Annotated in this window: 53 protein-coding genes and 2 pseudogenes (1 of these 55 running past the window's edge); 21 read left to right on the plus strand and 34 right to left on the minus strand. The window is 63.6% G+C overall.

Annotated elements, in window-relative coordinates; all coding sequences use genetic code 11:
* Positions 1 to 359, plus strand: partial view of a 3-carboxy-cis,cis-muconate cycloisomerase gene (locus FJV77_RS18545; RefSeq protein WP_142868211.1) — the final stretch only. Its footprint begins 694 nt before the window's first position; 359 of the gene's 1053 nt are visible here — the last part of the coding sequence; the start codon falls outside the window, past its left edge; it ends in the stop codon at positions 357 to 359.
* Positions 359 to 1531: a 4-hydroxybenzoate 3-monooxygenase gene (gene pobA / locus FJV77_RS18550; protein ID WP_142868212.1), complete on the plus strand. Its 1173-nt coding sequence runs from the start codon at positions 359 to 361 to the stop codon at positions 1529 to 1531. The genes FJV77_RS18545 and pobA overlap by 1 nt, the downstream gene beginning before the upstream one ends.
* A 13-nt stretch (positions 1532 to 1544) precedes the next feature.
* On the opposite strand, the gene pcaF is transcribed toward pobA, so the two are convergent.
* Genes pcaF through FJV77_RS18565 form a run of 3 tightly spaced genes read right to left on the minus strand, consistent with a single transcriptional unit; the run spans position 1545 to position 4394 of the window.
* Complete coding sequence (gene pcaF / locus FJV77_RS18555) at positions 1545 to 2750, minus strand: 3-oxoadipyl-CoA thiolase (RefSeq protein WP_142868287.1); 1206 nt, start codon at positions 2748 to 2750, stop codon at positions 1545 to 1547.
* Between the two features lies 1 nt (position 2751).
* The gene (locus FJV77_RS18560; RefSeq protein WP_142868213.1) at positions 2752 to 3540 is read right to left on the minus strand and encodes a CoA-transferase subunit beta; all 789 of its coding nucleotides are present in this window, start codon (positions 3538 to 3540) and stop codon (positions 2752 to 2754) included.
* Positions 3537 to 4394, minus strand: a complete 858-nt coding sequence (locus FJV77_RS18565; RefSeq protein ID WP_142868214.1) for a CoA-transferase — start codon at positions 4392 to 4394, stop codon at positions 3537 to 3539. Before FJV77_RS18565 ends, FJV77_RS18560 begins: the two co-directional genes overlap by 4 nt.
* Positions 4395 to 4510: 116 nt before the next feature.
* Here FJV77_RS18565 and FJV77_RS18570 point away from each other — a divergent pair, with 116 nt between their 5' ends.
* The 5 genes and pseudogenes from FJV77_RS18570 (at position 4511) to FJV77_RS18590 (ending at position 9456) form a co-directional block, all read left to right on the plus strand.
* On the plus strand, positions 4511 to 5281 hold the full coding sequence (locus tag FJV77_RS18570) for an IclR family transcriptional regulator C-terminal domain-containing protein (protein ID WP_142868215.1): 771 nt from the start codon (positions 4511 to 4513) through the stop codon (positions 5279 to 5281).
* Positions 5282 to 5399: 118 nt separating this feature from the next.
* Positions 5400 to 6487 (plus strand): annotated as a pseudogene (locus FJV77_RS18575) (Gfo/Idh/MocA family oxidoreductase).
* Between the two features lie 57 nt (positions 6488 to 6544).
* The gene (locus FJV77_RS18580; protein ID WP_142868216.1) at positions 6545 to 7459 is read left to right on the plus strand and encodes a sugar phosphate isomerase/epimerase; all 915 of its coding nucleotides are present in this window, start codon (positions 6545 to 6547) and stop codon (positions 7457 to 7459) included.
* Positions 7460 to 7479: 20 nt separating this feature from the next.
* Complete coding sequence (locus tag FJV77_RS18585) at positions 7480 to 8568, plus strand: fatty acid desaturase family protein (RefSeq protein WP_142868217.1); 1089 nt, start codon at positions 7480 to 7482, stop codon at positions 8566 to 8568.
* A gap of 85 nt (positions 8569 to 8653) precedes the next feature.
* Positions 8654 to 9456, plus strand: a pseudogene (locus FJV77_RS18590) (3-methyl-2-oxobutanoate hydroxymethyltransferase).
* A gap of 25 nt (positions 9457 to 9481) precedes the next feature.
* Here the strand turns inward: FJV77_RS18590 and hutH are convergent.
* Positions 9482 to 10963 (minus strand): histidine ammonia-lyase, encoded by a 1482-nt coding sequence (hutH, locus tag FJV77_RS18595; protein ID WP_142868218.1) that lies wholly within the window; start codon positions 10961 to 10963, stop codon positions 9482 to 9484.
* On the minus strand, positions 10960 to 11961 hold the full coding sequence (locus FJV77_RS18600; RefSeq protein WP_142868219.1) for an ornithine cyclodeaminase family protein: 1002 nt from the start codon (positions 11959 to 11961) through the stop codon (positions 10960 to 10962). Before FJV77_RS18600 ends, hutH begins: the two co-directional genes overlap by 4 nt.
* Positions 11962 to 12073: 112 nt before the next feature.
* Here FJV77_RS18600 and FJV77_RS18605 point away from each other — a divergent pair, with 112 nt between their 5' ends.
* Together FJV77_RS18605 and FJV77_RS18610 are read left to right on the plus strand one after the other, a co-directional pair.
* Positions 12074 to 13507: a DHA2 family efflux MFS transporter permease subunit gene (locus tag FJV77_RS18605; protein ID WP_142868220.1), complete on the plus strand. Its 1434-nt coding sequence runs from the start codon at positions 12074 to 12076 to the stop codon at positions 13505 to 13507.
* 105 nt (positions 13508 to 13612) lie between these two features.
* Positions 13613 to 14020: a carboxymuconolactone decarboxylase family protein gene (locus FJV77_RS18610; protein WP_142868221.1), complete on the plus strand. Its 408-nt coding sequence runs from the start codon at positions 13613 to 13615 to the stop codon at positions 14018 to 14020.
* A 253-nt stretch (positions 14021 to 14273) separates the two neighbouring features.
* On the opposite strand, the gene FJV77_RS18615 is transcribed toward FJV77_RS18610, so the two are convergent.
* From FJV77_RS18615 to FJV77_RS18680, 12 genes are all read right to left on the minus strand, one after another.
* Positions 14274 to 15161, minus strand: a complete 888-nt coding sequence (locus FJV77_RS18615; protein ID WP_185970376.1) for an amidohydrolase — start codon at positions 15159 to 15161, stop codon at positions 14274 to 14276.
* Positions 15161 to 16297 (minus strand): VWA domain-containing protein, encoded by a 1137-nt coding sequence (locus FJV77_RS18620; protein WP_142868223.1) that lies wholly within the window; start codon positions 16295 to 16297, stop codon positions 15161 to 15163. Before FJV77_RS18620 ends, FJV77_RS18615 begins: the two co-directional genes overlap by 1 nt.
* Before the next feature lie 199 nt (positions 16298 to 16496).
* Positions 16497 to 17378, minus strand: a complete 882-nt coding sequence (locus FJV77_RS18630) for a MoxR family ATPase (RefSeq protein ID WP_142868224.1) — start codon at positions 17376 to 17378, stop codon at positions 16497 to 16499.
* A gap of 9 nt (positions 17379 to 17387) precedes the next feature.
* Entirely contained in the window at positions 17388 to 18392 is a 1005-nt protein-coding gene (locus FJV77_RS33285; protein WP_142868225.1) for a molybdopterin cofactor-binding domain-containing protein, read from the minus strand.
* A 1-nt stretch (position 18393) separates the two neighbouring features.
* A complete protein-coding gene (locus FJV77_RS33290) occupies positions 18394 to 19761 on the minus strand; it encodes a xanthine dehydrogenase family protein molybdopterin-binding subunit (RefSeq protein ID WP_142868226.1) in 1368 nt (455 codons plus the stop codon).
* An 11-nt stretch (positions 19762 to 19772) separates the two neighbouring features.
* Positions 19773 to 20255, minus strand: a complete 483-nt coding sequence (locus FJV77_RS18645; RefSeq protein ID WP_142868227.1) for a (2Fe-2S)-binding protein — start codon at positions 20253 to 20255, stop codon at positions 19773 to 19775.
* A 60-nt stretch (positions 20256 to 20315) separates the two neighbouring features.
* Positions 20316 to 21110 carry an FAD binding domain-containing protein gene (locus FJV77_RS18650; RefSeq protein ID WP_142868228.1) on the minus strand — a complete coding sequence of 265 codons (795 nt, stop codon included), beginning with the start codon at positions 21108 to 21110 and terminating at the stop codon, positions 20316 to 20318.
* 15 nt (positions 21111 to 21125) lie between these two features.
* Positions 21126 to 21569 (minus strand): SRPBCC family protein, encoded by a 444-nt coding sequence (locus tag FJV77_RS18655; RefSeq protein WP_142868229.1) that lies wholly within the window; start codon positions 21567 to 21569, stop codon positions 21126 to 21128.
* A gap of 114 nt (positions 21570 to 21683) precedes the next feature.
* Positions 21684 to 22511, minus strand: a complete 828-nt coding sequence (locus tag FJV77_RS18660; RefSeq protein ID WP_142868230.1) for an AraC family transcriptional regulator — start codon at positions 22509 to 22511, stop codon at positions 21684 to 21686.
* A gap of 397 nt (positions 22512 to 22908) precedes the next feature.
* The gene (locus FJV77_RS18670) at positions 22909 to 23685 is read right to left on the minus strand and encodes an SDR family oxidoreductase (protein WP_185970377.1); all 777 of its coding nucleotides are present in this window, start codon (positions 23683 to 23685) and stop codon (positions 22909 to 22911) included.
* A gap of 18 nt (positions 23686 to 23703) precedes the next feature.
* Complete coding sequence (locus FJV77_RS18675; protein WP_142868232.1) at positions 23704 to 24702, minus strand: ABC transporter permease; 999 nt, start codon at positions 24700 to 24702, stop codon at positions 23704 to 23706.
* Between the two features lie 55 nt (positions 24703 to 24757).
* Positions 24758 to 25501 carry an ATP-binding cassette domain-containing protein gene (locus FJV77_RS18680; RefSeq protein ID WP_142868233.1) on the minus strand — a complete coding sequence of 248 codons (744 nt, stop codon included), beginning with the start codon at positions 25499 to 25501 and terminating at the stop codon, positions 24758 to 24760.
* 452 nt (positions 25502 to 25953) lie between these two features.
* On the opposite strand from FJV77_RS18680, the gene FJV77_RS18685 reads away from it, so the two are divergent.
* Both FJV77_RS18685 and FJV77_RS18690 read left to right on the plus strand, forming a co-directional pair.
* Positions 25954 to 26943, plus strand: a complete 990-nt coding sequence (locus tag FJV77_RS18685; protein ID WP_142868234.1) for a sugar-binding protein — start codon at positions 25954 to 25956, stop codon at positions 26941 to 26943.
* Between the two features lie 205 nt (positions 26944 to 27148).
* Positions 27149 to 27931 carry a FadR/GntR family transcriptional regulator gene (locus tag FJV77_RS18690; protein ID WP_142868235.1) on the plus strand — a complete coding sequence of 261 codons (783 nt, stop codon included), beginning with the start codon at positions 27149 to 27151 and terminating at the stop codon, positions 27929 to 27931.
* A gap of 51 nt (positions 27932 to 27982) precedes the next feature.
* On the opposite strand, the gene FJV77_RS18695 is transcribed toward FJV77_RS18690, so the two are convergent.
* Complete coding sequence (locus FJV77_RS18695; RefSeq protein ID WP_142868236.1) at positions 27983 to 28921, minus strand: NAD(P)-dependent oxidoreductase; 939 nt, start codon at positions 28919 to 28921, stop codon at positions 27983 to 27985.
* Between the two features lie 118 nt (positions 28922 to 29039).
* Between FJV77_RS18695 and FJV77_RS18700 the strand changes: the two genes are divergently transcribed.
* Together FJV77_RS18700 and FJV77_RS18705 are read left to right on the plus strand one after the other, a co-directional pair.
* Positions 29040 to 29930 (plus strand): NAD(P)-dependent oxidoreductase, encoded by an 891-nt coding sequence (locus tag FJV77_RS18700; protein WP_142868237.1) that lies wholly within the window; start codon positions 29040 to 29042, stop codon positions 29928 to 29930.
* Positions 29931 to 30049: 119 nt separating this feature from the next.
* Positions 30050 to 30826, plus strand: coding sequence for a FadR/GntR family transcriptional regulator (locus tag FJV77_RS18705; protein ID WP_142868238.1), 777 nt, complete (start codon positions 30050 to 30052; stop codon positions 30824 to 30826).
* Between the two features lie 20 nt (positions 30827 to 30846).
* Here the strand turns inward: FJV77_RS18705 and FJV77_RS18710 are convergent, their stop codons facing one another.
* From FJV77_RS18710 to FJV77_RS18730, 5 genes are all read right to left on the minus strand, one after another.
* Positions 30847 to 31941: a Gfo/Idh/MocA family oxidoreductase gene (locus tag FJV77_RS18710; RefSeq protein WP_142868239.1), complete on the minus strand. Its 1095-nt coding sequence runs from the start codon at positions 31939 to 31941 to the stop codon at positions 30847 to 30849.
* A gap of 33 nt (positions 31942 to 31974) precedes the next feature.
* Positions 31975 to 32787: an ATP-binding cassette domain-containing protein gene (locus FJV77_RS18715; protein ID WP_210246567.1), complete on the minus strand. Its 813-nt coding sequence runs from the start codon at positions 32785 to 32787 to the stop codon at positions 31975 to 31977.
* 32 nt (positions 32788 to 32819) lie between these two features.
* Complete coding sequence (locus tag FJV77_RS18720; protein ID WP_142868289.1) at positions 32820 to 33935, minus strand: ABC transporter permease; 1116 nt, start codon at positions 33933 to 33935, stop codon at positions 32820 to 32822.
* Positions 33936 to 34079: 144 nt separating this feature from the next.
* Complete coding sequence (locus tag FJV77_RS18725; RefSeq protein ID WP_142868241.1) at positions 34080 to 35048, minus strand: sugar ABC transporter substrate-binding protein; 969 nt, start codon at positions 35046 to 35048, stop codon at positions 34080 to 34082.
* A gap of 61 nt (positions 35049 to 35109) precedes the next feature.
* Positions 35110 to 36030, minus strand: coding sequence for a polysaccharide deacetylase family protein (locus FJV77_RS18730; protein ID WP_246691306.1), 921 nt, complete (start codon positions 36028 to 36030; stop codon positions 35110 to 35112).
* A 342-nt stretch (positions 36031 to 36372) separates the two neighbouring features.
* Here FJV77_RS18730 and FJV77_RS18735 point away from each other — a divergent pair, with 342 nt between their 5' ends.
* Positions 36373 to 37617, plus strand: a complete 1245-nt coding sequence (locus FJV77_RS18735; RefSeq protein ID WP_142868243.1) for an aminotransferase class I/II-fold pyridoxal phosphate-dependent enzyme — start codon at positions 36373 to 36375, stop codon at positions 37615 to 37617.
* Between the two features lie 21 nt (positions 37618 to 37638).
* Here FJV77_RS18735 and FJV77_RS18740 read toward each other — a convergent pair whose 3' ends face one another.
* The 4 genes from FJV77_RS18740 to FJV77_RS18755 form a co-directional block, all read right to left on the minus strand.
* Positions 37639 to 39093 carry a PLP-dependent aminotransferase family protein gene (locus FJV77_RS18740; protein ID WP_246691307.1) on the minus strand — a complete coding sequence of 485 codons (1455 nt, stop codon included), beginning with the start codon at positions 39091 to 39093 and terminating at the stop codon, positions 37639 to 37641.
* A 15-nt stretch (positions 39094 to 39108) separates the two neighbouring features.
* Positions 39109 to 39447 carry a LacI family DNA-binding transcriptional regulator gene (locus FJV77_RS18745; protein ID WP_142868244.1) on the minus strand — a complete coding sequence of 113 codons (339 nt, stop codon included), beginning with the start codon at positions 39445 to 39447 and terminating at the stop codon, positions 39109 to 39111.
* 204 nt (positions 39448 to 39651) lie between these two features.
* The gene (iolE, locus tag FJV77_RS18750) at positions 39652 to 40563 is read right to left on the minus strand and encodes a myo-inosose-2 dehydratase (RefSeq protein ID WP_142868245.1); all 912 of its coding nucleotides are present in this window, start codon (positions 40561 to 40563) and stop codon (positions 39652 to 39654) included.
* Positions 40564 to 40675: 112 nt separating this feature from the next.
* On the minus strand, positions 40676 to 40963 hold the full coding sequence (locus tag FJV77_RS18755; protein WP_142868246.1) for a DUF3175 domain-containing protein: 288 nt from the start codon (positions 40961 to 40963) through the stop codon (positions 40676 to 40678).
* 222 nt (positions 40964 to 41185) lie between these two features.
* On the opposite strand from FJV77_RS18755, the gene FJV77_RS18760 reads away from it, so the two are divergent.
* The 7 genes from FJV77_RS18760 to FJV77_RS18790 all read left to right on the plus strand — a co-directional run bounded on the left by FJV77_RS18760 (position 41186) and on the right by FJV77_RS18790 (position 49090).
* The gene (locus FJV77_RS18760) at positions 41186 to 42358 is read left to right on the plus strand and encodes an MFS transporter (RefSeq protein ID WP_142868291.1); all 1173 of its coding nucleotides are present in this window, start codon (positions 41186 to 41188) and stop codon (positions 42356 to 42358) included.
* A gap of 155 nt (positions 42359 to 42513) precedes the next feature.
* Positions 42514 to 43542 carry a LacI family DNA-binding transcriptional regulator gene (locus FJV77_RS18765; RefSeq protein ID WP_142868247.1) on the plus strand — a complete coding sequence of 343 codons (1029 nt, stop codon included), beginning with the start codon at positions 42514 to 42516 and terminating at the stop codon, positions 43540 to 43542.
* A 274-nt stretch (positions 43543 to 43816) separates the two neighbouring features.
* Positions 43817 to 44941: a sugar ABC transporter substrate-binding protein gene (locus FJV77_RS18770; RefSeq protein WP_142868248.1), complete on the plus strand. Its 1125-nt coding sequence runs from the start codon at positions 43817 to 43819 to the stop codon at positions 44939 to 44941.
* 81 nt (positions 44942 to 45022) lie between these two features.
* Positions 45023 to 46573: a sugar ABC transporter ATP-binding protein gene (locus FJV77_RS18775; protein WP_142868249.1), complete on the plus strand. Its 1551-nt coding sequence runs from the start codon at positions 45023 to 45025 to the stop codon at positions 46571 to 46573.
* A complete protein-coding gene (locus FJV77_RS18780) occupies positions 46570 to 47550 on the plus strand; it encodes an ABC transporter permease (protein ID WP_112560295.1) in 981 nt (326 codons plus the stop codon). The genes FJV77_RS18775 and FJV77_RS18780 overlap by 4 nt, the downstream gene beginning before the upstream one ends.
* Complete coding sequence (locus FJV77_RS18785) at positions 47547 to 48533, plus strand: ABC transporter permease (protein ID WP_142868250.1); 987 nt, start codon at positions 47547 to 47549, stop codon at positions 48531 to 48533. Before FJV77_RS18780 ends, FJV77_RS18785 begins: the two co-directional genes overlap by 4 nt.
* A 2-nt stretch (positions 48534 to 48535) precedes the next feature.
* A complete protein-coding gene (locus tag FJV77_RS18790; RefSeq protein WP_142868251.1) occupies positions 48536 to 49090 on the plus strand; it encodes a gluconokinase in 555 nt (184 codons plus the stop codon).
* On the opposite strand, the gene FJV77_RS18795 is transcribed toward FJV77_RS18790, so the two are convergent.
* The 7 genes from FJV77_RS18795 to FJV77_RS18825 form a co-directional block, all read right to left on the minus strand.
* Positions 49085 to 50233 (minus strand): hypothetical protein, encoded by a 1149-nt coding sequence (locus tag FJV77_RS18795; RefSeq protein ID WP_142868252.1) that lies wholly within the window; start codon positions 50231 to 50233, stop codon positions 49085 to 49087. The genes FJV77_RS18790 and FJV77_RS18795 overlap by 6 nt on opposite strands.
* 114 nt (positions 50234 to 50347) lie before the next feature.
* On the minus strand, positions 50348 to 50797 hold the full coding sequence (locus FJV77_RS18800; protein WP_112394487.1) for an Rrf2 family transcriptional regulator: 450 nt from the start codon (positions 50795 to 50797) through the stop codon (positions 50348 to 50350).
* Between the two features lie 283 nt (positions 50798 to 51080).
* Positions 51081 to 52049, minus strand: coding sequence for a sulfate ABC transporter substrate-binding protein (locus tag FJV77_RS18805; protein ID WP_142868253.1), 969 nt, complete (start codon positions 52047 to 52049; stop codon positions 51081 to 51083).
* A 191-nt stretch (positions 52050 to 52240) separates the two neighbouring features.
* The gene (locus tag FJV77_RS18810; protein WP_142868254.1) at positions 52241 to 53281 is read right to left on the minus strand and encodes a sulfate/molybdate ABC transporter ATP-binding protein; all 1041 of its coding nucleotides are present in this window, start codon (positions 53279 to 53281) and stop codon (positions 52241 to 52243) included.
* A gap of 12 nt (positions 53282 to 53293) precedes the next feature.
* The gene (gene cysW, locus FJV77_RS18815; RefSeq protein ID WP_112560300.1) at positions 53294 to 54178 is read right to left on the minus strand and encodes a sulfate ABC transporter permease subunit CysW; all 885 of its coding nucleotides are present in this window, start codon (positions 54176 to 54178) and stop codon (positions 53294 to 53296) included.
* On the minus strand, positions 54171 to 55022 hold the full coding sequence (cysT, locus tag FJV77_RS18820) for a sulfate ABC transporter permease subunit CysT (protein WP_142868255.1): 852 nt from the start codon (positions 55020 to 55022) through the stop codon (positions 54171 to 54173). Before cysT ends, cysW begins: the two co-directional genes overlap by 8 nt.
* A gap of 23 nt (positions 55023 to 55045) precedes the next feature.
* Entirely contained in the window at positions 55046 to 56074 is a 1029-nt protein-coding gene (locus tag FJV77_RS18825; RefSeq protein ID WP_142868256.1) for a sulfate ABC transporter substrate-binding protein, read from the minus strand.
* Positions 56075 to 56299 lie beyond the last annotated feature (225 nt).

Raw genomic sequence — 56299 nt, forward strand, 5'->3', positions numbered from 1 at the left:
ATGCGCTGGCCGAATTCGCCAGCTTGCTGTCGCTCATCACCGGCAGCCTCGGCAAGTTCGGCCAGGACATCGCGCTGATGGCGCAGGCCGGCTCTGAGATCATGCTGTCCGGCGGCGGCGGCTCGTCGGCCATGCCACACAAGCAGAACCCGGTGAAGGCCGAAGCGCTGGTGGCGCTGGCGCGCTTCAACGCCACGCAGCTTTCCGGCATGCACCAGGCGCTGGCGCATGAGCAGGAGCGCTCGGGCGCTGCGTGGACGCTGGAATGGCTGCTTCTGCCGCAAATGGCGGTTGCGACCGCGGCTGCACTACGGCTCGCTGCGGAGCTCGCCGGAGAGATCGAAAGCCTGGGGCACTGATGCGTACAAAGATCGTCATTGTCGGTTCCGGGCCGTCCGGCCTGCTGCTCGGCCAACTGCTCAGCGGCATCGGCGTCGAGACGGTGATCCTCGAGCGTTCGAGCCGGGAGCATGTGCTTGGCCGCGTGCGGGCAGGCGTGCTCGAACAAGGCACCGTCGAGTTGCTGGAGGAAGCGGGCGCCGCGGCAAGGCTGCATGCCGAGGGCCTGCTGCACGCCGGCATTTCGCTTGCCTTCGGCGGCAGCCTGCACAGGCTTGATCTCACGGCGCTGACCGGCGGCAAGCACGTCACCGTCTATGGCCAGACGGAAGTGACGCACGATCTGATGGACAAGCGCGAGGCGGCGGGGCTCACCACCGTCTACGAAGCGTCCAATGTCGCGCTGCATGGCTTCGACGGTGAAGCGCCTTACGTCACCTATGACAAGGATGGCGTCAGCCTTCGCATCGACTGCGACTTCATCGCCGGTTGCGACGGCTATCACGGCGTCAGCCGCAAATCGGCGCCCGAGCGCGCGCTGAAAACCTTCGAGCGGACCTATCCGTTCGGCTGGCTCGGCGTGCTGGCTGAGGTACCACCGGCCGATCACGAACTGGTCTATGCCAATCACGAGCGCGGCTTTGCGCTGTGCTCGATGCGCTCGACCCATCGCAGCCGCTATTATGTGCAGGTCCCGGCCGACGAGCGGGTCGAGGCGTGGTCGGATGACCGCTTCTGGGATGAGCTTCGCCGCCGCTTGCCGGAACCAACGGCAGCTGCCGTCGTCACCGGGCCGTCCTTCGAAAAGTCGATCGCGCCGCTGCGCTCCTTCGTTGCCGAGCCGCTGCGCTTTGGCCGGCTGTTCCTGGTCGGCGACGCCGCCCACATCGTGCCGCCGACCGGCGCCAAGGGGCTCAACCTCGCTGCCAGCGACGTGCGCTATCTCTTTGCCGGACTTCGCGAATTCTACCTGGACAAATCACTGGGCGGGCTCGACGCCTATTCGGCCAAGGCGCTGGCGCGAGTCTGGAAGGCGGTGCGCTTCTCCTGGTGGATGACAACGATGCTGCACCGCTTTCCCGACACCGGCGAGTTCGGCCAGCGCATCCAGGAGGCCGAACTCGACTATCTCGTGCATTCGCAAGCGGCGTCGACCGCGCTGGCCGAGAATTATGTCGGTTTACCGTATTGAGGGCGGTGCGATCTCAAACCCGCTCGAGCGCCACAGCGATGCCTTGGCCCACACCGATGCACATGGTGGCCAGCGCATAACGGCCGCCGCGTTCGCGCAGCTCCAGCGCCGCGGTGCCGGTGATGCGCGCGCCCGACATGCCGAGCGGATGGCCAAGCGCGATGGCGCCGCCATTGGGGTTGACGTAATCCGCGTCCTCGCCGATGCCGAGTTGGCGCAGCACGGCGATACCTTGCGAGGCGAAGGCTTCGTTGAGTTCGATGACATCGAATTGTTGTGGCGTCAGGCCGAGCCGGGCACAGAGCTTTTTCGTCGCCGGCGCCGGGCCGATGCCCATGATGCGCGGCGCCACGCCGGCCGCGGCACCACCGAGGATGCGGGCAATCGGCGTCAGGCCGTATTTTTTCATAGCCGCTTCCGAGGCGACGATCAGCGCCGCGGCGCCATCGTTGACGCCCGACGCATTGCCGGCGGTGACCGTGCCGCCCTGCCGGAACGGCGTCGGCAGCTTGGCCAAAGTCTCGACCGTGGTGCCCGCGCGGGGATGCTCGTCCTTGGAGACGATGACCACATCGCCCTTTTTCTGCGGGATCGTCACCAGAGTGATCTCCTTCGCCAGCCGGCCATTGGCCTGCGCAGCGACGGCCTTGTCCTGGCTGCGCACGGCGAACGCATCTTGGTCGGCGCGCGACACCGAAAAATCCTCGGCGACGTTCTCGCCCGTTTCGGGCATGGAATCGACGCCGTATTGCTTCTTCATCAGCGGGTTGATGAAACGCCAGCCGATGGTGGTGTCGTAAATCTCGGCGTGGCGCGAAAAGGCGGTCTCGGCCTTGGGCATGACGAAGGGCGCGCGGCTCATCGATTCGACGCCGCCGGCAATCATCAGCTCAGCCTCGCCGGCCTTGATGGCGCGAGCGGCGATGGTGACGGCATCCATGCCGGAACCGCACAGGCGATTGACGGTCGAGCCGGGAACCTCCTTCGGCAGTCCGGCCAGCAGCAACGACATGCGCGCCACATTGCGATTGTCCTCGCCGGCCTGGTTGGCGCAGCCGTAGACGACGTCGTCGACCGCCTGCCAGTCGATGCCGGCATTGCGCTCGATCAGCGCCTTCAGCGGGATGGCGCCGAGGTCGTCCGCGCGCACTGAGGAAAGCGAGCCGCCGAAGCGGCCGATCGGGGTGCGGATGTAGTCGCAGATGAAGGCCTCGGCCATGTCATGCAGCCTTTTCTTTTCCGCTTCCTTCATGCGCCGCCTTGGTGCGGGCTTGCAGGTCGCGCAATGTCGTCAGTTCCAGCGTGGTTGGCGCCGGCGTCTCTTCCAGTGCATCCGCGAATTTCACCACCCAGCCGCAGGTGTCCTGCACCTGCTGCCGCGTCACGCCGGGATGCAGCGACACCACGGTGAATTCCTTGCTCACCGGGTCCGGCTTCCAGATGGCGAGGTCGGTGATCAGCAGCGTTGGCCCTGCGGTGTCGATGCCGAGGCGCTGGCGGTGGTCGCCGCCGTCGCCATGGCCGAAGGAGGTGAAGAAGTCGATCTTCTCGACCATGCCGCGCTTGGTCTGCGCCATGGTGATGTAGATCTCCTTCGACGAGGTAGCGATCTCCGGCGCGCCGCCGCCGCCGGGCAGCCGGGTCTTGGGATGCGCATAGTCGCCGATGACGGTGGTGTTGATGTTGCCGAATTTGTCGAGCTGGGCAGCACCGAGGAAGCCGATGGAGATGCGGCCGCCCTGCAGCCAGTAGCGGAACATTTCGGGCACCGAGACGGTGGTGACGGCGGTGTCGCAGAGTTCACCGTCGCCGATCGACAGCGGCAAAACATCGGGCGCGGTGCCGATGGTGCCGCTTTCATAAATCAGCGTGATGTCGGGCGCATGCGTCAGCCGCGCGACGTTGCAGGCGGCCGACGGCGCGCCGATGCCGACGAAGCAGACATCGTCGTTCTTCAAGGCGCGGCTGGCGGCGATGGTCATCATCTCATTGGGGGTGAAACCGCTCATGCCGCACTCCTCAGATGTTCGACTCGGGCCGCGAAATCATCGGCCGTGCGTTCGATGACATTGGCCTGCATCCAGGCCTGGAATTTGTCTCGGTCGGCGGCGATCTCGTCCCATTCGAGATAGGCGGCATTGTCGCGGGCATAATAGCCGTGCGTGTAGGAGGGGTGCGAGCCGCCGGGCACGACGGAGATCGCAGCGATGGTCCAGCGCGGCAGCACGGTGAGGTTGGGGTGCAGGTCGTCGAAATCGTCGACCACTTCCTCGACCGTCACCACGGCGCGTTTTGCTGCAAGCACCGCTTCCTTCTGGATGCCGACAATGCCTTCGACCAGCACATTGCCCTTTTTGTCGGCCTTCTGGGCGTGGATGAAGGTGACGTCCGGGCGGATCGAAGGAACGGCGGCCAGCACCTCGCCGGTGAACGGGCAGGTGACCGACTTGATGTTCGGATTGACCCCGACAAGCCCGGCGCCGCGATAGCCGCGGAACACTGCGCAGGGCAGGCCGGCCGCACCCGCCTCATAGGCATTGGCCATGCCGGCGTGGCTATGCTCCTCGATCTCGATCGACCGGGGAAAGCCGTTCTCGATGGAATCGCGGGCGCGCCGCAGCAGGCCGACGCCGGGATTGCCGACATAGGAGAAGACGATCTTCTTCGCCATGCCCATGCCGATCATCTGGTCGTAGATCAGGTCAGGGGTCATGCGGATAAGGGTGAGGTCGCGAAAGCCCTGGCGGATCGCCTCATGCGCCGCCGCCGTCGGGATCAGATGGGTGAAGCCCTCGAAGGCGACCGCATCGCCATCGTGCAGGTTCTCGGCCACGGCCTGTTTGAGCGGCAGGAATTTGACCATCGCAGGAACTCCGGAATGAGAAAAGTTCGTATTGCGAACAATTGTTTTGTATGAGATACTCTTACGCCAAGCCGCCATGTCGAGTCAATGGCGACAGATTGTTTCGCGGAGGCCGCATGGACGACGAGGGAACGGCGCGCGACCATGTCGGTTCGCTGGAGCGCGGCCTTGCGGTCATGGAGATCCTTGCCCGGCATCCGGCCGGCATGACGCTGACTGAGATGGCGGAGGAAGCTGGGCTGACCCGCGCCGGTGCGCGTCGCTTCCTGCTGACGCTGACCGCGACGGGCTACGCGACGCAAGCCGGACGGCTGTTTTCGCTTTCGCCGCGTCTGTTGACCATTGTCCGGACCTGGCTCGGCGGCGCCTCGTTGTGGACCTTCGCGGCGCCGATCCTGCGAGAGGTGGCGGGGCAGTTCAATGAGGCCTGCAACGCGGCGGTGCTTTCGGGCGAGGAGGTCGTCTATGTCGCACGCATTCCCGGCCGGCGCATCCTCAGCGTGTCGCTCGATGTCGGCACCAGGCTGCCGGCGTATTGCACCTCAATGGGGCGAGTTCTGCTTGCGGGGCTCGCGCCGGACGAACTGAAGTCCTTCCTTGCCGAAGCAAGGATCGAGCGGCGGACGCCGAAGACGATCACCAGCCGCGCAGCACTTGGCAAGGCGATCGACGCCGCAAGGGCGGGTGGCTTTGCCATCGTCGATGAGGAACTGGAGCTCGGCCTGCGATCGATCGCCGTGCCGATTGCTGACCGATCCGGGCGGACGGTGGCGGCAATCAACATGTCGACCCAGTCGGCGCGGTTTTCGGTGGCAGAGATGGAGCGGGATATCCTGCCGGTGCTGCGCAATGCCAAGCAGCGCGTCGAGGAATTTTTCTTCGTCTGACCGGAGTGCGACCTATCCGAAGCCTGGCGCTGCCTTGGTTCTGATGGGAATTGATGGAGCGGACCTTGGCTGATCCGCCGGCCATGGCGTTATATCCTGTCCTCTAGTGGAGGAATGGATGGCAGGCCAGGGTTTCGAGCCGGATGTAAGGGTTCGCACCAGCGAATACCGGATCGGCTGCATCGGCGCCGGCATGATCATGGCCGAATGCCATCTCGCCGCCTATGCCCAAGCCGGTTTCCCAGTGGTGGCGATCGCCTCGCGGACCAAGGCCAGCGCCGAGAAAGTGGCGACGCGCTGGAGCATTGCGACCGTTCACGACATGCCCGAGCAACTAATCGAGGACGAGCGGGTCGAGATCGTCGACCTTGCCTTTCCACCCGACCAGCAGCCGGCGCTGATCCGCCATGCGCTGAAGCAGCCACACATCAAGGCGGTCCTGGCGCAGAAGCCGTTGGCGCTTTCGGTCGAGGAAGCGGTCAAGCTACGCGATGAAGCAGCAAAATCCGGCAAGATCCTCTCGGTCAACAGAACATGCGCTACGACCAGTCGATGCGCGTCTTGAAGCAGATCATCGACAGCGGCGCGCTGGGCGAGATCGTCTTTGCTCAGATCGACATGCACGCGATCCCGCACTGGCAGACTTTCCTCGCGGACTACGACCGGCTGACGCTTGCCAATATGAGCGTGCACCATCTCGATGTGCTGCGCTTCCTGTTCGGCGATCCCTCGGAGATCACCACGCTGACGCGCAAGGATCCGCGCACGACATTCGACCATTCCGACGGGATTACCGTGTCAACACTGCGCTTTCCCTCCGGCGTGCTAGCCGTGTCACTGGAGGATGTCTGGTCCGGTCCGCGCCAGGAAGGCTACGAGGACGACCAGCACATCAACTGGCGCGTCGACGGCACCAAGGGTGTCGCCAAAGGAACGATCGGCTGGCCGAAGGGCGTTGCCTCGACCCTGACCTATGCCTCGACCGAGACGACCGGCGGCAAGTGGGTCAGCCCGAGCTGGGAGACGATGTGGTTCCCGCATGCTTTCATCGGCGTGATGGAACAATTGCAGCATGCGCTGAAGACCGGCACGCCGCCCGCGCTGTCGGTCGCCGACAACGTCAAGACGATGGCGCTGGTCGAGGCGGGCTACCGCTCGATGGCGGAGGGCCGCACCGTCAAGCTGTCCGAGATTTCGATCGACTGAACATGTTGCCGCCCAAATAGCGGGCGGCTGAATCGCTTACCGGGAGGAGTTCATATCATGATGCAGGCAGGGATCTTCACCGGCTATTTCCCCTATGAGCTCGCGGAGTCCGCCCGACGCATCCGTGCGCTCGGCTTCAACACGGTGCAGCTCGATCTGCATTTCCGCGATATCGACCTGTCAGCCGGGCGGATCACGAGGGATAAGGCGAGGACGGTGCGCGACACGTTCCGCGACCACAATCTGCCGGTCTGCTGTATCTCGGGCTACACCAACATCATCCACCCGGATAAAGGCGAGCGCGAGAAACGCGTCGGCTACCTCAAGGAGATTATCCGCAACGCGCGCAACTTCGGCTCGCCCTATGTGATCTCCGAGACCGGCACCTACAACACCGAATCCGACTGGGTGCATCACCCTAGGAACAAGACCGAGGAGGGGTTCGAGGAATGCCGCAAGGTGATCTCGGATCTTGCCCAGACCGCCTATGACCATGGCGCGGTGTTCCTGCTCGAAATCTATGTCAACAATGTCGTCGGCTCTGTCGAGGAGACGGTAAAAATGTTCGCGCAGGTCGACCATCCCGGCCTTGGCCTTTTGATGGACCCGACCAATTATTTCGAAGCGCACAACATCGACCGCATGGACCAGGTGCTGAACCAGGTGTTCGACACGCTGACCGACAAGATCCGGATTGCGCATGCCAAGGATGTGAAGCGCTCCGGCAGCGACAAGACGGAGAAGCATGCCGATATCGGCGATGCCGATGCACATGAAGGGCTGACCTTTCGCGGTGTCGGCGAGATCGAACTGCCGGCGCCCGGTCTCGGGTCGCTGAACTACGATCTCTATCTGAGGCGGCTCAGCGAAAAGCACCCGAATATTCCTGTTATCATCGAGCATCTGACCGAGGATGATGTGCCGCGCGCGAAAACATTTCTCGACGGGAAATTTCGCGCCAACGGTCTGTAGGGATCGGGCGGGAGGTGACGATGGTGGCCAGGACAAAGCGCGATTACAGCCTCGTCGGCGAAAGCACCCGCAGGGCGATCGAAACCGGATTGGCCTCGGCCGAGTGGTATCACACCGATGTGCCGCGCAAGGCGATGAAGGAGCTGATGCAGCGCTCCGACGGGCCGGCGATCCGCGATACCGTCATCTGGATCGCTGCGATCCTGGGTTCTGCCGCCGGCATCGTCTGGTTCTGGGGTACGTGGTGGGTGGTGCCATTCCTGCTCGTCTATGGCGTGCTCTACGGCTCGTCGAGCGACTCGCGCTGGCATGAAGGTGGCCATGGCACGGCTTTCCGCACGCGCTGGATGAACGATGTCGTCTACGAGATTGCCAGCTTCATGGTGGTGCGCAATCCGGTGCAGTGGCGCTGGAGCCATGCCCGGCATCACACCGATACCGTCATCGTCGGGCGCGATGCCGAGATCGCCGTCATGCGGCCGCCAAACCTGATCAAGGCGGCGCTCGCCTTCACCGGCATTCTCGATTTCCGCTATTCGCTGCCGATCCTGGTGCGCCAGGCGTTCGGCAAGCTATCTGACGATGAAAAGAGCTACATTCCGGAAAGCGAACAGGGCAAGGCCATCATGGCGGCGCGCTGGCATGTGGCCATCTATGCGGCGGCGATTGCCGCCGCGATTGCGCTAAAATCGTGGCTGCCGTTGGTGTTGATCGGTATGCCACGCCTCTATGGCAGCTGGCACATGGTGCTGACCGGACTGCTGCAGCATATCGGGTTGGCCGACAATGTCGTCGACCATCGGCTGAACAGCCGCACCGTCTACATGAACCCGGTCAGCCGCTTCATCTACTGGAACATGAATTATCATGTCGAACATCACATGTTCCCGATGGTGCCCTATCACGCGCTGCCGAGGCTGCACGAACTGATCAAGCACGATCTGCCGGTGGCGAACCCGTCGATGTGGCATGCCTATCGCGAAGTCTGGCCGGTGCTGCTGAAACAGCTGCGATATGAGGACTATTTCCTCAAGCGCGAATTGCCGCCGACGGCGCGGCCCTATCGCGGTGAGTTTCACGAGGTCGATATGTCGGCGGCGGCGGAGTAGCCGCTGCCTATGAACCCAGCTATCCGGCCTGTCTCGTGGCCGGTAAGGTGATCGGGAAATCAATTCCAGCAAACAGGGACATAAGATGAGCCGAAAGAGACCGACGGTGGCCGATTTACGCGCCATGAAGGGCAAGCGCCAGCTGACCATGCTGCGCGTTTTGACCATGGACGAAGCCGAGGCCGCCGAGCGGGCAGGGGTGGACATCGTCTCGGTGCCGCCGGAACTGGGCTCAACCCGCAATACCGCGATGCGGCGCCCAGCCTGTTCACCATGCCGGGCGAGAATTTTTACGAGATCGGCACGGCGGACGATTTCCTGCGCTGGGCGTTCAGGCTCTACAAGGCGGGCGCCGACGCGGTCTATTGCAGCGCCGGCTTCGCCACCGTGAAGCGGCTCGCCGACGATGCCATCCCCGTCATCGGCCATGTCGGTCTCATTCCGTCGCGTGCGACCTGGACCGGCGGTTTCAAGGCCGTCGGCAAGACCGCCGACACCGCCATGCAAATCTTCGAGGCGGTCAAGCAGTATGAGGCCGTCGGCGCGCTCGGCGCCGAGATCGAAGTGGTGCCGGTCGAGGTGGCGAAGGCGATCTCGGAGCGCACCTCGCTGATCATGCTGTCGATGGGAGCGGGCACCGGCTGTGATGCGCAATACCTGTTCGCCGACGACATTCTCGGCCAGAACCGGGGCCACATGCCGCGCCATTCCAAGGTCTATCGCAATTTCGCCGCCGAATACGACCGGCTGCAAGCGGAGCGCGTGGCGGCGTTTTCCGAATATGTCGCCGACGTCAACAGCGGCGCCTATCCGGAAGACAAGCATGTGGTGCGCATGGACCCGGCCGAGCTCAGCCAATTCATGAAAAGGGTGGATGAAAAGGCCTGAACTCGCCGATCTGGCCTGGTCGCTGTTACGCCCGCCAACCGCCGTTGGCGAGCGAGGCGTAAAGCGGCTCGGCGTCCGGGCCGAGCGGCCTGTCTTCCCTGAGGCTTGCCACGTGCGCGCGCACCGCCGCATGAATGACTCCTGTCGCCGGCGCCAGCGTCAGGCCTTCGCGCAAATCGACCGCCTGTGCTGCCGCCATCAGCTCAAAGGCGATCAACCGTCTCCACAGGCCGATCATGCCGGCGCATTTCGTAACAGCGAGCAGCGTCTGCGTCGCATGGTCCTCGACGCCTTCCGAGACCGGCAGGAAGTCGAGCATCACGGGATTGGCCTTGTGGCGGATGGCGGCGAGGATCGCCGTGACTGTCTTTTGCAGCGGCACGAAGCCGGCGGACGCGCCGCCGATTGGCGACAAATATTTGGGCAGGCCGTTGCGGCCGGAGCCGGTGAGTTGGACGAAGCGTGCGGCCGTTGCGGCTGAGGCCTGCGCGATGGCGAGGCCAAGCGTCTCGAAAGCGAGTGCCATCGAGGCGGTGTGGAAATTGCCTGTCGACAAGACCAAACTGTCCTCTCCGAGTACCAGCGGATTGTCGGCGGCGGAGTTGAGCTCGATTTCCACCGCAAGCCTTGCATTGTCGATCGCCTGGATCAGCGCGCCGTGTATCGACGGCATGCAGCGGACCGAAAGCGGATCCTGCAAGGTGGCGGACGGCGGTTGCTCGTCGCGGGCGAGCAGATCGCGTAGCTCCTTTGCCGCAAGCTGCTGGCAGGCCGCCGGACGCGCCAGATGCAGGCGCGGATCGAGGATGGTACGGTTGGCGCCAAGTGCCTCCATCGTCAGTGCTCCGGCTTGCTGCTGTTGTTCAAAGGCTGAGAGGGCATCAGCGAGCGCCAGTGCGCCGGCGCCCGTCGAGACCGCCGAAGCATTGATCAACGACAGTCCGTCTTTGGGCGCCAGGCTGACCGGCGCCAGCCGCGCCATCATCAATGCCTTTGCGGAAGGCATGCGCCGGCCTTGGTAGTCAGCCTCGCCCTCCGCAATCAGCGTGCGGGCTATCGCGGTCATCAGCAGCAGGTCGCCGGCGCCGATTGAACCTAGAGACGGCATCACAGGATGCACGCCCGCATTGAGCGCGTCGACAAGGGCGGTCAAAACCGCCGGCGAAATACCCGAGCCGCCAACCGAGAACATCGCGGCGCGCGCCAGCATTGTCGCCCGCACCGCCTCTTGCGGCAGCGGTTCGCCGACAGCGCCGCTGCGGCCTTCCAGCAGCTGGCGCTGGAAGGCGCTGGCGTCGCCTTCCACCGATGTACCGAGATTGGCGCCGAGCCCGGTGTTGAGGCCGTAGATCTGCTGGCCGGACGCGGCGGCCTGGTCAAGCACTTTGCGGGCTCTGCAGAGCCTCTCGATGACGGCGGGCTCGACCTCGACCTTGCGGCCGCCACGGGCGACGGCCGCGACATCCTCGACGCTGACGCCTGCGCCGCTGAGGACGAGCGCGCTCATGCGAAGCGCAGCCTCTGGCCTATGCCCTTGTCCGCGGCCTTGGCCAGCATTGCCTTGCCCAGCGCAATGTCGGAGAGCGACAGGCCGCGATGCCAGAACAGGATCGTCTCGTCGTCGCTCTCGCGCCCGGCTTTCAGGCCGGCAGCGATCTGGCCGAGTTCGGCATGCAGCGTCTTTTCGCTCAGCCGTCCGGTCTCGACATGGGCGCGCAGCGAACCGAACTTGCCGCCCTTGCACTGGCCCCAATCGTCGACGACCATTTTCTGCATGATGTCGGTCAGCGACAGCTCCACCGCGCTCATCGTACCATAGGGCACGACGAAAGCGCCGGGCTTGATCCATTCGGTCTTGAGCAGCGGCTGCGGTTCCGAAAGCCGCGAGGCCTCGACGACGATGTCGGCGCCCTTGACGCAGCTTTCCCAGTCAGCGACCGCGGTGACCGTCTTGCCGAGATCGGCGGAGAGTTTGGCGGCGAAACCGTCGCGGCTGTCCGGGCGGCGCGAATGGACGCGGATCTCGTCGAAATCGAAGAGATGGTCGAGCAGGCGCACGTTCCAATAGGCGGTGCCTCGCGCGCCGATATGGGCCAGCACCTTCGTGTTCTTGCGCGCCAGATGCTTGGCGCCGATGGCGGTGATGGCGCCGGTGCGCATGTCGGTGATGACGGTGGCGTCGAGAATGGCGCGCGGCGTGCCGGTGCGCGGATCGAACAGGTTCAGGATGCCGAATTCCGAGGGCAGGCCGTGCAGATAATTGTCGACATAGTCGCCGACGATTTTCACGCCAGCCGCATCGAGCGGCGCGACGTAGCCGCGCAGAACGTTGAAATGGCCGTGGAAGGAGGGATCAGGCTCGAGATGGACGCGCGGCTCGATCACTGTCTGGCCTTTGCCTTGCGCGATAAGCCCGGCCTCGACGGCGGCGATGATTTCACCGTCGGTCATCTCAAGGGCTTCGATATCGAGGGCATTGAGGTAGTCGATATAGATCGGCTTCATCCAGGCTCCTTGCCGCTAAGGCGCCAATCCATAACAGGCCGCGCGCCGACACGGAAGTTTGTTGGCTAGGCTCTGGACTGGGCCAGCCATATGCTGTTCAACGCGGTTCGTCATGACTGCCGTTCCCGACACCGAAGCCTCCACTGAGACCGCCAGCAATGCGCGGCGCGTGGCGCTGATCGTCGCCATCGCGTTTTTCATGCAGCTGCTGGATTCGACGATCATCTCGACCTCGCTGCCGCAGATGGGCCAATCCTTCGGCGTGCCGGCGGTGGCGATGAGCATCGGCATCACCGTCTATATGCTGACCATGGCGGTGTTCGTGCCGCTGTCGGGCTGGCTTGCCGACCGTTTTGGCGCGCGCAACATCTTCCTGCTGGCGATCGTTCTGTTCACGCTGGCCTCGCTGGCCTGCGGCTTCTCGCAAAGTCTCCCTCAATTCGTCGCCGCCCGCGTCGCGCAGGGCCTGGGCAGCGCGCTGATGACGCCGGTCGGGCGCATTCTCGTGCTGCGCAATGCGCCGAAGTCGGAGTTGCTCAACGCCACGGCGCTGATCACCTGGCCGGCGCTGTTCGCGCCTGTCGTCGGGCCGGTGCTCGGTGGCTTCATTACCACGTATCTCTCCTGGCACTGGAACTTCTTCATCAACATCCCGCTTGGGCTGATCGGGCTGGCGCTGGTCGCCCGCTTCATTCCGGGCGACCGCGAGGCCGATCCCAAGCCTTTGGATTGGCCGGGATTTTTCCTGACGTCGTTGGGGCTCGCGCTGCTGCTCTGTGGCCTGGAACGCATCGCGCATCCCGAGGATGGCGCCTTGCCGACGGTGCTGCTGGTTGCCGCCGGCATCTTCATCGGCTGGCTGGCGGCGCGGCATCTCAGGCGCGCGCCGCATCCGCTGCTCGATCTCAGCGCATTCAAGGTGCTGACCTTCGCCATCTCGACGCTTGCCGCCGGCACCATTTTTCGGGTGGCGATCAACGCCACGCCGTTCCTGCTGCCGCTGCTGTTCCAGGTCGGCTTCGGGCTTTCGCCAGTCGATGCCGGCCTGATGATCCTGGCCTATTTCCTTGGCAATCTCGGCATGAAGACGGTGACGACGCCGACGCTCCGGCGTTTCGGTTTTCGCACGGTGATGGTCGTGAACGGCATCATCGCGTCGGCCTCGATCATGGCCTGCGCGGCGATCTCGCCTGAGACGCCGCAGGCGCTGGTCGTGGCGCTGATGCTGGTCGCCGGCCTGTCACGCTCGATGCAGTTCACTGCGCTCAACACGCTGGCCTTCGCGGATATCGATGCCACGCAGCGCAGCTCGGCAGCGACGCTATCTTCCATGCTGCAGCAGATAGCGATGCTGTTCGGTGTTGCGGTGGCGGCGGCGATCCTCAATCTGTCGCAGATCGTCAGGGACAGGCCGGCGCTGGACCTCATCGATTTTCGCATCGCCTTCCTGGTCATCGGCGCCATCGGGCTGGTGGCGGCGTTGCGGTTCCTGGTGCTGCCGCCTGGTGCGGGCGCCGAGGTTTCCGGCCACGCTCTGAAGAATTGACGTCGAATTCTTCCGCCGCGAAACTTGAATCGGCAAAAGGTTAGGCACGTTTGCTCGAGATCTGATTCAACGACCTGTTCCACCGATTCAACGAAGGGAAATGCCATGGCCGCGACAAGACTCCTCAGCGATGCCGATGTCGAGAAAATCCCGGTCGTCAAGACGGTGTTCGACGACATCCGCGCCACCCGCAAGTCCGATTTCGTCAACAATTTCTGGCGCGGGCTGGCCAATGATCCGGCCTTGCTGAAACGGACCTGGGAACAGGTGAAGGTGGTGATGGCCACGGAGAGCGCCATCGATCCGCTGACCAAGGAGATGATCTATATCGCCGTGTCGACCGCCAACGGCTGCTCCTACTGCGTCCATTCGCATACGGCCGCCGCTCGCGCCAAGGGCATGAACGATGCGCAGCATAGCGAACTGGTATCGATCATCGGGCTCGCCGGGCAGACCAACCATCTGGTGACGGCAATGCAGATCCCGGTCGATCCGCAGTTCGAGGTGAAATAAGCTCTTATCCTTCTCCCCTTGTGGGGTGAGAAGCGGTCCGCTTTAGCGGACGAAAAGCCAATTGCTTGGCTTTTCGAGCTTCGAACGCCCTGAGCCTGCGAAGGGCCGGGAGGTGGCCCGATCCACCTGCCGGGTCCCCGCTGCTTTGCAGCGTCCCGGCGTTCGCCGGCCTTTCATCGTGCCGCTGGCACGATGAATTCGCCTTCGGCGAACCGGCTGCTCACCCCACAGGGGGAGAAGGGGAAGTCTGCGCTTATACCGGCCGATAAACCTTCTCGGCCGTGTTCCAGAAAATATCCGCCTCTGCGGCCGCGCCGTGTTTTGCCACGGTTGCACGGTGCGCCTCGATGAGTTCAGCGTGGCTGGTCCACAGCTTCTCGATCGGGAAGTTCGAGCCGAACATCAGGTGGTCGCTACCCAGAATGTCGATCGCATTGTCGACGATGTAGGCGATCAGATCCGGGTCGTTGCGATGGACGAAGGTGCCGAGGCCAGACAGCTTGGCGTAGAAGTTCGGCGCGGCGGCAAGCGTGCGCAGGCCGGCTTTCCAGGCTTCGGTGGTTTCCGGCTCCATGCCGGTCAGCATGCCGGCATGGGTGAGGATGAAATTGGTCTGCGGGTTCTCGCCGACCAGCGTCAGCCCGTCCTTCATCTGGGCGGGGAAAAGCTGCAGGTCGAAGGACAGACCATAATCCTTCAGCCGCGCGACATTGGCGCGCACGTTCGGGTCGATGACCTGGTCGGCCGAGGCGGCGAAGCGGAAGGCCGGCGTCTCATGCCAGTGTAGCTGCATGCGCACGCCGCGCAGCAGGGGGTATTTCATCAGCCGGTCGATCTGGTGCCGGACGTCGTCCACGGTCATGTCGGCATAGCCGACGATGGCATGCGGCCAGCCGGTCTCGTCAGCGGTCTTCTGCAGGAAGGCGACTTCCTTCTCGAAATCTTCCTTGGCCCAGTTGGTCTGGACATAGACCGCCTTTTCGACGCCGGCGCCTTTCTGGTCTTCGAGGAATTCGCCGATCGGATAGTCGCGGCGGATCGGTTCGTACGGGCCGAAGATGCGCGGCACCATCGGCCCGACAAGCCAGGGCTGATCCTGCTGGCGCCAGATGTGGAAATGCGCGTCGATGGCTTTCTGCATCACGAAACCCTTTTCCAGATTGTCGTTGCCGCGGGGGCATGGCGGGCGAGCGACAGGATGAAATCGGTGAGGCTTTTCACCGACGAGCCGTCGATGAGATCGTCGAGGTCAGGCAGGATGGCACGCAGCGCCACCGTCGCCGGCTGGAAGCGCGGATCGCCGGCCAAAGGTGTTGCCAGCGAAAGCCGGAAGGCGCGGGCGCTCAGGCGGCGTATCGCGGTTTCGAGATCGGCATGGTCGCCGCGTTCCAGCGCGTCCGACAGGATGACCACTGCGGCACCGCGCGCGAAGGCCGAGAAGCGCGGCACTGAGAGAAAGGCGAGCAGCGTCGGCCCCATGCGCGTGCCGCCATCCCAGTCGTCGACCAGTGCAGCGGCGCGCGCCAGCGCTTGGTCGCGGTCGCGGATGCGCAGTGCCGAGGTGATGCGGGTAAGACGCGTGCCGAAGGTGAAGATTTCCGCGCGGTCGGCGCCTTGCACGGTCGCATGCGCCAGTTTGAGATAGTCGGCAGTATGCAGCTTCATCGAGCCGGAGATATCGATCAAGAGCAGCAGCTTGCGCGGCACGGTCTGGCGGCGGCGAAGCTGCGGTGAGGGGATATCGCCGTCGGCGCTGACGATCTCGCTGAGCGAGCGGCGCAGATCGAGCGTGCCGCGCGAACGGGTGCGCACCGTGCGAAAGGAGCGGCGGGCCGGCAAAGCGGAGGCCAGCTTGCGGCGGAAGGGGACAAGGCCGTCATCGTCGCGCTGGAAGTCGCGGCTGCTCAGCTGTTCGACCGCCGACGACAATTCGCCACCTTTCTCCTGGCGCGTGGTCTGGTTCTTTTCCTCGCGCGTGCCGTGATCGTCCTTGATGCGGGATTCCTCGTCTTCTTCGCCTGCGATCGAGGGTCTGGCGTCGCCATAGAAATGGCTGCGGAAATGCGCTTCGAATTCGTTGCGGCGGTCGGGTGAGGGCGCGAGCGTTGCGAGCGCCGCCTCGCGAATGTCGGCCATGGAGCGCGGGCCGAGCAGGGTGACCGCCTGCATGAAGCTGGAGACTTGCTCGGGTGCGATGGGAAACGCGTGGTGGCGCAGTAGCCTAGCGAAGTCTAGGAACGTTGCGGCGGCCTGGGGGAGTTTTTCTGAATGCCTCATTCCTTCGCACCCCCCTCTGTCCTGCCGGACATCTCCCCCACGAGGGGGGAGATCAGCGGTTTCGCCGACGGCGCCCAATCTTCAACGTTGGAGATTTGTGAAGGCCGAAGTGACATCCAATCTCCCCCCTCGTGGGGGAGATGTCCGGCAGGACAGAGGGGGGCGCTGTCCCGCCAGCTTTGCCGAATGAAGCCCCGGCTCACACCAGCGCCTCCTCGACAATCCGGCCAAGCTCCGGTGCGATCGCGGACAAATCCTCTTCGTCCTTGATCAGCACGCCGATGGCGCGGCGGAAGGCTTGCGGCCATGGACTGCCGCCCTTTTCGAGGATAGTTGCGGCGTTGGCCCATTCGACGGCCTCCGAGATGCCGGGCGGCTTGGCCAGCGGCCGGGCGCGGATCTCCTGCACGGCATTGGCGACCGCACGCGCGGTGGCCTCGGCGACATCGCCGGCGCGCAGCATGATGATCTCGGCTTCTCGCTTTGCATCGGGGTAGCCGATCCAATGATAGACGCAGCGGCGGCGCAGCGCTTCCGCCAGCTCCCGGCTGCGGTTGGAGGTCAGGATGACGATCGGCTGCGCTTCGGCGCGAACGGTGCCGCGTTCGGGAATGCTGATCTGGAAGTCGGAGAGAAATTCCAGAAGCAGCGCTTCGAACTCATGGTCTGAACGGTCGATCTCGTCGACCAGCAGCACGCGCTGCCGAGGCGCCCGCAGCACCTGCAGCAGCGGCCGGGCGATCAGAAAACGGTCGTCATAGATGTCGATCTCGTGCTCGCCGGCATGGCGGATGGCGAGCAGCTGGCGCTGGTAGTTCCATTCGTAGAGCGCATGCGCGGCATCGATGCCTTCATAGCATTGCAGCCGCACCAGATCGCGGCCGAGAGCTTCGGCGATGGCGTTCGCCGCTTCCGTCTTGCCGACGCCCGGCGCGCCTTCGAGCAGCAGCGGCTTGCCGAGCCGAATGGCGAGGAAGATGGCGGTGGCAAGACTGTCGTCGGCGAGATAGCGGAAGGCGGCGAGATGCTGCGCCACCGCCTCCGGTGAGGTCGCGACAGTCTCGGCATTCACCTCCGGCATTTCCAGTCCTCAGTTCGCCGATTGCGCCTTAAGCGCGCGCAGGATGCGCTCCGGCGTGATCGGCAGCGTGTCGATACGCACGCCGACGGCGTCGAAGACGGCATTGGCCACCGCTGGTATCTGCGGGTTGGCGCACATCTCGCCCGGGCCTTTGGCGCCATAGGGCCCGTCGGCGGACGGTCGCTCCAGCACGATGATCTCCGTCTCGGCGAGGTCGCCAGGCCCCGGCATCAGATACTGGTTGAAGTCGGTGCCGCCATGGTCGCGGTTGGGATAGTAGGGCTCGGTCGTTTCGTAGAGCGCGTGGCTGATGCCCATCCACGAGCCGCCGACCAGTTGCTGCTCGACCATTCTCGGGTTCAGCGCGCGGCCGATCTCGAAAATGTTCTTCACCGTCAGCACCGTCACTTCGCCAGTCTCGTCGTCGACCTCGACCTCGGCCACCGTGCAGGCGTGGGCGTAGCAGGTCGACGGCTTCATCGCACCGGTTTCCTTCTCCGGATAGGAGCGCGGGATCAGGAACATACCGCGCCCGGAGATGGAACGGCCGCGCTTGAAATGCGCCGACAGCGCGACATCGAAGATCGAGATCGACTTTTGCGGTGCGCCCTTGACCAGTATGTTGCCTTCGCCATCGGTCTCGAGGTCGGAGGCGTTCACTTCCAGCTCTTCCGCCGCCACTTCCAGCATCACCTGGCGGGCTTCCTTGGCGGCCTGGATGACGGCATTGCCTGCGCGGTGCGTGCCGCGCGAGGCGAAGGTGCCCATGCAGTGCGGGCCGGTGTCGGTGTCGGCGGTGTCGATGATGACGCGGTCGGTGGGCACACCTATCGTCTCGGCGCAGATCTGCGCCATGATCTGCTTCAGGCCCTGGCCGAGATCGACCGAGGATAGCGTCACCATGAAATTGCCGGTCGGTGTCGAATGCACCAGCGCCTGGGTCGGGTCGCCACCGAGATTCATGCCCGTGGGATAGTTGATCGCGGCGACGCCGCGTCCGCGCCGGATCGCCATCTCAAGCTCCCTTCGTATAGGAAGACATCGCCATGAACTTCTCCGCCACCGGCCAGTCGGCGGCGCGCGACGCCTCCTGCATGCACTCGATCAGGGCTGCCCCCTCGGTCGGCTGGCGATGCGCCTTCATGTCGCCGTCGCGGTAGGCGTTGATGAAGCGGAATTCGAGCGGATCCATGCCGATCAGCCGCGCCAGCTTGTCCATCTGCACCTCCAGCGCAAAGTCGCCGATGGTCACGCCGAAGCCGCGCATGGCCGACGAGGGCGTGCGGTTGGTGTAGACGCAATAGGTGTCGATCCAGACATTGGGGATCGTATAGGGCCCGGGATAGTGCGCAGCGCCCTTCTGCGCGCCATAGGGCGAGTGGCGCGAATAGGCGCCGGCATCGGTGTAACCCGTCACTTTTCGCGCGACGATGCGGCCATCCTTCATCACGCCGTCCTTGATGACGACCTTTTCGGCCGCGCGGGGTGACGAGATCTGCATCTCCTCCTCGCGGCTGTAGATAAAACAGACCGGTCGCCCAGTTAGCTTGGCGCCGAGGATGGCAATCGGCTCGACGATGACATCGACCTTGCCGCCAAAGCCGCCGCCGACCGTGCCGCCTACGAAATGCAGCTTCGAGCCCGGCATCTGCAGGATGATCGAGGCGTTGTCGAGGGTGAAGAACATCGCCTGCGTGTTGGTGTAGCAGGTGAAGCGGTCATTGCCTTCGGGCACCACGACGCAGCCGGTGGTCTCGGTCGGCGCATGCTCGATGGGCGAGGACTGGTAGCTCTGCTCGAGGATATGGTCGGCTTCGGCAAAGCCTGCCTCGACATCGCCGAAGCGCACCTTGCGGCATTCGCCGCTGTCGTAGAGATAATAGTTCTGACCGTGATATTCGTTGACCAACGGTGCGCCGGGTTTCAGCGCTTCCTCCATGTCGAAGACGGCCGGCAGCACCTCGTAGTCGACCTTGATCTTCGCTGCGGCCTCTTGCGCCGCGCGCTCCGTCTCGGCCAGCACCGCCACCACGGCCTCGCCCTTCCAGCGGACCTTGCCGTCGGCCAGCACCGTCTCGTCCTCCGGCCCGATCTGGATCAGGATCAGGATGGTGTAGACATTGTGCGGCACATCCTTGGCCGTGAGGATTTTCACCACGCCTGGATGCTTCTCCGCCTCGGATGTGTCGATGGAGCGGATGCGGGCATGATGGTGCGGACTGCGCACCATCTTGAGATGCAGCATATTGGGAAAATTGCGGTCGGCGAAATAGGCGGTCTTGCCCGTGACATGGCCGGGCGAATCCAGCCGTGGCCGCCCCTGCCCGATCTCGTGCAGGCCGTCCTTGCGCTGATCGGCGAAATAGCTCTTGCGCAGTTCCATCTGTGCTTCCCTCAGGCCGCGTTCTGCGAATTGGCGCGGGCGGCAGTCAGCACCGCCTGGATGATCGGCTCATAGCCCGTGCAGCGGCAGATGTTTCCCGACAGCGCCTCGACCACCTCGTCGCGGCTCGGGTTGGGCGTATGGTCGAGCAGCACCTTGGCGGCCATGATCATGCCCGGCGTGCAGAAGCCGCATTGGGTGGCGAAGGCGTCAAGGAAGGCGCGTTGCAGCGGATGCAGCACGCCGGCTTCGGCAAGGCCCGAAGTGGTGCGAATGTCGGTGCCGCCGCAGGTTTCGGCCAGCGTCAGGCAGGATAGTTTCAACTCGCCGTCGATGATGACCGAGCAGGCGCCGCAGGTGCCCTGGTGGCAGCCGCCTTTTGGCGAGGTGTCGCCGATCTTGTCGCGCAGCGCATGGAGCAGCGTCGTGCCGCCCTCGACGAATTCGGCTTTCTCGCTGCCGTTGAGCGTGAACTGAACCGGAACCTTTGCCATGTTTTCCTCCCAGCGCGCCTGCCCGATTGATCGGACAGACGCGCGCCCCCCTAGCGGTGGTTAAGTAAGCAGCAGACGACCGAGATGGACCGGCAGGACCTCGGCGCGATACCAGGCGCTGGCGATCGGATCGGTGATCGGCGAAGTGCCTTCACCTGCCGCAGCCAGCGCTGCTGCGATGCCGTCCCGGTCAAGCCGCTTGCCGATCAGCGCCTTTTCCGCCGCGCGTGCACGCATCGGCCGGTCGGCCATGCAGCCGAGCGCGATCCGCGCCGAGGAAACTGCGCCGTCGCCGGCCTGTTCAAGCGCGGCGGCGATGCTCAGCACCGAGACGCCCTTGGGCTTCACGCGCGACACTTTCAGGAAGCGGAAGCTCTCGGCCTTCGGCAGCGCGAAGCTGACTGAGGTGACGATGGCGTGGTTGTCGTCCCGCTTGGCCAAAAAATCCCCAATCGGCAATTCCCCATCATCGGTGCTGACGGTCGCATCCAGCGCCAGCAGCGTGACGGCGAAATCGCCATAGGGCGCCGGTGCGAAGAGATTGCCGCCGACGGTCGCCATGTTGCGGATCGCCGGGCCGCCAACGGCGCGCGCCGCCTTGGCAATCGCGCCGAGTTCCGGATGGCGGGCGATCGCCGCCATGGTCACCGAAGCGCCGATGCGGGCCCTACCGTCGGCAACGGCGATGCCGGACAGGGCCGGGTCGGTCGAGCGGACAAGACTGGAGACCAAGACATCGCCTTCATTGGCGGCGCGCACGACCAGCGTGCCGCCGCCGAGATAGCGCGTGCCAGCCGCCTTCAGCGCTGCGTTGGCGTCCCTGACGGTCGGAAAGGTCTGGAGGGCAAGTGCCATGGCAGGCTCCTTGGTTCAGCTTTCGCCGGAAAAATGGCTCTTCAGCGCATTGAAGCCGCCCTGGAAGACATTGGCGCCCATGCCGGCGGCGATCTTGTCGGCCTCTTCGGGTGCGGCGTCGAAGCTGGCAGTCCATTCGGCATAGGTACGGTCGCCATCGGTCACCCGGCGCAATTGCAGCGTCGCCTTGTGGTTGGTCAGCGGCTGCGGCGTCTCCAAGATGGAGTAGCTGACGAGGAAATTCCGATCGGAAAAGTCGAGCAGTTTTTCGCGGACGCGCGCGCCACTGGCGAGCTCGAAATTGCGCACGCAGCCGATGGTGCCGGCATCCTTGCCGTCCTCGATATGGCTTTCAACCATGCGTGGATGCCAGCCCGGCAGGTCGTTGAAGTCGCGTATGCGCGCCCAGACCTTTTCGACAGGCGCGTCGATGACGCTGGATATGGTGACATCAACCATGGGCTCGTTCCCTTGCGATCAAATTTGCATTCAAGGGTAAGCCGGCGGCGGATGCTGCGCTTATCAATGGGTCTTGCGGCCCTATCAAGGAGTCTGAAAAACGAGCGGCCTCGCTCAGGCCATGGCCCGCGCTGCCTCGCGGTAAAGCGTCGGCGGCACGCCGACATGGTCGCGGAAGAAACGTGAAAAATTGCCCTGAGTGGTGAAGCCAAGATTGCAGGCGACCGAGATCAGCGGCTCCTGCGACCACTGCAATTGCCGCACGGCTTCCTCCATGCGCAGCGTGTTCCAATAGACGTTTGGCGTCAGATTGGTCTGTTCCTTGAACAGCGCAAAGAAATGCGGCCGCGACAGGCCGACGCTGCGGGCGACGTCATCGAACGAAATGCGCTCACAGACATTGGCCTTCATCAGCTGGATCGCCTTGCGGACACGGAAATCTTGCATGGTGTTGATGCGGATGCGCGCCTCTTGCGGCGCCGAAGCGTCGGCGGCGTCGAGCACGCTATCGATGAAGCGCTCGATCTCGTAATTGGCGACGTCGTCGATGCTTTCATTGTCGCTCAAATGATCGAGCAGATTGGCGGCGGCCTGGTGCAGCCAGGGTTCGAGTGTGATCGCGGCCTGCGCGAACAGCGGCGCCGAGGATGGCAGGTCCCGGCGCCGGCGCGCCCAGTCGGGATCGATGTAGAAGGCAAGGAACAGGCCCGGCCTGCCGTTCTGCGACAGGATGTGGCTGTGCGGCTGGTAAGAATTGATCCCTGCCGCGGTGCCGGGACCCAAGGCCACCGTCTCGCTGCCGATGGTCATCTCGCCGGCCGTGCCTTCCAGCCAGATGATGATATGGGCCTCGACATGGGCATGGGTGACGAAGTCGCTGGCGACATTCAGGACAGAAACATGTCCGAACCGGCCCCAATAGAGCCTGATCGCGTCCGTCATGGGTATATCCTCCCGCAGACGACTGGCCTCCTTTCGCCTGCAACAGGATTGTGCGGCTGAGTTCGGGCTCGCGTCAAGGCGGGTGTTTTGGTCGAGAGTGTTCCGCCGGGCGGTTCTGTGGATTTTCAGACTGAGCGATAGGAACTGAAACGAATAGCGTTTTTCTTTCTCTGATTCCCGAGGGAGGTGCTGCCCCTCATTGTCCTGCCGGACATTTCTCCCCGTATAGTGACGGGGAGAAAGATGCTCTCATTGCTGATTTCGCCAATCGCCAACGTTGCCAGAAAGGCGCCAAGGGTGCGGCCAGATCCCTTCTCCCCGTCACTATACAGGGAGAAGGTGCCGGCAGGCGGATGAGGGGCAGCGCAAGCCTTAGATCAAGAAAATGTTCCCCATCTCAAACCGAGGCAGTCATGCCGCCGTCGACATAGAGCGTGTGGCCGTTGACGAAGGACGATGCGTCGGACGCCAGGAACACGGCGGCGCCGATCAGTTCGTCGACATAGCCCCAGCGGCCGGCCGGCGTGCGCTTTTCCAGCCAGGCGGAGAACTCCTGGTTATCGACCAACGCCTGGTTCATTTCGGTGCGGAAATAGCCGGGCGCGATGGCGTTGATCTGCAAGCCGTATTTCGCCCAGTCGGTGCACATGCCCCGGGTCAGGTTGCGGATCGCGCCTTTGGTGGCCGTATAGGGCGCGATGTTGGGTCGGGCGAGCTCGCTCTGCACCGAGCCGATATTGATGATCTTGCCCTTGCCGCGCGTAATCATGGGACGGGCGACCGCCTTGCCGGCATGGAAGGCGCCGGAGACATTGGTCTTGAACAGCCGCTCCCATTGCTCCTCGGGAAAATCCTCGAGCGGGGCGCGAAACTGGACGCCTGCATTGTTGATCAGGATATCGATGGCGCCGATCTCGGCCTCGATGCGGCCCACGTCCGCATCGACGGCACGAAAATCGGTCACGTCGAAAACAGAGGCGTGCGCCGTGAAGCCGGCGTCGCGCAAACCTGTCACTGCGTTCGCGACCTTGCCGGCATCGCGGCCGTTGAGCACGACGCTTGCGCCGTGCTCGGCAAGGCCGCGCGCCAGCGCCAGGCCGATGCCCTGGCCGGAGCCGGTGATGAGCGCCAGCCGACCGTTAAGGTCGAACAGGGATTTCGATGTCAAAGCAATGGTTTCCAGCCGAAAGGTTCAGTCATTGCGCCGGAAGTTGCGGATGCGGTCGAACAACACTGCGAGCAGGATCGCGCCGCCGATGAAGACACCTTGCCAGAAGGCATTGATGCCGAGCAGTCCAAGGCTGTTGCGGATGATTTCGATGAGAGCGGCACCGACAATGGCGCCGAAGGCGGTGCCGACGCCGCCGGCGAGGTCGGCGCCGCCGATGACGGTGGCGGCAATCACCTGCAGTTCCATGCCGTTGCCGAGGTTGGTGGTGACGGCGCCGAGCCAGCCGGTCTGGACGATGCCGGCAATGCCGGCCGCCAGCGCCGAAATCATATAGACGGCGACCTTGATCTGGCGCACGGGAACACCGGTCAGCGTCGCGGCATGTTCATTGCCGCCAATGGCGAAGATGTGGCGGCCGAACTTGGTCCAGCGCAGGACGAAACCGGTGATCAGCGCCAGGATGATCATGTAGAGCACCGGATTGGCGATGCCGAACACCCAGGCGCCGCCGCCCAGCGCGAGCAGCTTGTCGTGGTCCGGTCCGAATTGGAAGACGACGGTGTTGTTGGAGGCTACCATGGCCAGGCTGCGGGCGATCGACAGCATGCCGAGGGTCACCACAAAGGGTGGAAAGCCGAGATAGGCGATCAGCACACCGTTGAAGGCGCCAATGGACAGCGCGGTGGCGATCGAGGCAAGAATTCCGACCTCGATCGAGTAGCCGGCATGCATGGTGACAGCGAGAACCATCGACGACAGGCACAGCACCGAGCCTACCGACAGGTCGATGCCGCCCGTAATGATGACGAAGGTCATGCCGAGCGCGATGATGGCAACGAAGGTGATGTTGCGGGTGATGTTGTAGAGGTTCTTCGAGGTGGCGAAGGCGTCGGTGGCAAACGACAGGAAGAGACAGGCGAGAATGACGGCGATCACCACCCAGAAAGTCTGGCTGGAGAACAGGCGCGAGACAAAAGTGTGCTGTTTCTGCGCAATCGTCTGGTCAAGGGTGACTGCCATTATCGACCTTTCCTACCGGTGGCAAAGCGCGCCGGCATGGTGAAATCCGAGTTGCTCATGCCACCTGCTCGATGGCGCCGGTGATGAGGCCGGTGACTTCCTCGGGCGAACTCGAAGCGATGGTCTTGTCGGCGACCTTCCGGCCGCGCCGCATGACGATGACGCGATCGGCCACGTCGAAGACGTCGGGCATGCGATGGCTGATCAGTACGACTGCGATGCCCTGGTCGCGCAGATGGCGGATCAGGTTGAGCACCTCGGCCACCTGCCTGACCGAAATAGCCGCCGTCGGCTCGTCCATCAGCACGATCTTGGCCTGCGACAGCATGGTGCGGGCGATCGCCACCGCCTGGCGCTGGCCGCCCGACATCTGCTTGACGAGGTCGCGGGGCCGCGTTTCCGATTTCAGCTGAGCGAAAAGCTGGCCGGCGCGCTTGTACATTGTGGCGTAGTCGAGGATGCGGAACGGTCCGACGCCCCGGCGCAGCTCGCGGCCGAGATAGACATTGGCGGCAGCGGTCAGATTGTTGCACAGCGCCAGGTCCTGGTGGACGATCTCGATGCCGTGCTGGCGCGCATCCGCCGGCTTGTGCAGGATCAGTTCCTTGTCTTCCAGCCGCATGATCCCGTGGCTCGGGTGGAAATTGCCGGCGATCATCTTGACCAGCGTCGACTTGCCGGCGCCGTTGTCGCCCATAAGGCCGACCACCTGGCCCGGCTCGATCGCCAGCGACACGTCGTTGACCGCCTGGATGGCGCCGAAATGTTTTGAGATGTTGGTGAGTTCGAGAACCGCCACCAGACTTTGCCTCCCTTGTCTTGGCCGCCGGTCGTTGCCTCAGCCTGCGCTATCTCAAAGTCCTCCCAGAGGCAGCGATAACCGGCATTTACGCAAAGCCTGTGCGGTCGTCAATTGTCAGACGAATAAGAAAGCAGCTTATATCGAATGGTTTGCGCCGCTGGAATCTAAAAATCTGTTTTGTAGGACAAATAGGATTGACGTTGGCCGCGAGCCGATATTAGCTGGGTGCTGGAGGGCATCCAGCCGAACCCAAGCCGGCTTGCCGGGCGGGTCAGCAGGGGTGTGCGGTCTTTCCCAGGTTCCATTCGAACCTGACTGACCGAATCGAAAATGCTTATCGATCCGGCCTGGCCACACGAGCGCTCGCATGACGATCCTCTGTCGCCGCATCCGGGTTGGTCTGTGTGGCGGGCACGCCGTGTCCGTTTGTTTGCAAAGGGAGGACTGACATGAGGAAAACACTTTTGCTCGCCGCCGTCGCCGCCATGGCGCTGGGCGCCGGGCCGGCTCTGGCCAAGAAGCAGCTCGTCATCGTGGTGAAAGGTCTCGACAATCCGTTCTTCGAAGCCATCCACCAGGGCTGCGAGAAATGGAACAAGGAAAACGCCAGCTCGGAATATGAATGCTTCTACACCGGCCCGGCGTCGACCTCCGACGAGGCCGGCGAAGCGCAGATCGTCCAGGACATGCTGAGCAAGGCCGATACGGTGGCGATGGCAATTTCGCCGTCCAACGCGCCGCTAATCGCGCAGACGATCAAGACCGCCAATCCGACGATCCCGATCATGACCGTCGACGCGGACCTCGCCAAGGAAGATGCCGCACTTCGCAAGACCTATCTCGGCACCGACAATTATCTGATGGGCAAGAAGATCGGCGAGTATATCAAGAAGGGCAAGCCGAACGGCGGCACGATCTGCACCATCGAAGGCAATCCGGCAGCCGACAACATCCTGCGCCGCGCGCAAGGCATGCGTGACGCTCTGGCGGGCAAGGAAGGCCTGGCGGCACTGGCCGGCGAAGGTGGCTGGACGGAAGTCGCGGGATGCCCGGTGTTCACCAATGACGACGGCGCCAAGGGCGTTCAGGCGATGACCGACATCCTCGCCGCCAACCCCAAGCTCGACGCATTCGGCATCATGGGCGGCTGGCCGCTGTTTGGCGCACCGCAGCCCTATCGCGACCTGTTCGGGCCGCTGAAGGACCGCATCGCCAGCAACGATTTCGTCATCGGCGCCGCCGACACGATCGGCGACGAAGTGGCGATCGCACGTGACGGCCTCGTCACCGCGCTCGTCGGCCAGCGGCCGTTCGAAATGGGCTACAAGGCGCCGTCGGTGATGATCGATCTCATCGAAGGCAAGGCAGTCGCCGATCCGGTGTTCACCGGCCTTGACGAATGCACCAAGGATACGGTCGACACCTGCATCCAGAAGTAGTTTCCGCAGTACCGGGGCGTCCTTTGAGGGCGCCCCGTCACATCCCTCAGGGACAAGGACAGGCAGCATTGTCGGGGCGGCAGGCTCCGGCTTTGACGGGCCCATGCGCCTTTGCTTCGACGAAGGTTGGCTTTCGGCGAAGCGATGCCGGGCACGGACAATTCCGGACGATTTCCCAGCGACAGTTTGCCGATGCCGGAACAAGATGCCGGACGACAAATCCAGAAAGCGATCCGCCAGGGCGCAAGCGCCGGCCAGCCCGCCCGCGACGGCCGTTCGACGGCCGGATATGGCGTGGAACCCCGGCTTCAGCGTGCACGCCTCTCTGGCCAGCGAAATCGGGCTTCGGATCGTGCGCGGCGATTATCCGCCGGGCTCCATCCTGCCCAATGAAGCCAAATGGTCCGAGATTTTCAACGTCAGCCGCTCGGCGGTGCGTGAAGCGATCAAGATGCTGATGGCCAAAAGCCTGCTGGCGTCGCGCCCCAAGATCGGCAGCTGGGTCGAGCCCAGGGAGCGCTGGAACCTGCTCGACCGCGATGTGCTGGCCTGGTATGCGGCTGGACCGGACCGGGAGGCCTTCCTGCGCACCGTACAGGAGTTCCGCCACATCATCGAGCCGGAAGCCAGCGCCTTCGCCGCGATCCGGCGGACCGAGGAGCAGATGGCCGAGATCAGCCGGGCCTGCCGCGAGATGGGCGAGGCGACGAGCCTGCAGCAGCGCATCCGCGCCGACACCCGCTTCCATCTCGCCATATTGCGGGCGTCGGGCAACGATCTCCTGGTTCCGCTCGGCGTGCTGATAGAATCGGCGCTCGACCATCTGTTCGTCTTCGTCACGCGCGAGCACAGCGACCAACGGCGGGCGCAATCTCTGCATGAGGCAATCGAAAAGAACGTTCGCCTCAAACGCCCGGCCGCCGCCCGCAACGCGGTTCACAGGCTGCTTGCCAACACCGACGAAGTTGTCGAGCGGTCGCGGCGGTGATTTCAGGCGGCAGCCAGGAGTGAGGCATGCGCGGGGCGCGTATCGCTGAGTTCAGATCGTCTGCTTCTTCCCGTCCTTCATCGGCATCAGGTCTACGCCATTCACTTTAGCGATATGGGTCGCCAGCATCGGCACGAACTGTTCGGCCGGGCCGGTGGCATGGGCGCCGGCAAAGGAATTCTTTGTGGCATTGCCGAGCGGGTTGGCGATGCCGGCCGCACCCGCCATCGATTCCAGATAGGTCAGGTCCTTGAAGGCATTGGCGATGGTGAATTTGTGCGCGTCGCGATCGCCTTCCAGCGTCCAGCGCATGAAGGTCTGGTAGAAGCCGCAATCCATGCGACCATTGCGGATGACGCTGTCGAAACGCGGCGGCGAGATGCCGACCTTTTCGGCCAGCGCCAGCGCTTCGGAATAGATAGCGGCGTAGCCCAGCGAAATGAAGTTGTTAAGCAGCTTCATGCGGTGGCCGTCACCGGTGTTGCCGATATGGACGATGCGCCCGGCCCATGTCTCGATGACAGGCTTCACACGCGCAAAGAGCGCGTCGGGCGCGCCGACCATGGCGTCGAGCGTGCCTTCCCAGGCTTCCTTCGGGGTTCGGCTCAGCGGCGCATCGACGAAGTCCACGCCCATCTCCTTCAGTTCCTCCGCCAGCGCCACGCTTGAGACCGGATCGGAGGTCGAGCAGTCGACGACGACCGAGCCTTTTTTCAGGCCCTCCTTGAGGCCGCCGGGGCCGCGGATAATGGCTTCGACCTCGCGGGAGCCGGTGACGCAGATGAAGACGATATCAGATGCCGCCGCCACATCGCGCGAAGTCGCCGCTTCCTTGGCGCCGCGGCCGAGCAGATCCTCGGCCGGCTTGCGGTTCTTGCGGCCGAGGAAGGTCAGGCTATAACCCTTGTCGACGATGTTCTTGGCGATGCCGTGCCCCATCAGGCCAAGGCCGATAAAGCCGATCTTTTCGCTCGCGGCGGTCGTGGTCATGTCTTGAAGTCCTGTTCACAATGATTGATGTCAGGCGCCGCCGTTTTGCAGGCGAGGGTGGTTGCGGAACGCTATATTGTCTGACAATACACAGAAATCCCAGGCATTGGAGCGCAAAATGACGAAGCGGATCATGTTCACCGGCGGCAGCGGCAAGGCCGGGCGCCATGTCGTGCAATATCTGGTCGAGCAGGGTTGCCAAGTGCTCAACATCGACACCAAGCCGCTCGACAATCCCAAGGTGCGCACGCTGATCACCGACATAACCGACAGCGGCCAGGTGTTCAACGCGCTGACGAGCTATATGGGCCTGCATGAATTCGACCCGTCGCTGCGCTCGCAGCCGGTCGATGCCGTGGTGCATTTCGCCGCCATCCCGCGCATCATGATCACGCCCGACAATGAGGTGTTCCGCATCAATGCGATGGGCACCTACAATGTCATCGAAGCGGCAGTGAAGCTCGGCATCAAGAAGGTGGTGATCGCATCCAGCGAGACGACCTATGGCGTGGTGTTCGCCAACGAACCGCGCGACCCCAAATATTTCCCGCTCGATGAAGAATACGACGTCGATCCGATGGACAGCTATGCGCTGTCCAAGGTCGTCAACGAACACACGGCGCGTGCCTTTGCGCAGCGCAACGGCACCGACATCTATGCACTGCGCATCGGCAACGTCATCGAACCGCATGAATATTCGCTGTTTCCGAAGTGGTTTGCCGATCCGGGCTTCCGCAAGCGCATCGCCTGGAGCTATGTCGATGCCCGCGACCTCGGCCAGATCACGCTGCGTGCGGTGGAAAAGGACGGCCTCGGTTTTCAGGTGTTCAACGCCGCCAATGACGACACCTCGTCCGACTTGCCGACGGCCGAGCTGTTGAAGCGGTTTTACCCAAATGTGCCGGTCAAGGCGGAGCTCGGCGAATATGAGACGCTGCTCTCCAACCGCAAGGCCAGGGACTTGCTCGGCTTCCGTCCCGAGCACAGCTGGCGCAAATACGTCAAATAGGGCTGGCAAATAGAGCTTTGGAGGCAAGGTTCTAAGGTGATCTGTGCACAGCCTCAGGCTTTGCCGCCAACGCCCTTTCCCCTGCTTGACAGCTTTCGAAATCCGGACTTTGTGGACGCATGAGGGACGGAAAGCCGAATAAGGGAAAGAAGCCCGACAAGGTGGCGGCAGCCGAGCGCCCGGCGGCGCTTCGTCGGGCCGACGCAACCCGGGTGCCCGGCTCCAGCGTGCATGCCTCGCTGGCCAGCGAAATCGGACTTCGGATCGTGCGCGGCGATTATCCGCCGGGCACCATCCTGCCCAATGAAGCCAAATGGTCGGAAACCTTTAACGTCAGCCGCTCGGCGGTGCGCGAAGCGATCAAGATGCTGATGGCCAAGAGCCTTTTGGCATCACGTCCCAAGATCGGCAGCTGGGTCGAACCCAGGGAGCGCTGGAACCTGCTCGATCGCGACGTGCTCGCCTGGTACGCGACCTCGCCCGACCGCGAAGTGTTCCTGAAAACGGTGCAGGAATTCCGCCACATCATCGAGCCGGAAGCGACAGCCTTCGCCGCCATGCGGCGCACCGAAGAGCAGATGGCCGAGATCAGCCAGGCCTGCCGCGAGATGGGCGAGGCGACCAGCCTGCAGGAACGCACGCGCGCCGACACTCGCTTTCATCTCGCCATATTGCGCGCCTCCGGCAACGATCTGCTGGTGCCGCTCGGCGTGCTGATCGAATCTGCCCTCGATCATCTGTTCACCTTTACGACGCGTGAACTCGACGATCTGCAGCACGCACAGCAGCTGCATGAGGCGATCGAGAAAGCCATCCGGCTGCAACGACCGGAGGCGGCCCGCAATGCCGTGCGCAAGCTGCTTGCCAACACCGACGGCGTCATCAACACCCGCTAAAAGCGGGATCAGCCTGCAGGCTATCCGGCTAAGTGCCGTCTTGTCAGCGCGATCAGCAGCGCCTGGTCGCGCGCGGCGTGCTCGGGCGGGTTGACGACTTCGTCACCTTTGACGATCGCGCCCCAGAAGCCGCGCAGTTCCTCGACGAAAGCTTCGCCGTAGCCGGCGCGCAGGTCGCGTGTCGAAAGCGTATGGCCGTCCGACTTCTTCACCGTCAGCCGGGTCGGATGATGGTTGAGCCAGGGCGATGGGAATTCGAGTTCAAGGCTGGCATCGTCGAAGAACAGCGTGATGCGCTCCTTGTAGTCGGCAAGTTTCGGCACGGTGAGATGCGTCATGGTCCACAGCGCCTGGCCGTCGAGCAACTTCACCGTACCCTGGCCGCCATCGCCATTGGCGAAGATCTGCGCGCCGACGACCTCGCCATCCGGCACGCCGAGTGCGTCGAGGAGGCCGTGCACGGCATTCACATCGTGAATCAAGGCGGAGCTGTAAGCGCCGGTAAATCCACGGAAAGCGAGCTCAGTTAGAGGCCGGCCGATGGCGTGCTCGACCTGTTGCTTTTGCTTGGCTTGCGCGGCAGCAACCAGGTCCTTGGGAATGTCGTTGCCTCTGATATAGCGCTGGTGGGCGATGAAGGGCCAGGCATCGGGATCGTTGACCTCGGTCGAGATGGAGCGCAGCGTCTTCGCGCTGCCCGGCAGCGAGGCCAGCGCCAGCCGGTAACTCGGGTCGAAGCGCTTCATGTAGCCGACTTGCATGACCTTGCCGGCCTTGTCGCACGCAGCGACGATCTCGGCGATCTCCTTCGTTGAATAGCAGAGCGGCTTTTCGCAGAAGACATGCAGGCCGCGCTCAAGAGCCGCCAGCACCTGCTCGTGATGCAGCGGGTCGGGTGAGCCGATGACGACGGCGTCGAGCTTCTGGTCGAACAGCTGCTCCGGGGTTTCGAAATTGGCAATGCCGTGGATTTCGCTGGCATATTCGCGCGAGATTTTCGACGGATCGGCGACGCCGACCAGGTCGAACAGATCGCCGAGCCGCAACAGGTTTGGAATATGCTCAACCTGCGAAATCATGCCGGCGCCGATGACGCCGACCCGTATCCTGCTCATGCAATCATTCCTGCAAATGGAGTCTAAAACAGTTCACGGCGCCGCCGTTGGTCGATTGCTGATCTGCGCCAGCAGGCCGGCGATCTCCGCTTCCACCGCCTTCAAATCCTCACCGCCCGACATGATCGAAATCACCTCGTCGCGCGAGGTTTCTGATTTGGCGTAGGTGCCGCGGTTGCGGCCACGGTTGAGCAAGGTGAAAGTGTCGCCGACGGGGTAGGCGTGGTGGATGTTGTGGCTGATGAAGATCACCGCCAGCCCGCGCATGCGCGCCTCGATGATGAATTTCAACACCATCGCCGCCTGATGCACGCCAAGCGCCGAAGTCGGCTCGTCGAGGATCAGCACCTTGGCGCCGAAATGCACGGCGCGCGCGATCGCCACCGACTGGCGTTCGCCGCCCGACAGCGTACCAACGGCTTGCGTCGGGTCGCGCACGTCGATGCCGATATCGGCCATCGCCTGACGCGCAATGGTGTTGGCGCGGTCCTTGTCGATGCGCGAGAAGGGCAGGCTGCTCTTCGTCGGCTCGCGGCCGAGGAAGAAATTGCGTGTTATCGACATCAGCGAGATCATGCCGAGGTCCTGGAACACGGTGGCGACACCGAGGTCCTGCGCGTCGCGCGGGCTGCGGAAGGTGACGGGTTTGCCGTCGACGAAAATCTCACCCTTGCTCGGCCGGTGCACGCCCGACAGCACCTTGATCAGCGTCGACTTGCCGGCGCCGTTGTCGCCGAGCAGGCAGTGGACCTCGCCGGGATAGACCTTGATGTCGATGTCCTGCAGCGCGCGCACCGAGCCGAAATTGACGGAGACGCCGCGCAGTTCCATGGCTGGCTGGACGATGTGGGCCGGCTGGATGGTCTGGGCCGAGTTGGTCATTTGCCGCCTCCGCGTCCGAGCGCCTTGAGGCGGATGTAGTTGTTGACCAGCACCGCCATCAGGATGACGATGCCGAGGAAGACCTTGAACCAGTCGGTGTCGATGCCGGTGTAGAAGATGCCCATCTGCACCAGGCCGAAGATCAGCGCGCCAAACAGCACGCCATAGACGGTGCCGTAGCCGCCGGTGAGCAGCACGCCGCCGATGACCGCGGCGATGATGGCCTCGAATTCCTTGAGCAGGCCGCGCGTGGTGTCGGCGGAGCCGGCCTCCATCACCTGGATGGTGGCAAGCAAGGTCGCCGCGCAAGCGGTGTAGATGAAGAGCGCGATCTTCACCCGGTCGACCGGCACGCCGACATTGCGGGCGGCATTGAGGTCGCCCCCCGTGGCGAAGATCCAGTTGCCGTATTTGGTCTGCGTCAGGACGTAGCCGGCAAGCGCGGTCAGGCCGAGCCACCAGACGATCGACATCGGAATGCCGACGACGAAGGGGATGCCGTCGGTGCGGGTGGCGATCCAGCCCTGCGTGCCCATCCAGTGGAAGAAGCCGGTCAGGAGATGGCCATTGAACAGGCCTGATGTGGCCGGGTCCGGCGCGCCGTCGAGGATATAGGGGATCTGCGTGCGGCCGGTGACGGCGCGGGTGATGCCGATCGACAGGCCGCGCAGGATGTAGAGCGAGGCCAGCGTGACGATGAAGGAGGGCAGGCGGGTCTTCACCACGATCAGGCCGTTGACGTAGCCGGTGAGGATGGCGACCGCGAAAGCGCAAGCGATGCCGCCCCACAACGGCAGGCCCCAATATTTCACAGTAAGCCCAATGACGACGCCAGCGAAGCCGACCATCGAGCCGACCGAGAGATCGAACTCGCCGGCAATGATGAGCAAAGCTGCGGCGGTGGCGATGATGCCGAGTTCGGCCGCCAGCGTCAGGAAGGTCATCGACCCCTGCAGCGAATAGAGGTTCGATGCTCCCGGCAGCAGCGCGAAGATGACGATTGTGGCGATGAGGCCACCGGCGGCGCCGGCTTCGGGCCGGCGCAGCCATTGTGTCAGCCGGCCGGTTTTGGCCAGCCGCTCATCGGCGCCGGCGGCGCGCTTCGACGTCATGCCGAAACGGTCTTTCGCTGGTGCTTCCGAAGGTATCGCCTTGTCTTCCACGACAGCCATTAGGCTCCCCAATCGCTCAATTCGCAATGTCGATGACTGCAGGGAAAGCGCCACGGGGCCTTCCCTGCAGAGATCGTTCAGGCCTTAGCGGATGCCGTCCTTGGCGAGCGCCAGGATCGCCTTGGCCTTGTCGGGCGAGTCGATGAACAGCGGGCCGGTATAGGCGTTGTTCTGCGGCCAGAAGCCGTGCGTGGCGTGCTCGACCAGATAGATCACCGGCAAATAGCCCATCAGATACTGCTGGGCGTCCATGCCGAAGCCCATTTCGCCGGCGACGACGGAATCCAGAACTTCGGGGCTGATGTCGAACGTGTAGAGCTTGATCTTGCCGAACAGTTCCTTCTGCCGGAAGAACGGGATCAGCGGGTTGGCCGCGGTGGCGCCGAGCGCGAACACGGCCTGGGTGTCAGGATGCGCCGACAGATAGGCTTCGGTGCGGCGCTGGATGTCGGCCGGATCGGGAGACACGGTCAGGACTTCAGTGCCGCCGCCGGAAGGCTTCAGCCCGTCATTCAAGCCCTGGCAGCGCTGGTCGAGGCTGACATTGCCGACCTCGTGGTTGATGCAGACGACCTTGAGCGTGCCGTCCTTGGCCAGCCGCTCGCCGGCCTTCTTGCCGGAATCATATTCGGAGACGGTACCGACATAGAGCGTCGTGCCGAGTTCGGCGCCCTCCTTTTCGCCGGAATCCAGCACCACCATCGGGATGTTGGCGGCAAGACCTGCCTTGACCGATTTGCCGAGTGCATTGGCGTCGGCGATGGAGACGGCGATGCCGTCGGGATTGGTGGCGATGGCCGCGTCGAGCAGACGCGCCTGCTCGACCACGTCGAACACTTGCGGCGCATAGTATTCGACTTTGGCGCCGGTGAGTGCGGCCGCATCGTCGACGCCGCGCTTGACCACCGACCAGTAAGGGTCGGAGGCCGAGCCATGCACCACGAAGGTGATGCGGACATCCTTGGGGTCCTTCAGGCCCGCGGCCTGCGTGACACCCGCCAGCATACTCATCGAGACAAGCGCGCCGAGCGCCAGTTTCAAAACAGTCTTCATGTCATTCTCCCATTGTCGTTGCAGTTCCAATTCCCTCTTTGCGCCGAGGCGATAAACCTCCTTACGGCGCTGACCGGGTGGCCGCTTTGCGGGCCTTTGCCGGTGTCGATGCTCCGAGCCGTACACGAAGCTCCTCGCGCAACGGCTTCATGCCGATGATGTCGATGTCCTGCGCGCCGAGCCAGTCGCGAAAACTCTGGTCACGGAACAGCTCATATTCCTCGGTGCGGATATAGGCGGAGCGCGGCTCGATCAGCTCGAGCTCGCCCGGCGCGTTGAAATGCAGGCAGAAGAAGGTCAGGCCTTCACGCACGCCTTCGACCAGCGCCTTGTAGGCAGGCTCTATCGGCTTCGAACGCGGGCGGCCCCAGGTCGTCTGGATGGCGGCGTCGAAGATGACAAAACCTTTGGCGCGGGCCTCGGCGACGCCGCGCTGGAACGCCGCTTCGGTGACGCCGACCAGATTGTCGTTGGGCGCATAGGCCGACAGGGTTTTGGTCAGCAGCACCGGCAGTCGGTATTCCAGGCCGAGCCTGATGTAGACATCGCAAAACTCGGGCGACAGGGCCGCGCCCATATGGGCGTCGAGATGGGTAACGTCGATGCCGGCGCGATAGGCGGTGTCGATCTGGGCGCGCAGCTCGGTCTCGACCGCCTGAGGTGCCGCCTTGCGGCGGGTGGTCGCGACATCGGGCCAGAAATAGCCGAACTCGTCGGTCAGGCCGGCCGCGCGCGATGGCGACGTCAACGGGCGCCATTTGTAGTGCTGCTTTTCGCTGTTCAGCGTCAGGTGGACGCCGAGATCGAGGGCAGGGTTCGCGGCTGCCGCCTCGGCCATCTCCGGGAACCACGGGCAAGGCACCATCACCGCGCCGGAGCTGCAGGCGCCCAGCGCGGTCAGTTCGACGAAGGCGCTGTTGGCGCCATGGCACATGCCGACATCGTCTTCGTGCAGGACGAGTTGTCGTGTTTGGGCATTCATGGGGGCATTCATGAACGGCCACCGTCTTGCCGGCACGCCGGTTGCGAGGGTCTTCCAAAGTGTGTCCCGTGCTGCATGGAACCGACCGTTTGCCCAACTGGACGCGATGGAACGCCCAAAGCCGGTCTTCCGACAGGGCCACTTCAGCGAATTCGGATGGGTACAATTTTTCCGCGGGGCCTGCATTGTGGAATGCTGATTTCATTCGTTATGCCCGCATTCGGCGTCAAACGCGTGCTCGCGCAGCCGGGATGGCTTGGTCCGATCGCGGCGGAGTGGTTCTTTCAAACAGCGCCGGCAAGCGTAGAGCTTTCACACCATCAAGCGATGTGGAGAGCTGCCATGTACACTGCCGGCGAAGAAGAGATCGAAGCCATTGCCAGGGTGATCCGCTCGGGCGCGCTGTTCCGCTATGGCGACAACAGCGAATGCAACCGCTTCGAGGCGCGCTATGCCAAGCACCTCGGCGTCGAGCACTTTGCGCTTGCCGCCAGCGGTACCTACGGGCTCGCTGCAGGCCTGATCGGGCTCGGCATCGGGCCTGGCGACGAAGTGCTGGTGCCGGCGCACACCTATATGGCGACCGCTACCGCCGTGCTGTCAGTCGGCGCCATTCCGGTCATCGTCGATATCGACGAAAGCCTGACCATCGATCCGGTAGCCCTGCGCGACGCCATCGGCCCGCGCACCAAGGCAGTCATTCCCGTGCATATGTGGGGTGCCGCTTGCAACATGAATGCCATCATGGACATTTCCAAGAAGCGCGGCCTGCTGGTTCTGGAGGACGTCTGCCAGGGCATTGGCGGCGGCTATGAGGGCAGGAAGCTGGGCTCGATCGGCCATGCCGGCGCCTACTCCTTCAACTACTTCAAGAACATGACTTCGGGCGAGGGCGGCGGCATCGCCACCAGCGATCCGAAGGTGGCGGAGCGGGCGCGCTGCGCCATCGACCCCTGTCACTTCTACTGGCAGGGCCGCAATGACAGCATCAAGCCGTTCGCCGGCATCGGTGCGCGCGCCTCGGAACTGATGGGGGCGATGCTCAATGTCCAGCTTGATCGGCTCGACGGCATCATCGAGGCGATGCGGGCGGAGAAGAAGAAGGTGCTGGCTGGCACGCGCCATCTCGGCAATCTCGGCCTGACGCCGTCGCCGATGAACAGCCCGGACGACGATTGCGCGGCGCAGGTGATGTATCTCTTGCCGAACGAGCAGGCGGCGCAGACTTTTTCCAAGACCATTCCCAGCGTCATTGCCGGCAAGACCGGTCGCCACAACTTCACCCAATGGGACCAGGTGCTGATGCATGAGGGTGCGCACCATCCGGCGCTCAACCCCTATACGCTGCCTCAGAACAAGGGCCTGCGACTCACCTATGCCGATGATCTCGGCAAGGGTTCGCTCGACATTCTCAACCGCACGGTGATGGTGGCGATGAACCCTGCGCATGGCGATGCCGAGATCGGCGACATGATCCACAACATCGACGCGGCCGCGCGGGTAGCACTGGAAAACGCCTCGCTGGACGATGTCGAGGTGCGCAAGGCAGCGCCGGTCGACCTGCAGAAATTCGACAGCGTGAACTGAAACGCGCCTATCTGGACCGGCCTACTGCCGGTCCAGCCGCATGAAGGCGGCACGCAGCGCCAGCACGGCGCGCAGGATCTGGCGTTCATCCATCGCGGCATAGCCGAGCAACAGGCCGTGTTCCGGCTCGCCGGAGTGGTAGTTGATTGAGATGCCCTGCACGTCGAGCCCTTCCTTGACGGCGGCGGCGACGACGTCGCCGTCCTTGTAGGGCCTGGTGAAACTTGCCAGCAGCTGCATGCCGGAATCGTTCTCGGTTACCGCCAGCCATTCGGCCAGATGCTCCTCGCAGAGCTTGACGAAATTGGCCTGCCGGCGCGCGTAGAGCCGGCGCATGCGCTTCAGATGCGTGGCGAAATAGCCCTGCGTGATGAAATCATTGACCGTCGCCTGCAGGATCAGCGGCGCGAACTGGCCGGTGATGGAGACGGCGCGGTCGAAGGGCACGGACAATTCGCGCGGAACGATGAGGTAGCCGATGCGCAGCGCCGGGATCAGCGTCTTGCCGAAGGAGCCGATATAGACGACGCGGTCGGCGTGATCGAGGCCGCGCAAGGCTGGCACCGGCCGGCCGCGAAAACGGTACTCGCCGTCATAATCGTCCTCGACGATCCAGGCGCCGTGGCGCTCGGCAATGTCGAGCAGTTGCAGCCGTTCCTCGATGCGCATGATGGTGCCGAACGGCCACTGGCAGGACGGCGTCACATAGATCAGCCGTGGCGGCGGCAGCTCTGGGTCGGACAGATGCCAGCCCTGCCGGTCGACCTTCAAAGGCGCGAGTTGCGCGCCGCTGGCGAGGAAGGCGCTCTTGGCGCCGAGATAGCCTGGCTCCTCCATCCAGACATGGTCGCCCTCGTCCATCAGCACGCGCGAGGCGAGGTCGAGCGCGGCCTGCGCGCCGGTGACGATGATGACCTGGTCGGCGGTGCAGTTGATGCCGCGCGACAGGCTGATGGTCGAGGCGATGGCCTGGCGCAGGCCGGGATGGCCGGCAAAGGAGAGATAGCCAAGCAGGTTCTCGTCACGGCTGCGGGCATTGCGCACCAGAAGGCTCGACCAGATGGTGAAGGGGAAGGACGCCGTTTCCGGCACGCCGGGATGGAAGTTGATGACGCCCGCATTGCGCGGTGGCTGCGGGCCGTTGACGATGGTCTGGCCGCGCCGCGACAGCTTTTGCGGAGCGGCTAGACCTGCCCGCAGCGAGGCCGGCGGGCGTTTCTGCTGGATCGGCGCCACCCAGGTGCCGGAGCCGGCGCGCGCCTCGATAAAACCTTCTGCGAGCAGCTGATCGTAGGCGGCGATCACCGTGTTGCGGCCGACTTTCAAGTCTTCGGCCAGAGAGCGGGTCGAGGGCAAAAGCGTATTCTGCTGGATCTGGCCGTCGAGGATGAAGCGGCGCAAGGCGCCATAGATCTGCCGGTGCATCGGCTCGTCCGAGCCGCGGTCGACCGACATGATGTCGAGGGAAAGGCGCATGTGGTCGCCCAAAGTCTAGAGCCGGATGATTTCAGGTCTGTTCGACCTGAAATCATCCGGCTCTAGATCTAAGAGATAGAGCATGATGCCTGGGCAAACGGGCCCGTTTGCCCGAGAAAACCGCTTCACACTTTTCGGTATCATGCTCCAGCCTCCGACGAACCTGGCTGCGCGGGCGATCTTCTCTTCGTTGAGAAGGCAGACGGTCTTGAGCACCAGCCGCCTGGTTTCGGGACGGACCTCGCGGCTGTTCTTCAGCGCGCGATGCACGGTGGCGGCGCCGAGTTCCGCCTTTTGCGCAATCTCACGGATGGTGCAAAGCCGTTCCATGCCGAGTGCCGCCTCGAATGCCATATCGCTCCTCCACCTGTATCAAGGCACGGCTTGCCGCCAGCCTCAAGCTGGAAACTCCGAAAATCCGACCTCCCAAGCCGGTGCCGAGAATTGCGCGATCCGCGCCGCCAGGGGAGGACGGCGGCGCGGATCGCCGGGCGCTTTCGCGTCGCTACCCTACCGAGGCGCGCGCCCAGCCGGCCAACCACCAGCCCCCGGCGGTGGTCAGGCCAAGTCTCGTGTCGCTACCTCAAACCCGGCCTTGCGGGCCGTGGCGAGAAGCGAAGCGTAACCCTTCGTGGCATAGGTCAAGGGATTTGCCTTGGCCGGGTCCTGTTCGGCCTCGACGACGATCCATCCTTCGAAGCCGCGCTTGGCCAGCGGCTTCAGCAGCGACAGGAAGTCGACAGAACCATCGCCGGGCACGGTGAAGATCCCTTCCATCACAGCCGCCATGAAACTCATGTCCTCGCGCCGTGCCTTTTCGAGCACGGGCATGCGGACGTCCTTGCAGTGGAAGTGCACGATGCGATCGAGATGCCGGTTCAGGAGCAAGGCCGGGTCGCCGCCCGAAAACAGGCAATGGCCGGTATCGAACAGCAGGCCGACGCTTTTGCCGGTCGTAGCCATCAGCCTGTCGACCTCGTCGTCGGTCTCGACGATGGTGCCCATATGGTGGTGGAAAGCCATGCCGACGCCGAAGGCGGCCATGCGGTCGGCGAGCTCAGTCAGCTTCTCGCCATAGGCGGCCCATTCGCCATCGGCGAGTCGCGGCCGCTGCGAGATTGGGGCAAAAATGCCGTCATGACGGCCGCGCGACGTGTCGGCATAGACGACGAGTTTGGCGCCGAGGTCGCGCAGCAGGGTCAGATGCGGGGTAATGGCAGCGAATTCCTCGTCGACCGTGCGGTCGAGAATGCGGCCGTCATACCAGCCGGAGACGAGCTCCAGCCCATAGGACGACAGCATCGCCCCAAGCTCGTCGCTTCGCCTGGGAAATTTGCCGCCGAGCTCGGTGCCGCGATAGCCGGCCTGCCTGGTTTCCGACAGGCAGGTCTCGAGCGGCGTGTCGCCGCCGAGTTCGGGAACATCGTCATTGCTCCAGGTAATGGGATTGATGCCGATCTTGACCGTCATGCCGCCACTTTGCAGGCTTGGGGAACGCAATGCCGAGGCTGGCAAACTGGAGGGAAAGAGGACCTGTCACTAGGTCCAGTTCAAGCAAATTTGGCGGAGCCAATTGTGAGGACTAGTCCTGCTCCGGCCGACCGAAGGCGACGCGCAGTTCGTCCTTGGCATCCTCAAGCACTTTCCGGCGGGCCTGCGGGAGGTTCTTGCCGGCGCGGTTGATGTAGAAATTCAGCATCGACATCGCCGACTGGAACGGCTCGGCCTTGCGCCGGTCGCTGTGCTCGGCCGAGCGTTTGAGCGAAGCCGCGATCTTTTTGGGGTCGTCGGCTTCGAAGATGTGCTCCTCAAGGTCCATCGCATTGCTGTGCTCGGTCACCTCGGCTGACCATTTTTTCTTCGCGGTCATGGCAAACTCCTTTCGTCGAAAACTCGGCACGGCGTTGTCGGTTCCGAAGAAATCTGCCTGGCCGCTGGAGCCACCGATCGGGCCACTGTGGCGCTGCCCGTCGCCGCGAATGCGCCGATAGTGGCGCTGGTCGACTTCCCGGAACCGCGGACAGGAAACGCCTTGACCCCCATCATCGCCAACCCGGCGAGCAACCCTGGCATCGACAGCTCCTATGCCTGGATGCGGCTTGCCATCTCGATGCTGCTGGCGACGATCGGCGCCGTCGGCATGTGGGCCGTCGTGGTGGTGTTGCCGGCCGTGCAGGCCGAATTCGGCGTTGACCGCGGGGCGGCATCAATGCCCTACACCGCAACCATGGTGGGCTTTGCCGCCGGCAACGTGCTGGTCGGCCGCGCCATCGACCGCATGGGCTATTGGATCCCGGCGCTGATCTCCTCGGTGGCACTCGCCGCCGGACTGCTGCTCGCGGCGGCGTCGACGTCGATCCTGCAATTCACTCTTGCCCAGGGAGTGCTGATCGGCCTTGGCTCATCGGTGATCTTCGGACCGTTGATCGCCGATATTTCGCACTGGTTCAACCGTCGTCGCGGCGTCGCCGTCACGGCGGCGGCCGCGGGCAATTATCTCGCCGGAGCGCTGTGGCCAACCATCATGCCGACGCTGATCAAGGCGGAAGGCTGGCGCTTCACCTATGCCGCCATCGGCGTCTTTTGTCTGGTCACCATGATACCGCTGGTGTTGTTGCTACAGCGCCGCGCTCCCGACGCGGCACAGGCCGGCTCGCCTGGAAGCCGGCCTGTGCAGCCGATTTCAATCTCGCCGGCGGCATTACAGGTGCTGCTGGTCATCGCCGGTCTCGGCTGCTGCGTGGCGATGTCCATGCCGCAGGTGCACATCGTCGCCTATTGCATGGATCTCGGCTACGGCATCGCGCATGGCGCCGACATGCTGTCGATCATGATGGCCGCGGGCGTCGTCAGCCGGCTCGCCTCCGGCTTTGTCGCCGACCGCATCGGCGGCGTGAAAACCCTGCTTATCGGTTCCGTGCTGCAATGCCTGTCGCTGCTGTTCTATATCCCGTTCGACGGGCTCGCCTCGCTCTATGTCGTGTCGCTGGTGTTCGGCCTGTCGCAAGGCGGCATCGTGCCTTGCTATGCTATCATCGTGCGCGAATACCTGCCCGCCAAGGAGGCCGGCCAGCGTATCGGCATCGTCATGATGGCGACGATCTTCGGCATGGCGATCGGTGGCTGGATGTCGGGCTGGATCTACGATCTGACCGGCTCCTACGCCGCGGCCTTCCTCAACGGGATCGCGTGGAACCTGGTCAACGTGGCGGCTATCCTTTTGCTGATGTGGAGGGCCGGGCGCCCGGCCATGGTTGCGGCCTGAAAGACTTCAGCCGGCGAGGCCGCAACCCGCCGTCGGCTTGACAATCGTCAGTTGCTGCGCGACGCCAAGCTGGCATGGCCTAGTTGGGGAAGCCGGACAAACATGGCGACAGAGACGACGAAGTCGCAATCGCGCGCGGCGCAGAGGGCAGGGCCGTGACCAAGCCGCGCTCGCGCCGCGGCGGCGGCCGCCCGACGATCGCCGATGTCGCGCGCAAGGCCGGCGTCGGCGCCATCACCGTGTCGCGAGCGCTTCGCGAACCCGACCGCGTCAGCCAGGATTTGCGCCGCCAGATCCAGGCCGCGGTCGAGGAGCTCGGTTATGTCCCGGATCCCAATGCGCGGGCGCTGGCCTCGGCGCGCGCCGATGTGTTCGGCGTGCTGGTGCCGTCGCTGACCAACAACGTCTTCGCCGAAGTGGTGCGCGGCATCTATGACAGCCTGTCGGACGGCCCGTTCCGCGTCCAGCTTGGCAACACCCATTATTCCGGCCTCGAGGAGGAGCGGCTGCTGCAGGTGTTCGCACCGCAGCGCCCGGCGGCGCTGATCGTGGCCGGCATCGACCAGACGCCGACCTCGCGAAAGCTGCTGGAGAGCGCGGGCTGTCCGGTGGTGCAGGTGATGGAGACCGGGCCCGATCCGGTCGACATGCTGGTCGGCTTCTCGCATTTCGACGGCGGCAGGACAGCGACCGAGCATCTGATCAAGTCGGGCTACCGGCGGATCGGCTTCATCGGCGCGCGTATGGATCCGCGCTCGCAGCGGCGCCTTGCCGGCTATCGGGCGGCGATGGAGAAGGCCGGCCTGTTCGACCCGCGGCTGATCACCACCACGCCGCTGTTGTCCAGCGTGACGCTCGGCCGCGAGCTGCTTCGCGATGCGCTGGCCAAGATGCCGGCGCTCGACGGCGTCTTCTGCAACAATGACGATATCGCGCTCGGCGTTTTGTTCGAATGCCATAGCGCCGCACTCGACGTGCCGAAGACAATCGGCATTGTCGGCTTCAACGATCTCGAGATGATGCAGGCGGCGTTCCCGCCGCTCACCAGCATCCGCACGCCTCGCTATGAAATCGGACGTCGGTCTGTTGCCATGGCGCTGGCGGCGATCGCCGGGCGAAGGCCTGAGCAGCGGGTCATCGATCTTGGTTTCGAGCTCAAGCCCCGCGAGAGCACGGCACGCTGAACACGCTTTGGCGACCTCAGCAAATGGTGCTTTACACAATGTCATGGTAGCGCTACCATTTTTATCAGGCAGGCATTGTGGTTGAGGAGCCACGCCTGTTTATTATACATAAGCAACAGCTCATGCTTGTTTATTATGTATAATATGCTAGGTTTCGTTTCTCGCCCGTGAAGCGGCGAGGGGGAGGGGATCGGGCCGGCTTCGGGCCCTTGAGACGTGCCGCCATAGCCACGACAAACAGCATCAAGCAGAACTGCAAACGGGAGGAATATCGATGATCAAGTCATTCGTTGGCGGCATCGTTGCCGCCACTGCATTCGTCATGTTGAGTTCGTCGGCGATGGCCGGCCCTGAAGTCGTCAAGGGACCAGCGGCCGAGCCCGACTGCTTCGCGCCGTGGGCGGCCGATACACAGTTCTTCAAATTCCCTAAGAAGGAAGGCCCATACCGCATCGCGCTCGCCAACGGCTATATTGCCAACACCTGGCGCATCCAGATGATCCAGACGGCCAAGGCCTATGCTGCGCAGAAGGACGTCGCGGCAAAATTGAAGGAATTCAAGGTCGTATCGACCGGCGAGGATGTGCCGGCGCAAATCTCGGCGATCAACAACTTCATCGATTCCGGTTTTGACGCCATCGTCGTCAACGCGCAGAATCCGACCGCCTTCGGGCCGGTCATCAAACGCGCCAAGGAAGCCGGCGTCGTGCTGGTCGCCTTCGACAACATCCTCGACACCAAGGACGCCATCAACGTCAACGTCGACCAGAAGGGTCTTGGCGCGCTGTGGGGCAAATGGCTAATCGACCATATACCGGATGGCGGCAAGATACTTGAAGTGCGCGGCGTTGCCGGCACGTCGGTCGATACCGACCGCCACAACGGCATCCATGAGGCCTTCGACGCCTCGGGCAAAAAATGGGACGTCACCGAGGTCGCCGGCAAGTGGGATGATCCGACAGCGCAGAAGGTCACTGCCGACGCGATCGCCACCAATGGTCCGTTCGTCGGCATCACCGGCCAGGGCGGCGACACCGGCATCGTTCAGGCGATGATCGACGCCAAGCATCCGTTCGTGCCGTTTGGCGGCGAAACCGAGAACGGTTTCCGCAAATTCTGCGCGGCGCACGCGGCGGACGGCCTGAAATGCTCCTCGGCCGGCACCGGCCCTGCCCAGGTCGCGGTCGCCATCAAGACGGCGATCGCCGCACTTGAGGGTCAGGTCGTACCGCAATCGGTCAAGCTGCCGCTCGCCATCGTCGAGGATCCGAACTTCAAGGAAGGCCAGGACTACTTCCCTGACCAGTCCGACAATTTCTTCGTCGGCAATTCCTTCCCGACCTGCGGCATCAATTTCACCGCGCAGGAAATCATGGGGCAGACCAAGGCGGACCAATAGGCTGCACATTCGGCGCCGCGGGATGCTCCGCGGCGCCGAACCACTTGCCATCCCAACCCATAAAACTGCCCCGGAGGGCTGATGGACGGTGCGGTTCCACTCTTTCGCATGGAAGGCATTTCCAAGCGCTATGGCGGCGTGCGTGCGCTGGAGAAGGCCGAACTTTCGGTCACGTCAGGCAGCATCCACGGCATCCTCGGCGAAAATGGCGCCGGCAAATCGACGCTGATCAAGGTCATGGCCGGCGTGGTGGCGCCCGACGAGGGGTCCATGACGCTGGACGGGCGTGAGGTCAGCTTTGCCTCGCCGGCCGCCGCCAACCAGGCCGGCATCGTCTGCATCTTCCAGGAACTGTCGCTGGTCCCCGAACTCAGCGTCGCCGACAACATCGTCATTTCCGATCCGCCGACCCGGTTCGGCATGATCGATCGCAGGGCGCAGCGCCGCATTGCCGAAGAAGCCCTTGCCCGCGCGGGTGCGGCCGACATTCATCCGCTGGCGCTGGTCAAGGATCTTCCCCTTTCAAGACGGCAGATGGTCGAGATCGCCAAAGCATTGGCGAGGAAGCCGCGCATCCTGATCCTCGACGAGGCGACGTCGGCGCTGGCTGCCGCCGATGTCGCCAAGATCTTCGCGGTGCTGAAGCGGTTGCGTGAGGAAGGGCTGGCGCTGCTCTACATATCGCACCGGATGAACGAGATCGCGGAACTCGCCGACCAGTGCACGGTGTTTCGCAACGGCCGCAATGTCGCTAGCTATGCCGCCGGTTCCAAGAGCGACAATGAGGTCGTCGAGCTGATGATCGGGCGAGAATACAGCCATATTTTTCCGCCCAAGCCAGTGCGCCTGCCGGCTACTGCTGTCCCGGTGCTCGAAGCGCGCAACCTGTCGTGGACAGACCGGCTGGACAATGTCTCGCTGACCGTCGCGGCTGGCGAGGTGGTGGGTCTCGGCGGCCTCGACGGCCAGGGCCAGCGCGAGTTGCTGCTTGCCTTCTTCGGCGTGCTGCGCGGTCGCTCCGGAGAGATACTGATCGATGGCAAGCCGGTGGCGATCGCCAGCCCGGCGGCGGCGCGCGACGACCGGATCGGCATGGCGCTGATCCCCGAGGATCGCAAGACGGAAGGGTTGATGCTGCCGATGACGGTGCGCGAAAACCTGTCCTTCGCGGCTCTCGACCGGCTGTCCAAAGGCGGGATCATCGACCGCGCCGCCGAACAGCGGCTGATCGACGACATGGTGGGGCTGCTGGCGATCAAGACGGCGGGCCTCGACATTCCGGTCGGCGCGCTGTCGGGCGGCAACCAGCAGAAGGTCGTCATCGCCAAATGGCTGATGCGCCAGCCGCGCATCATCCTGCTCAACGACCCGACGCGCGGTATCGATGTCGGCACCAAGCAGGAGCTGTACCAACTGTTGCGCAAGCTTGCGGACGCGGGTGCCGCTATCCTGTTCTACTCAACCGACTATGACGAGCTGATCGGCTGCTGCGACCGGGTGCTGGTGCTCTATGACGGCGCGGTCAAGCGAGAGCTGGTCGGCGCCGAGATCACCGAACGGGCGCTGATCGCCAGCGCGCTCAACATCCATGGCGGCGACGCCGCCACCCCCAGGCACGGAGCGGACGCGTGAAGGATTGGCGCTACTGGCTTGCCGAACAACGCGGAACGCTGCTGGCGTTCGCCATCTTCATCCTCATGTTCGCGATTTACACCGCGAACCATCCGGCGGGATTTACCGCCAATGTCGTGCAGACGGCCTCCAACAAGGGCGTGCTGCTCGCCTTCGTCGCCATGGCGCAGACGCTGGTGGTGATCACCGCCGGCATCGACCTTTCCGTCGGCATGATCTTCACGCTGACCAATTGCCTCGCCTCCTGGCTGGTCATCGGCACCGGCCTCGAGACCGCCTTCGGCGTCGTCGCCGTGCTCGGCACCGGGCTGCTGTGCGGCGCGATCAATGGCGCCATTGTCATCTACGGCAGACTGCAGCCAATCGTGGCCACGATCGCCACGGGTGCCGTCTATTTCGGCATCGCACTGCTGCTCAGGCCGTTCCCGGGCGGGTCGGTCAATGAGGATCTGGCCGATGCGCTCACCGGGCGCCTCTTCGGCGTGGTGCCGGCAAGCCTGGTCGCGCTGTTCGCCGTGGTGCTGATCGTCTGGGTGCCGTTCAGCCGTTCGGTGCTTGGCCGGGCCGCTTACGCAGCAGGCTCATCCGAGACGGCGGCCTACATGTCAGGTGTGCCGATCCGGCGCGGCAAGTTCGCCGCCTACGCGCTTGCCGGGCTGCTGGCGGCGATCGGCGGGCTGTTCCTGACCTTCTTCACCTATACGGGCGACGCGGCCTATGCCAGCGGCAACGCCTACACGCTGTTCTCGATCGCCGCCGTCGTGTTGGGAGGCGTTTCGCTGTTCGGCGGCAAAGGCAGCGCCATCGGGGCCATCTTCGGCGCGCTCGCCTTCCGCACCATCGGCGACCTGCTGTTCGTCTTCGATTTCGACCCGCTCTGGCAGCCGCTGTTCCAGGGCGTTATCCTGCTGATCGCGGTCAGCCTCGGCGCCTTCGCCCTGTTTCGGGTCCGCAACCGGCTGGAGTGGTTCCTGTGAGCGAGACGACCATCGGCGGCATCGCCGGGCGCATGCCGAAATTCATCCGCCGCGCCGATCCGGCGGTGCTCACCGCCTTTGCCTGCATCGTGCTGTTGCTGTTTCTCGGCAGCCTCTATTCGCGCAGCTTCCTGTCACCGGAATATCTGTTGCAGCAGCTCAAGGTGGCGTCGTTCCTTGGTGTCATCGCCACCGGCATGATGCTGGTCATCCTGCTCGGCCAGATCGATCTGTCGGTGCCGTGGTCGGTGGCGGTCGGCGCCATGATGGCGGCCGCGGCCGCGGCCTATGGCCCGATCGGTGTGGCGCTGGCCATCCCGTTCGGCATCTTGTGCGGGGTGCTGATCGGCATCGTCAACGGCATCGGTGTCGCATATCTGCGCATCCCCTCGATGATCATCACACTCGCCACCAACGCCGTCGCGCAAGGGCTCATGGTCGTCTATACAGGTGGCTTCTCGCCACAGGATTCGGCCACCGGCGCCATGCGTTATCTCGCGACAGGTTTTGCCATTCCGGGTGTGCCCAACGCCGTCATCATCTGGGCGTTGATCGGTGCTGCGATGGTGCTCGTGCTGACCCGCACCAGCTTCGGCCGCAGCGTCTACGGCATCGGCAACCGCGAGCGTGCCGCCTATCTCTCCGGCATCGACACAAGGCGCGTGGTGATGATCGCCTTCGCCATATCGGGCGGGCTGTCCGCCTTTGGCGGGGTGCTTCTCGCCGGCTATGCTTCCAAGGCGGCTCAGTCGATGGGTGACGCCTATCTCCTGCCGTCGATCGCCGCCGTGGTGCTTGGCGGCACCTCGATCCTCGGCGGGCGCGGCTCCTATCTCGGCACCGTCGCCGGCGTCATCCTGATCACGCTGTTGCAGTCCATCCTGTCGGTCATGCAGATGCCCGAGGCCGGCCGGCAGATCATCTATGGTGTCGTCATCGTCGCCATGCTCCTGCTCTACGGCCGCGCGCCGGCAAGCCGCTGACCGTGGACGAAAAGACGGCACAGCCGCCAACGGGCGCTCCCGGCTCGGTGCCTCGGGCCATCGTGGTGATGGGCGTCGCCGGCTGCGGCAAGTCGGCCGTTGGCAAGGCGCTGGCCGCAGTGGAAGGGGCCGTGTTTGTCGAAGGCGACAGGCTGCATCCGCCCGAAAACGTCGCGCGCATGGCGAGCGGCGAGCCGCTCACCGATCAGCTTCGCGAAGGCTGGCTCGATGCCATTGGCGAGCGGATCGCGGACCTAGCCGGCAGCGGCCAGAGCGTGGTCGCCGCCTGCTCGGCGCTGAAGCGCAGCTATCGCGAACGTCTGCGCGGTTTCCGCCGAGATATCGTTTTCGTCTATCTGGAGATCGATCCCGCCACCGCCAAGCGGCGCGTCGACGCCCGCAAGGGGCATTTCATGCCGGCAAGCCTGGTCGACAGCCAGTTCGCCATCCTTGAGCCGCCTGGCGCCGACGAGCAGGCACTGACGGTCGACGCCACGCTTCCAGTGGCCGACATCGTTAGCGCCGTTGCCAGCCTGCTGGCCGGCGCAAAATCATGAACCACCCTCATCGGGCAAGGCGTTTTCCGGCCGTTCGGTGAACCGGTCGGCGCCGGACCAGATCATCATTTGCTCGGGGTAGAGTTTCAGCGCCTCCAGCAAGCGGTCGCGCTTGAGCAGGACGTATTCGGCCTGCAATGCCATGTTCTTGGCGCCGCCGGTCCTTGTCGTGGGCTCAGCGGTTCCCGCCGGGGTCGGCACCAGTTCGGGACTCAGGACGGCGCGGTACTGGCGGAACGGATCGGTCTCGAAGGTCGACATGGAAAACAGCGCCGCCTTGCCTCTGGCGGCGAAATTCGTCGGCGCCGAGGCGAGGTGGGTCCAGCCGCTCTCGCCGATCCCGACTTCGGTGAATGTCGAACCGGCATGCACGGTGTTGGTCACCAGCACGACGCCGTTGTTGCCAAGGATCTTCTGGATCCGGCCGGTGACCTGGTAGGCATCGCCGCGATCGAACACGATCCGGCTTTTCAGGAAACGGTTTTCGACCTGGACCATCGGCGGGTTCAGGAAGCGCAGGCCGAAGGTCGAGTCGGAGATGCCGTGAGCGCTGACACTGAGCTGGTGCGCCTCGATGCCGGCTTCATAAAGCGCGCGCTTGCCGATGATGGTCTGGGCAGTGAACTGATCGCACCAGATGATGGCGCCGTGGCCGCGCTTCAGCGCCGCTTCCAGGCCCTCCAGGCCCTCAAGCCGGATATCGGGTGACCAGCGGCGGCCGACGAGATGCGCGGCAAGCAGCAATCGCCTGCGATGGTTGGCGTAGAGCAGGGACCTGAACTGCTTTTGCGCATCGATCCCGTTGCCGAGCACCGCGCGCGTCGCGGCGGCGTAGCGCACGAAGTCCTTGCGGATATGGCGCATGAGGCGCAGCCCCGATACGCGGCTGCAGATCGCTGCCCACCAGCTGACCGGAAGCAATGCCGCGACGCCGAGATAGAAGGCGGCCAGCACCAGCTCGCGAAAATCCCTGTTGTTGAAGGTGCGCAACTTGCCGGGGCGAACCAGCTTGCGGCTGAAGAAGCGCACGTGCTCGGCGCGTTCGGGCACCAGGAGATCGGCAATGATTTCAGTATGGTAAATGACGGCGGACGATGGTGTCCGGTCGGCTTTCCGGGATTTTCCCAACCACGGCAGCCTCATCCGATCGGTGTCCACCTGTTCTTGCGCGTCCGAAAATCGCTTTACTGCGTCTGCCACGGGCGCGCAATCGGCGCCGGCAGGCCATGGTGAACGCCATTCAAGGTTCGAACTTATCTAAATCTGCGACGTCAGTTCGACCGGAAAATCGTCATTGTCGGCATCGCGCATGGCGGCGAGGCTTCTGTTGTCCAGCACCTCGGCGATTGCCTGGCGCACCTCCAGCATCATGTGCCGGACCTGGCAGGTCGCTTCGTCGCAATCCTCGCAGCGCTGGTACTGGGTGCGGCTGGCGCAAGGGATCGGCGCCAGCGGCCCGTCAAGCACGCGCACGACGTGGCCGATCTTGATCTCGGAGGCAGGCCGGGCGAGGCGATAGCCGCCTTCCTTACCCTTGCGGCTCAGCACAAAGCCGGCATTTCGCAGCTCGCCCAGAATGGCATCCAGGAATTTCTTCGGGATGTTGTTGGCGACCGCGATGTCGTTGACGAATGCAAGCTGGCCGACCGGCAGGCCGGAAAGATGCACGAGGGCCTTGAGGCCGTATTTGCCTTTTTTGGTAAGCATGCCCGTTTCAGTTCATGAAAACCCCAACCACCCGCATCTGGCGGTTGTTTGTGTGCAAATCATGACGTTTCGCCTGAACAACCCGGTTTCGCATAGAACAGACCACCCGGTTGAGAGGCTAGGCATAAAGGCGTTGATTCTTTATAACGTTTTTCACATATGCCGCCGGATTCTGGCGGGTAGCAGTCTCTAGGCGCGCGAAAAAGAAAAAGCCGGCAAAGAGCCAGCTTTTTCTGTTCAGTTTTTCGGTCGGATGCTGCCGATGTCAGCGGCTGCCATAGGTCTAGTCGAGCAGGCCGCCAGCGGCGAAGTGTTCCTTCTGCACCTTGTCCCAGCCGCCAAAAACGTCTTCCACGGTCAGCAGGCGGACATCGGGGAAGTCGGCCTTGTATTTGGCCGCGACCTCGGCGTTGCGGGCGCGCAGGCCATTTTCAGCGGCGATGGTCTGGCCCTCCGGCGAGTAGAGGAAGTCGAGATATGACTTGGCGAGGTCGCGCGTGCCGTGCTCGTCGGCGACCTTGTCGACGATCGCCACCGGGAATTCGGCGAGCAGGCTGACGGTAGGGGTGACCTGCTCGAACTTGTCGTCGCCATACTCCTTGCGGATGCCGCGCGTTTCCGACTCGAAGGTGATCAGCACGTCGCCGATCTCACGCTGCACGAAGGTGGTGGTGGCGGCGCGCCCGCCGGTGTCGAAGATCGGCACGTTGTTGAACAGTTTGGTGACGAACTCCTTCACCTTGGCGTCGTCGCCCTTGAAGGCCTCCTTGGCGTAGGCGGTCGCCGCCAGATAGGTGTAGCGCGCATTGCCGGAGGTTTTCGGGTTGGGGAAGATCACCTGCACGTCGTCGCGCACGAGGTCGTTCCAGTCCTTGATGTGCTTGGGATTGCCGGCACGCACCAAGAAGGACGGCAGCGAATAGAAGGGCGAGGCGTTGTCGGGGAAATCCTTCTGCCAGTCGGCGGAGACGAGGCCCTTCTTGACCAGGAAATCGATGTCGGTGACCTGGTTGAAGGTGACGACGTCGGCGCCAAGGCCTTCGGCGATGGCGCGCGCCTGTGCCGAGGTGCCGGCATGCGACTGGTCGACAGTGACGCCGGGGTGGCCGGCGATGAAAGCCTTGTTCACCTGGACGAACAATTCGCGGCCGACATCATATGAAGCGTTGAGCAATTTGTCGGCCGACCATGCTTGTGAGGAGGCAAGGAACAGACCGGCGGCGGTGGCGACGCTGAGCAAAAATCGCTTCATGAAAAGGGCTCCTTGGGAATGCCGGTTCGAATGCACCGATATAACGCGCCAACATAATAGGACCATGTCCAGCGCGACCAGACACGGGGACGCGGCCTGCCATCCGGTGGTGAGAAAAAGTATTGCCGAAACAGCCGGTTGGTAGGATTTCCTTCCAAACGGATTCTCTTGGGGCCACTGGCGTGCGGCAGTTATGCCGCCGGGAAAAGCTTCCAGCGCCGCGGCCTGAACGCCACCCGGCTCTTCTGCGCCGCTGGATGGTCGACGGGCAGTTCGATCTCGACGCGCTGGCGCTCGCCACCGATTTCGAGTTCGACGCGCCTGGTGCCGGCGACGCGACGGCTGGCGGCGACCGTGCCGGCGATGCAGCCGCTGCAGCCGTCGAGCAGTTCGACATCGTGCGGGCGGAAGTAGAGCACGGCATCGCCGCTGGGCGCATGCGGCGCCGACAGCCCGATCGGCCGGTCGGCGATCCAGACCTGGCCGTCCTCGACCTTTACGGGAAGCGTGCTCGATTCACCAATGAAGGAGTAGACGAAGGGTGAGTTCGGCGTGTCGTAGATCTCGTCTGCCGAGCCGACCTGCTCTATGCGGCCCTGGCTCATCACCACGACGCGGTCGGCAAGCTCGAGCGCCTCTTCCTGGTCGTGGGTGACGAAGACGGTGGTGTGGCCGGTGCGGTCGTGGATCTCGCGCAGCCAGCGGCGCAGTTCCCTGCGCACCTGCGCGTCAAGCGCGCCGAACGGCTCATCGAGCAACAGCACCTTGGGCTCGATCGCCATGGCGCGCGCCAGCGCAACGCGCTGGCGCTGGCCGCCGGAAAGCTGTGCGGGGTAGCGCTTTTCCAGTCCGGAAAGCTGGACGAGGTCGAGCAGTTCTGAGGCGCGGCGGCGGATTTCGGCCGCCGGCGGGCGCGACGGTCCGTGCCGTACCTTGAGGCCAAAGCCGATATTGTCGGCGACCGTCATGTGCCGGAACAGCGCATAGTGCTGGAAGACGAAGCCGACATTGCGCTCCTGGATCGACTTCTGCGAGGCGTCGTCGTCGCCGAAGAAGATCTTTCCGCGAGTCGGCCGTTCAAGTCCGGCGATCAGCCGCAGCAGCGTCGTCTTGCCGGAGCCGGACGGCCCCAGCAGCGCGATCAACTCACCCGACTTGATGTCAAGCGATACGTCATGGAGGGCCGGAAACCGTTCAAACTCCTTGCGTACGTTGGCAACGCGAACTTCCATTTACAGAACCCTCTAATGCCCGCGCGTCGCGGCGATCTCGGCGCCGTAGCGCATCTCGAGAAGTGTTTTCAAGACCAGTGTGACCAGTGCCAGGCCGGCAAGCAGCGAAGCGACGGCAAAAGCGCCAACGGCGTTGTACTCGTTGTAGAGGATTTCGACATGCAACGGCATGGTGTTGGTCAGCCCGCGTATGTGGCCGGACACGACCGAGACCGCGCCGAATTCGCCCATCGAGCGGGCGTTGCACAGGAGCACGCCGTAGAGCAATCCCCATTTTACGTTGGGCAGCGTCACATACCAGAAAGTCTGCCAGCCATTGGCACCGAGCGAAAGGGCTGCCTCCTCATCGCCATTGCCCTGTTCCTGCATCAGCGGGATCAGTTCGCGGGCGACGAAGGGGAAGGTGACGAAGACGGTGGCCAACACGATGCCGGGCACGGCGAACAGGATCTGGATTCCATGCGCCTTCAGCCATTCGCCGAGCAGCCCCTGAGCGCCGAACAAAAGCACGTAGACCAGGCCTGAGATGACCGGCGAGACGGAGAAGGGCAGGTCGATCAGCGTGGTCAGAAACGCCTTGCCCTTGAACTCGAACTTGGCGATCGCCCAGGCGGCGGAGATGCCGAAGACGACGTTGAGCGGCACGGCGATGGCCGCCACCAGCAGGGTCAGCCGGATCGCCGAACGCGTATCGGGATTGGACAGCGATTCCGTGTAGGCACCGAGGCCTTTGGCCAGCGCCTCGTGAAAGACGATGATCAGCGGCAGAAGCACGAAGATGACGAGGAAGGCGAAGGCTACCGCCATCAGCAGCAGCCGCACCGGCAGGCTTTCGGTCACTGCCGCCGACTGGCTCTCGTGATGCGGCTCGTAGGATTTGATTTCGGGATCAGCCATAGCGCTTGCGACTCCATGACTGCGCGAGATTGACGATCAGGAGCATCACGAACGACAGCAAAAGCATTAACGCCGCAATCGCGGTCGCTGCGGGGTAATTGTATTCCTCCAGCCGGATGACGATCAGAAGCGGCGCGATTTCCGACTTGTAGGGCAGGTTGCCGGCGATGAAGATGACCGAGCCGTATTCGCCGACGCCGCGCGCGAAGGCCAGCGAGAAACCGGTGATGATGGCCGGCGCCAGTCCTGGAAACAGGATGCGGGTAATGATCTGGAAGCGGTTGGCGCCGAGCGTGGCGGCGGCCTCCTCCACTTCCTTGTCGATCTCCTCCATGATCGGCTGCACCGTGCGCACGACGAAGGGCAGGCCGATGAAGACCAGCGCCACGACGATGCCGAGCGGGGTATAGGCGACCTTGATGCCAAGCGGCGCCAGCAGATGGCCGATCCAGCCATTGGGCGCATAGAGCGTGGTCAGCGCGATGCCGGCCACTGCCGTCGGCAGCGCGAAGGGCAGGTCGACCATGGCGTCGACGATGCGGCGGCCGGGGAAGCGGTAGCGCACCAGCACCCAGGCGACGAGCGTGCCGAAGACGACGTTGACGGCTGCCGCGATGAAGGCGGCGCCGAAGCTGATCTCAAGCGCGTTGAGGGTACGGCGGTCAGTGGCGATCGCAAAGAAATCGGTCCAGCCGAGGGCTGCCGATCGCCAGACTAGTCCCGACAAGGGGATGAGGATGATAAGCGTGAGGTAGGCAAGCGAGAAGCCGAGCGTCAGTCCGAAACCCGGAATGACACTCGGCTGTCTGAACCGCCACCCCGCCTTGGCGGGTGCTATGGTCATGTGGTCCTGATCTAGATTTTAGCTCACTGGGCCGGCTTGTAGATCTGGTCGAATATACCACCGTCGCCGAAATGGTAAGGCTGTGCCTTCTTCCAGCCGCCAAAAAGCGGATCGTCGATGGAGATCAGCTTGATTTCAGGGGTTTTCGGGATATCCGCCGGGTCCACCAGCTCGGGCTTGGCCGGACGATAGTGGTTCTTGGCAATGATCGTCTGCGCTTCCTTGGAATAGAGCCAGCCGAGATAGGCTTCGGCCACCTTGCGGGTGCCCTTGGCATCGACATTGGCGTCGACGATCGCCACCGGCGGCTCGGCCAGGATCGAGGTCGGCGGATAGACGATCTCGAAATTGTCGGCGCCGAATTCATTGAGTGCCAGATAGGCGTCGTTTTCCCAGCCGATCAGCACGTCGCCAATGCCCTTTTGCGCGAAGGTGACGGTCGAGCCGCGGGCACCGGTGTCGAGCACCGGAGCATTGGCGTAGAGCTTGCCGACGAATTCCTTGGTCTTGGCTTCATCGCCGCCATCATTGGCGTTGGCGTAGGCCCAGGCGGCGAGGTAGTTCCAGCGCGCGCCGCCCGACGTCTTCGGGTTGGGCGTGATCACCTGGACACCGTCCTTGACCAGATCGCTCCAGTCATGGATGCCCTTCGGGTTGCCCTTGCGGACCAGGAAGACGATGGTCGATGTATAGGGCGCCGAATTGTTTTCGAACTTCTTGCGCCAGTCGGGATTGATCTTCTTCGACTTTGTGACAATGGCGTTGATGTCGCCTTCGAGCGCCAGCGTCACCACATCGGCGTCGAGACCGTCGATCACGGCGCGGGCCTGGGCGCCCGATCCGCCATGCGATTGCTGGATGGTGACCGTCTCGCCGGTCTCGGCCTTCCAGTGCGCGACGAAGGCCTCGTCATAGGCCTTGTAGAGTTCGCGTGTCGGATCGTAGGACACGTTGAGAATGGTGGTATCGGCAAACGCGAAACCGAGCGTGCCGAACTGGATCGATGTGGCGACCAGTGCGCCGAGCAGTTTCCTGAAATGAGGTTTGGTCATTTCCGCCTCCGTTGATGACGGCTGAACTCTATCGAATTGATAGAAATTAGATGCATTCAACGTTGCCTTTTTTGGCCCTTCGAAGCAATTTTTCGCCGATATTGTGCGCTGAGAGGAAACATTTTCCTCATATTAGCCTAGGCCGACTCCAGGCCGTCCGGCGCTATTTAGAAGCGGGCCGCGCTGAGGCAAGGCCGCCGCGGCGGAGATTCGCCGTAGCTCCGG

Source organism: Mesorhizobium sp. WSM4306 (assembly GCF_007003975.1).
Lineage (GTDB): Bacteria > Pseudomonadota > Alphaproteobacteria > Rhizobiales > Rhizobiaceae > Mesorhizobium.

Bases quoted from the DNA above. Each gene is read 5' to 3' on its own strand.
- pobA (WP_142868212.1), top strand. From the start codon at position 359: ATGCGTACAAAGATCGTCATTGTCGGTTCCGGGCCGTCCGGCCTGCTG.
- pcaF (WP_142868287.1), bottom strand. From the start codon at position 2,750: ATGGCCGAGGCCTTCATCTGCGACTACATCCGCACCCCGATCGGCCGC.
- FJV77_RS18560 (WP_142868213.1), bottom strand. From the start codon at position 3,540: ATGAGCGGTTTCACCCCCAATGAGATGATGACCATCGCCGCCAGCCGC.
- FJV77_RS18565 (WP_142868214.1), bottom strand. From the start codon at position 4,394: ATGGTCAAATTCCTGCCGCTCAAACAGGCCGTGGCCGAGAACCTGCAC.
- FJV77_RS18570 (WP_142868215.1), top strand. From the start codon at position 4,511: ATGGACGACGAGGGAACGGCGCGCGACCATGTCGGTTCGCTGGAGCGC.
- FJV77_RS18580 (WP_142868216.1), top strand. From the start codon at position 6,545: ATGATGCAGGCAGGGATCTTCACCGGCTATTTCCCCTATGAGCTCGCG.
- FJV77_RS18585 (WP_142868217.1), top strand. From the start codon at position 7,480: ATGGTGGCCAGGACAAAGCGCGATTACAGCCTCGTCGGCGAAAGCACC.
- hutH (WP_142868218.1), bottom strand. From the start codon at position 10,963: ATGAGCGCGCTCGTCCTCAGCGGCGCAGGCGTCAGCGTCGAGGATGTC.
- FJV77_RS18600 (WP_142868219.1), bottom strand. From the start codon at position 11,961: ATGAAGCCGATCTATATCGACTACCTCAATGCCCTCGATATCGAAGCC.
- FJV77_RS18605 (WP_142868220.1), top strand. From the start codon at position 12,074: ATGACTGCCGTTCCCGACACCGAAGCCTCCACTGAGACCGCCAGCAAT.
- FJV77_RS18610 (WP_142868221.1), top strand. From the start codon at position 13,613: ATGGCCGCGACAAGACTCCTCAGCGATGCCGATGTCGAGAAAATCCCG.
- FJV77_RS18615 (WP_185970376.1), bottom strand. From the start codon at position 15,161: ATGCAGAAAGCCATCGACGCGCATTTCCACATCTGGCGCCAGCAGGAT.
- FJV77_RS18620 (WP_142868223.1), bottom strand. From the start codon at position 16,297: ATGAGGCATTCAGAAAAACTCCCCCAGGCCGCCGCAACGTTCCTAGAC.
- FJV77_RS18630 (WP_142868224.1), bottom strand. From the start codon at position 17,378: ATGCCGGAGGTGAATGCCGAGACTGTCGCGACCTCACCGGAGGCGGTG.
- FJV77_RS33285 (WP_142868225.1), bottom strand. From the start codon at position 18,392: ATGGCGATCCGGCGCGGACGCGGCGTCGCCGCGATCAACTATCCCACG.
- FJV77_RS33290 (WP_142868226.1), bottom strand. From the start codon at position 19,761: ATGGAACTGCGCAAGAGCTATTTCGCCGATCAGCGCAAGGACGGCCTG.
- FJV77_RS18645 (WP_142868227.1), bottom strand. From the start codon at position 20,255: ATGGCAAAGGTTCCGGTTCAGTTCACGCTCAACGGCAGCGAGAAAGCC.
- FJV77_RS18650 (WP_142868228.1), bottom strand. From the start codon at position 21,110: ATGGCACTTGCCCTCCAGACCTTTCCGACCGTCAGGGACGCCAACGCA.
- FJV77_RS18655 (WP_142868229.1), bottom strand. From the start codon at position 21,569: ATGGTTGATGTCACCATATCCAGCGTCATCGACGCGCCTGTCGAAAAG.
- FJV77_RS18660 (WP_142868230.1), bottom strand. From the start codon at position 22,511: ATGACGGACGCGATCAGGCTCTATTGGGGCCGGTTCGGACATGTTTCT.
- FJV77_RS18675 (WP_142868232.1), bottom strand. From the start codon at position 24,702: ATGGCAGTCACCCTTGACCAGACGATTGCGCAGAAACAGCACACTTTT.
- FJV77_RS18685 (WP_142868234.1), top strand. From the start codon at position 25,954: ATGAGGAAAACACTTTTGCTCGCCGCCGTCGCCGCCATGGCGCTGGGC.
- FJV77_RS18690 (WP_142868235.1), top strand. From the start codon at position 27,149: ATGCCGGACGACAAATCCAGAAAGCGATCCGCCAGGGCGCAAGCGCCG.
- FJV77_RS18695 (WP_142868236.1), bottom strand. From the start codon at position 28,921: ATGACCACGACCGCCGCGAGCGAAAAGATCGGCTTTATCGGCCTTGGC.
- FJV77_RS18700 (WP_142868237.1), top strand. From the start codon at position 29,040: ATGACGAAGCGGATCATGTTCACCGGCGGCAGCGGCAAGGCCGGGCGC.
- FJV77_RS18705 (WP_142868238.1), top strand. From the start codon at position 30,050: ATGAGGGACGGAAAGCCGAATAAGGGAAAGAAGCCCGACAAGGTGGCG.
- FJV77_RS18710 (WP_142868239.1), bottom strand. From the start codon at position 31,941: ATGAGCAGGATACGGGTCGGCGTCATCGGCGCCGGCATGATTTCGCAG.
- FJV77_RS18720 (WP_142868289.1), bottom strand. From the start codon at position 33,935: ATGACGTCGAAGCGCGCCGCCGGCGCCGATGAGCGGCTGGCCAAAACC.
- FJV77_RS18725 (WP_142868241.1), bottom strand. From the start codon at position 35,048: ATGAAGACTGTTTTGAAACTGGCGCTCGGCGCGCTTGTCTCGATGAGT.
- FJV77_RS18730 (WP_246691306.1), bottom strand. From the start codon at position 36,030: ATGAATGCCCAAACACGACAACTCGTCCTGCACGAAGACGATGTCGGC.
- FJV77_RS18735 (WP_142868243.1), top strand. From the start codon at position 36,373: ATGTACACTGCCGGCGAAGAAGAGATCGAAGCCATTGCCAGGGTGATC.
- FJV77_RS18740 (WP_246691307.1), bottom strand. From the start codon at position 39,093: ATGCGCCTTTCCCTCGACATCATGTCGGTCGACCGCGGCTCGGACGAG.
- FJV77_RS18745 (WP_142868244.1), bottom strand. From the start codon at position 39,447: ATGGCATTCGAGGCGGCACTCGGCATGGAACGGCTTTGCACCATCCGT.
- iolE (WP_142868245.1), bottom strand. From the start codon at position 40,563: ATGACGGTCAAGATCGGCATCAATCCCATTACCTGGAGCAATGACGAT.
- FJV77_RS18755 (WP_142868246.1), bottom strand. From the start codon at position 40,963: ATGACCGCGAAGAAAAAATGGTCAGCCGAGGTGACCGAGCACAGCAAT.
- FJV77_RS18760 (WP_142868291.1), top strand. From the start codon at position 41,186: ATGCGGCTTGCCATCTCGATGCTGCTGGCGACGATCGGCGCCGTCGGC.
- FJV77_RS18770 (WP_142868248.1), top strand. From the start codon at position 43,817: ATGATCAAGTCATTCGTTGGCGGCATCGTTGCCGCCACTGCATTCGTC.
- FJV77_RS18775 (WP_142868249.1), top strand. From the start codon at position 45,023: ATGGACGGTGCGGTTCCACTCTTTCGCATGGAAGGCATTTCCAAGCGC.
- FJV77_RS18795 (WP_142868252.1), bottom strand. From the start codon at position 50,233: ATGAGGCTGCCGTGGTTGGGAAAATCCCGGAAAGCCGACCGGACACCA.
- FJV77_RS18800 (WP_112394487.1), bottom strand. From the start codon at position 50,797: ATGCTTACCAAAAAAGGCAAATACGGCCTCAAGGCCCTCGTGCATCTT.
- FJV77_RS18805 (WP_142868253.1), bottom strand. From the start codon at position 52,049: ATGAAGCGATTTTTGCTCAGCGTCGCCACCGCCGCCGGTCTGTTCCTT.
- FJV77_RS18810 (WP_142868254.1), bottom strand. From the start codon at position 53,281: ATGGAAGTTCGCGTTGCCAACGTACGCAAGGAGTTTGAACGGTTTCCG.
- cysW (WP_112560300.1), bottom strand. From the start codon at position 54,178: ATGGCTGATCCCGAAATCAAATCCTACGAGCCGCATCACGAGAGCCAG.
- cysT (WP_142868255.1), bottom strand. From the start codon at position 55,022: ATGACCATAGCACCCGCCAAGGCGGGGTGGCGGTTCAGACAGCCGAGT.
- FJV77_RS18825 (WP_142868256.1), bottom strand. From the start codon at position 56,074: ATGACCAAACCTCATTTCAGGAAACTGCTCGGCGCACTGGTCGCCACA.